The organism is Propionivibrio soli, from assembly GCF_025770765.1.
GTDB classification, from domain to species: Bacteria; Pseudomonadota; Gammaproteobacteria; order Burkholderiales; family Rhodocyclaceae; genus Propionivibrio; species Propionivibrio soli.
In genome coordinates this window covers 1-57,671 of the sequence record NZ_JANZKY010000003.1, presented here as the reverse complement: position 1 = coordinate 57,671, position 57,671 = coordinate 1, and the positions used below count along the sequence as shown (strand labels likewise).

Here is a 57,671-nt window from a genome sequence, read left to right as displayed (position 1 = left end):
CGCGGAAGCGAGATACGACGATCCGGCGGGCATACTGTTCGCCAGTAGGGTTTTCAAGTTAAATGACGGCTTCAGAAGAGTTCCCGAGAATGAGAAGAACAAGTCCTCCCACCGTTCACGAATACGCTGCCTGGGTTCTCGCGGCGCTCGGCATGCTGTTCGTGCTCCTGTTCCATCTGCTGCCGGCCTTGATCGCCGGTTTGCTCATCTATGAACTCGTGCACGCGATCTTTCCGCTGTTTGCTCGGCGCCTGTCGAATCGCTGCGCCAAAGGAGTCGCCGTCGGCCTCGTCGTGTTCGTCGTGGTGGCCGCCATCGGCGCCGGCGTTTTCGGCGTAGTCGCTTTCGTCAAGAGCGAGGGCGGCAGTCTGTCCGCCCTGCTCGGCAAGATGGCTGACGTCGTGGAGACATCCCGCGCGCACCTGCCGACCTGGATCGCTGACTATCTGCCAAGGACGACGGATAGCTTGCGCGAGGCGATGAGCCAGTGGCTGCGCGAGCATGCCGCCGAACTGCAGCGCATCGGCAAGGAGACCGGGCAGATGCTCGCTCGCCTCGTGATCGGCATGGTCATTGGCGCCATGGTGTCGATGCGCGAATGGGCGTTCGACGACGATACGGGCGGCCCGCTGGCGCACGCGCTTGTCGAGCGTTTCCGCCGGCTCGCCGAGGCGTTCCGCCGCATCGTATTCGCCCAAGTGCGCATCTCGGCGATCAACACCACATTTACCGCCATCTACCTCGCGGTTGTCCTACCGTCATTCGGCGTTTCGCTGCCGCTCGTAAAGACGATGATCGCGGTGACCTTCGTCGTCGGCCTGCTCCCTGTGGTCGGCAACCTGATTTCCAACACCGTCGTCGTGACGGTCAGCCTCGCGCAGTCGCCGGCAGCCGCGCTTTCGTCGCTCGCCTTTCTCGTCATCATTCACAAGCTCGAGTACTTTCTCAACGCGCGTATCGTCGGCGGACAAATCCGTGCCAAGGCGTGGGAACTGCTCACCGCCATGCTGGTCATGGAAAGCGCGCTCGGCATCCCGGGCCTGGTGGCGGCACCGTTCTGCTATGCCTGGCTGAAGGATGAGCTCATGCAGCGCCGGCTGATCTGATGACCATCTGGGTTGACGCCGACGCCTGTCCCAAGGTCATCCGGGAAATCCTCTTCCGTGCGGCCGTACGCGCCCGCGAAGCCGTCGTTCTGGTCGCCAACCAGCCGCTACGCGTGCCGCCTTCGCCTTTCATCCGTACGATTCACGTGGCCGCCGGTTTCGACGTCGCGGACAACGAGATCGCCAAACGCGTCGCCGCGGGCGACCTTGTGATCACCTGCGACCTGCCGCTGGCTGCCGAAGTCATCGAAAAGGGAGCGCGCGTTCTCAGCCACCGCGGCGAATGGTATTCCGCGGAGAACATCCGCCCGCTGCTCAACATGCGTGACTTCATGGACAACCTGCGCGCCAGCGGCGTGCAGACCGGCGGACCGCCGGCGATGACACAGGCAGAACGCCAGGTGTTCGCGGGGCATCTGGACCGCTTTCTCGCCGATCTTGCCGACCGCGCCTAGGCTGTGCTCTTATTCGGTGGCGGCTCGAACAAGGCGCGCTACCGAACGCCGCATCAATGAGAGGCCCGCGAGACGATTCCGCCCATGAACGAAAACCGTCGCCGAGAAGTCATGAATGGCAATTCGTCCTGGACACGGCCCGCGCTACCTCCGTCTGACCATCTGCTCGGTCGCCTGAGGCGGCTGAAACTGGGCGCTTTCCTGGCGTTGGCGGTCATTGTCACCGGGGTCGCCATCAGCGTCCTCGATCCGGTCCCGGCACAGATGGTGCGCAACGCGACCTTCGACCAGTTTCAGCGCTGGCAGCCACGCGCCTATCAGGACACGTCGGTGCGCATCGTCGATATCGACGACGAAAGCCTGCGCCGCCTCGGACAATGGCCGTGGCCGCGTACGCGCGTCGCCGAACTCGTTGCACGCCTTCAGGAGGCGGGAGCGGCCGCCATCGCCTTCGATGTTCTCTTTGCCGAACCCGATCGTACGTCGCCGCGCGCCATGCTCAGGCTGTGGAACGCGCCGCCGGCGATCGAGGGGGAAATCGCCGCCCTGCCCGATCACGACGAAGTCCTGAGTCGTGCCATCCGCCGCGGCAAGGTCGTTCTCGGCTTTGCCACCGGCCGTTCGCGCCCCAGCTCGGGAATGCCGCATACGCCGGCACGCTACGTCACGGTCGGCGAAGCGCCGCAGCGGTATGTACACGCCTTGCCGGATGCCTTGCGCTCGTTGCCCGCGCTGGAAAAGGCCGCGGCTGGCAACGGCTCGATCGCGTTCTTCCCCGATGCCGACGGTGTCGTGAGGAGAGCGCCACTCGTCGTCCGACTCGGCGATGAACTGCTTCCCTCGCTCTCTGCCGAAGCGCTGCGAGTGGCGGAAGGCGAACTCAATTACACGACGCGCACGGTACCCGATGCAGGCGTCGGTCTCGAATCGATTCGCATTGGCAGTCGCCTGGCACACACCACACCGGCCGGGGAAGTATGGATCCATTACACGAAACCCGAGGCCAGCCGCTACATACCCGCCTGGAAGCTCTTTACGGGAGCGGTGCCCGCTCAGAATCTGGCCGGACGCATCCTGCTCATCGGTACGTCGGCGCAAGGTCTGATGGACCTGCGCTTCAGCCCGATGGGCGGCGTCGTGCCCGGCGTGGAAATGCACGCTCAGATCCTGGAGCAGATTCTCACCGGAACCGGCATCAGCCGACCATCCTGGGCAGCGACCCTGGAGTTACTGATCATTGTCATCGGCGGCCTTTGCGTCACTGTCGTCACGCTAGGGTACGGCGCCGTCGTCTCGCTCGCGGCGATTGCCGCTACGCTCGCCTTGCTCTGGGCAAGTGCGTGGCAGGCCTTTTCCGGCAGCGGCTTGCTCCTCGATGCCGGCAACCCAACGATCGCCTTGATCGGCACGTACGCCATCGCCGGCTTCGCGCGGCACCGCTTCAGCGAAAAGCGGCAACGCTGGGTACGCGAGGCGTTCTCCCGCTACGTGTCGCCTAACCTCGTCGACCACCTCATCGCACACCCCGAAATGCTCGAACTCGGCGGGCGCCGGCAGGTATGCAGCTTCGTATTCACCGATCTCGCCGACTTCACGCCGTTGCTTGAGATGATGGACCCGGGCGAGGCCGTCGACATGCTCAACGGCTATCTCGACCGCATGATCTCGATCGCCTTCGCGCACCAGGGAACGCTGAGCCGCATCGCAGGCGACGCCGTCGTCATCATGTTCTCGGCGCCGGTGCCTCAGCCCGACCATCAGCCGCGGGCGCTCGCCTGCGCACTCGAAATGCAGCGTTTCGCACGGCAATACGCCGAGGATTGTCAGAACGGCGGGATCGCCTTCGGACAAACGCGAATCGGCGTGCACACGGGTGAAGTGATCGTCGGCAACTTCGGTGGCAACACGATCTTCGACTACCGGCCGCTCGGCGATCCGGTGAACACAGCGTCCCGGCTGGAAGGCGTCAACAAATATCTGGGCACGCGCATCTGCGTCTCGGCGGCAACGCTCGCCGGCTGCCCGGAATGGCCGGCCCGGCCCGTCGGACGCGTAGTACTCAAAGGCAAGCAGCAGCCGCTCACCGTGTTCGAACCGCTCGACCCGGTCACGGGCAACGGCCCGGATACCGATTACCGCTGCGCATTCGATCTGATGCGCGCAGAGTCCCCCGACGCACTCTCCGCTTTCGAATGGCTGGCCGCTTCGCGCAACGACGATCCCCTCGTGGCTCTTCACCTGGAGCGGCTGCGTTCCGGCAAGACCGGGGATCTGATCGTGATGACGGAGAAGTAAGAAGGGCGGAGAAAGGCGCTTAGCGCACCATGATCTCGACGCGCCGGTTGCGCGGCTCGTCGGTGTTGTCCGGCGTGGGAACGAGGAGGTTTTTCTCGCCGTGCGATTCGATCGAGATGCGATCCGTCCCGATGCGGTTGCTCTCGAACAGCCGGGCGACGAAACGCGCCCGACCCCAGCCGAGGGCGACATTGTCTTCATTCTTGCCGACCGTGTCGGTGTGACCAACGATCGATATGTCGGGCGCCGGTCGTTTGCGGATGGCATCGAGAACCGACGGCACGCTGGCTTCGGATTCCCGGGTCAGCGTCACGCGGCCGGTCTCGAAGTAGAACAGGAAGGTAATCGGCTTCATCGGCGTGGCGGCGAGCGCCGGCCCGAACTCCTTGGTGAGGCTCTCCTTGGCCACCACGAACTTCTCGCCCGCCGGCGCACCGATCACCGTGCCTTCGTTCGGCTTATCGAGCCAGGTCGTTCCCTTGGCGCCAGAGACGGATACGCGACCGGTCGTTCCGTCTTCGTCCGGGACCAGCACAACGTACGACCGTCCGGAAGCGCAGCCCGTGACCCCGATGACGACAGCGATCAGCGCCAGCCAGCGCCGGCAGCGGTTCTCTCCTACGAGGCCCTCCACGGGCTTCATTCTTCCACTTTGGCCAGGAAATGCGTGCCGCGAACGCCGATGATGCCCTTGGGCGTTTTCAGCGAAACGGCCTCCGGCTTGAGTTTGGCGATCAAACCGGAAATGTAGTTGAGCGTCCCGCGGAGCATGTTCGCACCCAGCTTGAGTTCGCCGCTTCCCGGCAAGAATAGGTACTCGTCAACGGTGATTTCGGTATCGGGACCGAGCGACATGATGGTGTTGTCCTTGAAGGTGACGCCCAGGCTACCGTCCTTGTCCGTCCGCAGGACGGCACCCACGTACAGCGGCGTCCCAGGCTGAGCGGGTTGTGCGCGGCCTCCGACAGACACGCTCGCGCCGCCTTGGACGGTCTTCACGTAACCAATGGCGTCGGCCTGCGCCCACACAGCGCCCGCCCAGATGCATAACGCCGCGAACGCGGCTCCCAGCTTCAACATGTCAATCTCCCTCATGGGGCGGCGGAAGGTGCCGAACCCCAAAAACCGATGCGCACTCGCTATGGCGGGCGCGTCGAAAACGGCGCCGCTCCGGCCCGGACGCTCGTCCCCTGAACCGATCAGTCCGGAGCGCCGTCGAGCGCGTGGCGTACCTTGCTTGCCAACTCCTCGATCCGGTACGGCTTGCTGATCAGCCGCACTTCGGCGGTCACGGCGTCCAGTTGCTGAATGGCATTACCCGTATACCCGGAAGTATAGAGCACCTTGATGGCTCGGCCATGCGCCTGCGCCTTGCGCGCCACGTCGGGACCATTCACGCCGTCGGGCAGGACAACGTCCGTGAACAGCAAGTCGATCGCCGGTTCCCGATCGAGAATCTCAAGCGCTTGCTGGCCATCAACCGCCGTCAGCACGCGATAACCGAGCCCGGCCAGCAGGCGGCAAACCAAAGCGCGCACGTCTCCTTCGTCCTCGACGACGAGTATCGTCTCGCTGCCTCGCGGTTGCGGCGGTTCGGGAGCCGGAGGAGCGCCCTGATCGTGCTTGTCGCTGCTCGTGGGCAGGTATAGCTTGACCGTCGTCCCGTGACCCGGTTCGCTGTAGATCTTGATGTGTCCGCCCGATTGTTTGACGAATCCATAGACCATCGCCAGGCCGAGCCCACTGCCCTTTCCCGTATCCTTGGTGGTAAAGAACGGCTCGAAGGCGCGCAACCTCACATCCGGCGTCATGCCCACTCCGGTATCGGATACCGCGAGCATCGCGTACGGACCCGGGGCGACGTCGATCTCTCGCGCGGCATAGTGCTCGTCGAGGTACGCGGGCGCCGTCTCGATCGTCAGCTTGCCGCCTTGCGGCATCGCGTCGCGGGCGTTAACGGCGAGGTTGAGCAGCACCGTCTCCAGTTGGCCCGCGTCGGCTACGGCTCGCAACGAACCCGGTCCGGGCGCGACGACGATCTGTATTTGCTCGCCGAGCGTCCGCCGCAACATACCCGCCATGCCGGAGATCAGCTCGTTGAAGTCGACCAGCGTCGGCGCCAGCCGTTGCTTGCGCGAAAACGCAAGCAGGGTTCGGTTGAGCTCGGCGCCACGGCGCGCTGCCTTGGTCGCCGCCTCGATCAGCTCACGGGCGAGCGGCGAGTCGCGCACTTCGCTGGCGAGGATCTGCAAATTGCCCATGATCACCGTGAGCAGGTTGTTGAAGTCGTGGGCGACGCCGCCGGTGAGCTGCCCCACAGCCTCCATCTTCTGCGCCTGTTGCAGGGCCTGCTCCGCCTGCCGATGCTCGGTGATGTCGGTGAGCATCGCCATGCAGCCGTCGACGCCGCCGTGTTCCCCGAAATGCGGTGAGTAGCGTACGGTCCAGCGCCGCACCTCGCCGTTGGCGTGTTTTTGCTCACGTTCGAAGCGCACCGGTTTGCCACACAGAACCTGTTGCAGCTTGCCTTTGATCTCGGCGTAGACCGTTTCGCCGACGACCTCTCGAACCTTGTGCCCGTCAATCCGGTGGCCTGGCAGCCCAAGCCAGTCGGCAAAAGTTTGATTGTGGTAGAGGTAGGTTTCGCTGGCGTCGATGTAGGCCATGCCGGCCGGCATGTTGTCGGTGATCAGCCGCAGTTTGGCCTCGCTTGACTGCAGTGCCGCGTTTGCCTGTTCCAGCTCGGCGGTGCGCTCCTGCACGCGCCGTTCGAGCAGATCGCGCGCTTCGCGCAACGCTTGCTGGGCGGCATGCCGTTCGGATATGTCGCGGATCGCGGCCGAAACGAGCAGGCCCGATGCCGTGCGCAGCGGGCTGAGGCTGATTTCCACCGGGACTTCGCTTCCGTCTTTGCGTCGCGCTGTCAGATCGAGACCGCTTCCCATCGGGCGTACGCCGGGCGCATGAACGTACCCACCGCGGTGTTCGAGATGACGCGACTGATGCCGGGCGGGCAGGAGGATCTCGACCGGCCGCCCGACGAGTTCGGACCGGTCATAGCCGAAGAGCGTCTCGCTTTGCCGATTCACGAGCACGATGTTCCCCGCCTGATCGACCACGACCATGGCGTCCGGCGCTGCCTCCACCAAGCCCTGATACCGCTGCTCGGATTCACGGGCGACGGCGAGTTCGGCGTGCAGCGCCGCCAGAACCGCATCTTGCTCGGCCGCCGCCGTCTTCGTCATCGCTGGCCCAGATCCCGCTCGAACGCCTCGACGACGTCGCGAAACATCGCCCGGTTGTTTTCGTTCAGCTCGCTCAATAAGCGATGCGCTTCCAGGATCGTTCTCGCCAACTCGGTCTCCGAAGGGTTGCCGGGGGTAAGTGTCCGGCCCTCCACGGCGATCGGTGTCTGTTCGAGCAAGACGAACACTTCGTCAAGGCAGATGCTTTTGAGCACCGTGTTGACGTCCTGATGTACCGAGAACATCAGGGGCTTGCTGCCGTCCCGCTGTCGCTGATACTTGGCGATGCGCGCCAGCAAGCCAAGTCCCGTGCTGTCGATCGAGTCGACATGCGTCAAGTCGACAATGATCCCCCGGCATTCGCCGCGCGCGAACAGCTCGTCGAGAAAACGGTCGAGCGCCGGACCGAGCGTGTAGTTGATGACGCCCTCGCAACGGATCACGCAGTTGCCGTCCTGTTCCGCGTAGGACACTTTTCCTTGATTCATCAGGCCGCCAGTCTTCTCACGTTGAGAATGCTGATGTCGTCTGGCGGCGGCGTCTTGTCGTCGAGATTGAGCGAACGGGCAAAGGCCGCGGCATCGTGTCCGTCGCCGCGGGCCAGGCAGTGCAGCGCATTCTGCTTATCAGCGAGGCCCGCCTGCGGCAACGTCTCCAATATGCCGTCCGAGAACAGCGTCAGTGAAAACGCCGATGGGATATCGAGCGTTTGCGTACGGTACGTGGCATCGTCGAACAAGCCGACGGGCGGGCTCTTGCCGCCGAGCAGCCGCGTTTCCTGGCCATCGAAGAGGATGGGGAACGGAAACTGCCCGCCATTGGCGAACTCGAGCCGTCCCTGCGCCGGATTGAGAACACCGTAGAACATGGTAAGAAACTTCCCGTGGCCGTCGAACAGAATGTCGCGGTTCAAGCCGGTGAGCACGGCGGCCGGATCGAGGATCGTCGGATCGCCCTGTTGCCGGTTGCGCTGCACATATCGGGCCATGTAGCTCTTGAGCAACACGGTGATGAATGCCGAGGAAACGCCGTGGCCGGAAACGTCGGCCATGTAGAAGCCGAACCGCTCGCCGTCGATATCGAAGTAGTCGACAAAATCGCCACTCAGAATCGCCGAGGTCAGCAGATGGTGGCTGCATTCAAATGCCGAATCGCTCTTTCCGTCGCGGAAAACGGCCCGCGCTTCAGGAAGCAAGCGGAACTGAATGTTGCGGCCGGCCGTTTCATCCTCACGCAGACGGCGCAGGCTGCGCTCAAGCTCGGCGTTGGCCTTCTCGAGGTGTTCCCGGTACGCGCGGTTCTCCGCACGCAGGCCCGCGCGCTCGAGCGCCTTGCCGATCGCATGATCGAGCACGGCGAAGTCCTCGATCGGCTTGGTGACGTAATCCCAGGCACCGAGTTTCAAGGCTTGGATGGCATCAGCCAGCCCGCCCATGCCGGAGACAAGGATCACCGGCATTTCCGGGAATTCCGCCGCCAGCGAAGCCAGCACTTCGAGGCCGTCCATTCCCGGCATGCGCAGGTCGCAAAGGACAATATCCGGCTGCACGCGACGGCAGGTTTCCAGGCCGGCGTCACCGTCGGGCGCTGTATGCACCACGTAACCGGCCCGCTTGAGGTAGAAGCTGACGACTTCGCGCAGCGCCGCTTCGTCGTCGATGATCAGGATTTCCGTCGCCACGTCTCCCCCGTATTCGGCGTCGCGCAAGGCTTTCGGCTTGCTCAGGCCACGCCGGCCGCTTCAGGTCGTCAAGTTCGACAGGGAGCGAATATAAAAGTTGCGGACCAGCCCATCCTTGCGATTTTCAAGGCAGGTAGCGATTTGCAGGCGGAAGTCTCGTCACCTCAGGCATTCCCTCCGCACCCGCGGCCCTCCGACGCGGTACTTCGTCACTGAACGAAGTACCCGCGCGCTTGTCGATTGCATGCGCCTCTGCGTTCAGAGCGTCACCATCGTTACGCCGCGGCGCCCCGCCTGAACACCCGTTCAACGAAGGAGATATCCATGAGCGACGTTCCCCCGATCCCGCGCGACATGCACACCGTGACTCCGCATCTCGTCTGCCACAGTGCGATCGATGCCATTCTCTTCTACGTAAAGGCGTTCGGAGCCACCGAAATGGCCAGGCTGCCCGGCCCCGACGGGCGGCTGATGCACGCGTCGATCAAGATCGGCGATTCGCACGTGATGCTCGTTGACGAATACCCCGAGCACGGGACCCTCGGTCCGCTCGCGTTGAAGGGAAGCCCTGTCGTCATCCATCTCTATGTTGAGAACGTCGACGAGACGATCAAACGAGCCGTCGATGCCGGCGCCCGCATCACGATGCCGGTCGCCGACATGTTTTGGGGCGACCGTTACGGCCAGATCGAAGACCCGTTCGGGCACCGTTGGTCGATTGCCACGCACGTTCGCGACGTCAGCCTTGAAGAAATCATCGCGGCATCCGGCAAGATCGGCGGCGAGGGCGCCTAATCGCTCTTTATCCGCCGCCCCGAACCGCCGCGGCTTGCTGGCATAGCAAGAGGCCGCTGCCACCGCATCTTTTCCGCTGACACTTTCACCGCCTGGAGATCCTCCCGTGGTTAACCAAGTCTTCGTCAACCTTCCCGTCGCCCATCTACAGCGCTCGATCGCTTTCTTCACGGCGCTGGGTTTCACCTTCAATCCCGAGTGGACGAACGACTCGGGTGCCTGCATGAACGTCACCGGGAACGTCTTCACGATGCTGCTCACGCGTGAGCACTTCCAGACCTTCACGCCGAAAGCCGTCGCCGACGCAACGAGCACGACAGAGGTCCTGCTCTGCCTCTCTCTCGACAGCCGGGCCGCCGTAGACGCGATCGTGGAGAAGGCGGTGAGGGCTGGAGGCAAAGCGCACAAGGAAGCGCAGGATCACGGTTTCATGTACGGCCACGGGTTCGAGGACCTCGACGGCCACATTTGGGAAGTGGTTTATCTCGAACCGCAGGCCGGTTCCGAGCCGAAACAAGGCGCCGCCTAAGCCGCAGGAAACGCAAGCCCGCGCAATCAAGTCGGCGTTGATTGCTGCGGATCAGCCAGCTAGGCGCGCCGGTGCGCCGGCACGTGGGCGTCGCCCACCACGGCAAGGCTGCGGCGACCGCGCATCAGCATGTTGACGTTGGAAATCAGCGTGTCACGCAGGTTGTAGATTTCGTCGACCCTTGCCAAGGCTTCCTTGTCGTGCCCGGCGCGCCGCAAATCGCACAGTTCGAGTGCGAGAACGTGCGCGTGGCGATGCATGCGCTGCACCACCTGGAACGCCGGGGCATCGCCGTAGCGCAAGCGCCCGTCGCCGTCCGCCCAGATGCCGAACCGGCATTGATGATGGTCGAGTGGCGGCGGCGCCCCGTCCCCACGCAGATGGTTGACGAGCGCGACCACCCAGGCGCGGTGCTCGACACTCGCAAACAGCAGCGGAAGATCGTCCTCGTGGATCGGTTCAAGGTTGCGCCACGCCATGTCCGGGCGCCACGTGGCCGACCACGCCGGGAAATCGGCGGCGGCCATCGGCCGCGCGATGCCGTAGCCCTGCGCCAGGTCGCATCCAAGCTGCAGCAGGAGTTCGCCATGCTCGACCGTTTCCACCCCCTCCGCGATGACCTGCCGGCGGAACGCGTCGGCCAGGCTGATCACGCCTTCGAGGATGGTCAGGTCGTCGGGGTCATCCAGCATGTCTCGCACGAAACTCTGATCGATCTTGAGTTGCGTTACCGGCAGGCGTTTGAGATACGTGAGCGACGAATAGCCGGTGCCGAAGTCGTCGAGCGCAAACATGACGCCGATTTCGCGGCAGGCTTCGATCACCCGCGAGGCTCGGTCGACGTCCTCTAGAGCACTCGTCTCCAGGACTTCCAGCGACAGGTCGCTGGCGCGCACGCCGGGGTGCGCAGCGAGCAATCCCTGCAGGCGGTCGACGAAATCGGGCTCCTGGAGGTGGCGCGCGCTGATGTTCACGCCGACCGGGATGTTCAGCCCTTGCGCTCGCCACACTTCCATCTGCGTCAAGGCAGTATCGATCACCCACTCGCCGATATCGACGGCCAACGCGTGGTTCTCAATCGCGGGCAGGAAGACGCCAGGAGCAAGCAGGCCCTTCTGTGGATGCTGCCAGCGGATCAGCGCTTCGGCGCCGACGACGGTTCCCCGGCGCAAATTGACTTTCGGCTGGTAATACAGGACGAACTCGCGGGCGGCCAGCGCGTGCCGGATGCGTTCGACGCTCTCGTGATGCCCGCGTAGATGCCGATCCTGGTCGGCATCGAAGACGTGGTAACGATTTTTGCCGGCGAGCTTGGCCTGGTACATCGCATGGTCGGCCTGACGCAGCAACTGGTCGGCATCGACGTCGTCGGTCTGCGGATAGAAGGTCACGCCGAGGCTCGCCGACACCTGTAGCAACGAGTTGCCGAGGAGCACCGGCTGAGCCGCCGCGTCCAGCAGGCGGGTCAGCGTCGGCGCGCTGACCAGGGCGTCGTCAAGGTCGAGCAGCACGGCCACGAACTCGTCGCCGCCGAGCCGGGCCAACGTGTCGCCTTCGCGCAGCGTGCGCTTCATGCGTGCCGCCAGGGCGATCAGCAGTTGATCGCCGGTTTCGTGTCCGTGACGGTCGTTGATCGCCTTGAAGCCATCGAGATCGAGATAGACGACGGCCAGTCGGGACCCGCGCCGCTGCTCCTGCGTCATCGCCTGGTGCAAGCGATCGGCGAGCAGCACACGGTTGGGCAGCGTGGTCAACACGTCGTAGTGCGCGATGTGTTCAAGCTGTTTCTGGTGTTCCTTGCGCTCGGTGATGTCAGTCACCAAGCCATGCCAGAGGATGTCGCCGTTATCCTGCGTCTCGGGGAACGAGGTGATGTGGAGCCACTTCAATTCGCCGTCAACCACCACACGGCCATTCCAGTCCAGTGCCCGGCGCGAACGCGCGGCATCGCGTTCAGCCTCGATGAAGCTGCCAAAATCGTCGGGATGGATCAAACGCAGGATCGCCTTGCTGTCGCCAAGCAGGGTCTCTTCCGAAAGCCCGAGGATCTCCGCCATGCGCGGGCTGGCATAGACGATCTGGAACGGTGCCTCGGCCGTGCTGCGCAGGATGTAGATGCCCACCGGAATCTTTGCCGCGAGGTTGTCGTACTGCTGTTTGCTCTTGAGCAGTGCCTGCGTCGCTTCGCGGCGTACCGTGATGTCGGCGATGACCCCGACAAGGCCGAGTTCATGACCGGACGGGTCGTGAAAACGTTTGGCTGTGAGCCGCCCCCAGAAATCCGTCTTGTCGCCACGCCAGTAGTGCCGGTCGAGGTCCACGGACGTGACGTCGCTGTTCAGCAAGGCCGCCATCTTGCGACGACCCATTTCGCGTTCCGAGGGGTGAACCAGGGAGGCGTATTCGGAGCCGACCAGCCGATCGAGCGGCAGGCCGAACATCTCGGCCATGCGCTGGTTGGCCTGCGCAATACGACCGTTCATGTCGATGACGAAGATGGCCACGCTCGACGTGTCGAATACTTGTTTGAGCAGCGCTTCGCGTTGGTCGAGCGTATCGAGGAGCTGATTGAAGCCGCCGATGACCTGACCGATCTCGTCGTTGCGTACGATGGACAGGTGTTGCGGCCGCTTGTCGGTCTTCGCCATCGTCACCAGCGTCTTGGCGGCCACCAACAAGGGCGCCAGCTGCCGGCGCGTCAACCACCACGTGAGCGCCGTGGACGCGAGCGTGGCGAGAATCGTCGCGATCAGCATGCGCCGTCCGACATCGCGGATCGGCGCGAACGCTTCCTCGGTCGGCAAGGCGGCGAGCGCGTACCAACCTGAGGCGGCGATACGTTTGGCCGAGACGAGCACTTCGATCCCGCGCGGACTCACGCCGACCCCCGATCCCTCGTTACCGTCGAGGAACCGGTCGAGCAACGGCAGTTTGCCCCGCTCGGGCAAATGTTCCGCGACCTTGTATTTGTCGGTCGCCGCGACGACCGAACGATCTTCGGGCGCAAGAATCAGATAGCCGCCTGTCTTTCCGTAGCGGCTGTTCGTCACGCGTTCGAGGAAGTTCGGCAGGCCAAGATCCGTTTCGCCGACCAGGGCGCCGACGATGCGACCGGCTACGTCGCGTACAGGCACGGCCATAACGAAAATGGAACCGCGGTCTCTGTCTTCGCCGGCGGGTCGTCCGATGGTCGCCTTCCCTTGTTGCAATAGCCGGGCCATCAGATCATCGTCAAGCGGTTGGGTACCCAACCTTCCATCTTCGAGATCGGTGTCGGCAATTACGTTGCCGCTGGCGCCAATCGCATAGACGCCGTTGTTGAACATGGAGCGGAAGGCAACGCGTTGCGTCATGAACCACTGCACGGACTCGTGGCCCTTTTCCATCAAGCGGGCGACCGGCTCCGTCGCCTTTTCCAGGGCTTCAAGACGCTGTTCGAGATCGCTGTTGATCTGTGCGGCGACCATCGATACGGTCGCCAGTTGCTGCTCGCCGAGCAATCGCTGCATGTCGTCGAGCAGAACGCGGCTGGCGTAAAACCACAACGACCACAGGCTGAGCAGAAAAATACCGAGCGTCGCGAGCGAAATTTTCGTTTTTAACGAATCCCACCGAAAAACGTTCCGGTCCATTCAGGTTCTTTCCGCCGCTGAACGTGAACAATCCATTCGACACGAAAAGGTGTGCCGCTTCTGTCCCGCATCCAGGAAACCGAACACAGGAGAGGACATTAACGGCCGCATCGTTGGCGCCTTGAGCGCGCACCACTGCAACCCCCCGCTACATTTCCGGCTATTGCCCGCGTCGGCTTCTCGATGACCGATTCGGGACTCAAACCACCTGCCGCACCGAAAAAACGCTGCGGCGCCAAGCAGGTACCGGAACAAGGCGCCATCGTGCGTTGATTCGGGCGACCGGTCAAGCGTTAATGCCTTGTGGGCTCTACGTTTCAGGGGAATCCGGTGTTTTTGCGTTGAAGACGGCGCCCTGCGAGCTGAGTGTCGAAGCGCAAAGACGGTGCGGAACATCGTCCCGCCAGCGTCCGTAAAGCCACCTCAAGTGGCGTCCGTCAGCCGAAGAGCCGGCGGATATTACGGCCTGCGCCGTACCGTCAAGCGAGACGTTCGGCAGTGGCCAGTCATTCCGGCCGCTCCCGCCGCTGCTCGATCTCCAGCGTATGGAGAATCTGTTCCAGCTCGGTGGCGTAGGGCGCCACGTTGCCATACAGGGTAGCTTCGGCGAGTTCACGTTTCCCTGCTTGCTTGAATCGCCGCGCCTGCTGCTCGGCGTCAACGAAGAACGCCAGGCTTTCACCGGCCTGGTCAAGAATGCGCCGCTGCTTCTCACCCGACGTTGCCGCCCGGAGAGCATCCAGCTGTTCTCGCATCGAAACCTCCAGGAGGTCCAGCCGGCTGGCTGCTTTCCTGGCCGCGTCGTCGTTCTCAGCGAAGATGAACGATAAGGCGACGAGCCGCGACTCCTTCAAATCGGCAACGAAGTCTTTCGGCGAGAGGGACGGCAACGCGGCCGTCGGTACGGCTGTAGCGGGAACGACTTGTTGCGGTGTGGCTCCGCCAGGCGGCCAAGCGGTCGCCCAACCGGCGACCGCGACCGCGGCCAGGCACACGACAGCAAGGGCAAAAATCATCCGACGATTGACCATAGCGGCACTGGATCGAGAGAAAAAAGATGGGGGCTTCAACCTGAACGCCCCGCTCGCGCATCATGGCGGCCGTCTGTTACGAATTGATAACCGTTCGGCCGCCCTACCATCTCGCTCTTGTCCATCCCTCTCGCCGGCCGGGAGTCTGGGTCGCCAGCACTGAGTCTGCTATAGTTCCGATTTGCCGCCCGTGGGTCTTTTCCCGATCAGGCGGCTTTCGTTTTTGTGCAGTGGAACACTGACCGATGAGTTCGCTTCCTTTTCCGCCCGACATTCTGCGCGACGTCCAGAAACGGCGCACGTTTGCCATCATTTCCCACCCGGACGCCGGCAAAACGACGCTGACCGAGAAACTGCTGCTCTTCGGCGGCGCGATCCAGCTGGCCGGCACGGTGAAGAGCCGCAAGAGCGCGCGCCACGCGACCTCCGACTGGATGGAGGTGGAAAAGCAGCGCGGTATCTCGGTCACGAGTTCGGTGATGCAGTTCGAGTACCAGGGACATACGGTCAACCTGCTCGACACCCCCGGCCACGAGGACTTCTCCGAAGACACGTACCGCGTGCTGACTGCCGTCGATGCGGCCGTGATGGTGATCGACGCGGCCAAGGGCGTGGAGGCGCAGACGATCAAGTTGCTCGATGTGTGCCGGATGCGCAACACACCGATCATCACCTTCGTGAACAAGCTCGACCGCGAGGTGCGCGAGCCCTTCGACCTGCTCGAAGAAATCGAGGAAGTGCTCAACATCGAGTGCGCGCCGATCACGTGGCCGATCGGCATGGGCAAGACGTTCCGCGGCGTCTATCACCTGGGCAGCGACAGCCTGCTGCGCTTTGCGCCCGGCGAAGAACGCCGTACCGAGGCCGAGAAGGTCGAAGGCATCGACAATCCGCTGCTCGACCGCGACTTCCCCCTCGAAGTCGGCAAGCTGCGCGAGGACGTGGATCTGATCCGCAGCGCCAGCAGCCCGTTTGATATCGTGGATTTCGTCGCCGGCCAGCAAACGCCCGTGTTTTTCGGCTCGGGGATCAACAACTTCGGCGTGCAAGAAATCCTGCAAGCTTTGATCGACTGGGCCCCGCCGCCGCAATCTCGCGATGCCGGGACGCGCATGGTCGAGCCTGCGGAAGCGCCGTTCACCGGCTTCGTGTTCAAGATTCAGGCCAACATGGACCCGAAGCATCGCGACCGCATCGCCTTTTTCCGGGTCTGCTCAGGGCGTTATACCGCGGGGATGAAGGTGAAGCACGTGCGCATGGACCGCGAAATGAAGCTCGCCAACGCGCTGACCTTCATGGCCAACGAACGCGTGCTCATGGAAGACGCCGTCGCCGGCGATATCATTGGCATCCACAATCATGGCCAGTTGCATATCGGCGACACGTTGACCGAAGGCGAAACGCTCGGCTTCAAGGGCATTCCCTATTTCTCGCCGGAACTCTTCCGCAGCGCACGACTGCGCGATCCGCTGAAGAGCAAGCAACTGCAGAAGGGTTTGCAGGAACTCGGTGAGGAAGGCGCGATCCAGGTCTTCGAAAATCTCGCGTCCGGTGCCCTGCTATTGGGCGCCGTCGGCACGCTGCAATTCGAAGTCGTCGCCCAGCGCCTGCAGACTGAATACAAGGTCGACGCCATCTTCGAAGCCGCGGACATCCACACGGCGCGCTGGCTCACGTTCCCCGACGAGACGACACGCAAGAATTTCGAGCGCGAGCAGCAACACCGTATGGCGAAGGACGTGGACGGCAACCTGGTGTACCTGGCCAGCACGCGCTACAACCTTGACGTAACGCGCGAAAAATGGAGCAAAGTCGGCTTCCACGCCTCACGCGAGCACGGTCAGAAGATCGCCTAGCAGGGGGTTCCAGCTGCCGCACGGAACGGAAACCGCCGCCGCGCTGACCAAAGCGGGAAACGTAAGCACAGCAAGAAGCAGCGAGAAACGCAGCATCGTAAGCCGGATGTAATACCCATCGGTTATTTGATCATTTGCGCGGCCGCCACGCCGGCGGTCGAAACGCCAACTTGAAATTGGACATTGCCATGAAAAAAGTCGCCTGGGGCGTACTGAGCACCGCCAATATCGGGATATCCAAGGTTCTTCCCGCCATGCAAAAGGCGGAGTGGTGCGACATTCGCGCCATTGCCTCGCGCTCGCTGCCCGCCGCGCAGGCAGCGGCGGAAAAACTCGGCATCCCGAAAGCCTACGGATCCTACGAGGAACTCCTCGCCGACCCCGAGATCGAGGCCATCTACAACCCCTTGCCGAACGACCTGCACGTACCGATGACCCTGGCGGCGGCGCGCGCCGGCAAACACGTCCTGTGCGAAAAGCCGATCGCCCTGACAGCATCGCAGGCTGAAGAACTGCGGGCGGTCGCCGACAAGGTGCACATCACGGAAGCCTTCATGGTGCGCATCCATCCGCAGTGGCAGCGGGCACGCGAACTGGTGCGCAGCGGCGAACTGGGCGAGTTGCGCACGATCCAGACGTTCTTCTCGTACTACAACGTCCAACCGAACAACATCCGCAACCGCGTTGAAGTGGGCGGCGGCGCGCTCTACGACATCGGCTGTTATCCGATCGTAACCGCGCGTTTTCTCTTCGAAGCGGAGCCGTGCCGTGCTGTTGCGCTGTTTGACCGCGACCCGATGTTCCGCACCGACCGCAACGTGACGGCGATCGTCGATTTCGGCGAAGGGCGCCGCCTGGACTTCACGGTCTCAACGCAAAGCGCCCCCTACCAGCGTGTGAACGTCGTCGGAACAAAGAAACGACTCGAAATCCATATCCCTTTCAACGCCGTTCCCGGCCAGCAAATGCGCATCTTTCTCGACGATGGCTCATTGCCTGGCGCGGCCGCCGCCGTCGCCGAGGAAATGCCGGCGTGCGACCAGTACGGGCTGCAAGGCGATGCCTTCGCGCGTGTCGTGCGCGGCGAGATCAAGGCGCCGTACGGCGTTGAGGACGCCATCGCCAACATGAGGGTCATCGATGCCATCTTCCGCTCCGACATGAACGGCGGCTGGGAAAACATTTAGCGCGGGACTCGTTCCTACGTTCAACAGCCATCGGGTTTTCATGAAGCAGATCTATTTTTTCGACATCGACAACACACTGCTCGACCACAAAACAAACGCCATCCCTGAATCGGCGGTCACGGCGATCGCCGGGCTCAGGCAGGCCGGGCACACGGTGGTCGTCGCCACCGGGCGCAGCTACGGGCACGCAGAACCTTTCGTCAAGCAGATCCACCCAAGCTACGTGATCACTCAGAACGGCGCCCGCATCCTCAAGGGCGAAGACGTCGTCCTGTCGATTCCGCTCAAACGCGACCCGTTGGTCAGCCTGTTCAGCTGGATGCGTGCCCAAGGCCACTACTTCGGCATCAACGCCGGGCGCCTCGGCTATATCAGCGATCGGGTGCCGACGGTCGTCGAGCCGCTGGAGTCCGTCGAAATGGGTATCCAGAGCGACGACCCGATCTATCTCTATCAGGACGTTTACCAGGGGTGGCTGTTCTTCGACGAGTCACTCGACGATGAGCTGGTACCCGAAATCCTCCGCCGTTACCCGGAATTCGACCTTGTGCGCTGGCACAAATCCGCCGTCGACATCATGCCGAAGGCCGTCAACAAATGGACCGGCTGCCAATGGGTGCTCGCCGATGCGGGATTCGAGGCGCAGCAGGCGGTCGCCTTCGGGGACGGGCTCAACGACATGGAAATGATCAAGGGCGTCGGGCTCGGCATCGCGATGGGTAACGGACACCCCGACCTGAAGGCAATCGCCGACCGGGTCGCCCCAGCCCTGCATCTGGACGGCATCGCGCGCATGCTGGAAGAGCTGTTCAACGCTCCCGAGCAACAGTTGGCGGGCCGCTAGGCGTACTTCTGCCTCGCTTCGCCTGCCACTGGCGACATGCGGTGGCGGTGCCCCCAACGTATGGCGTTCGCCGTGTATTTCTGCCTGTCGGCCGCCCATCCCTGCCGCTTGTCCCCGTTTTCTTTCCGGACGGCGCACGTTGTGGCGCGTTTCCCGGCGAACCGCTACGATTCCGCACTCATAAAAAGAAGCGTCCATGAAGGAAACCCAATTCATTCGCCAGCGGCAAAGTGAGTGGGAAGCATGGGACCGCTGGCTGAATCCGGCGGGCAGTAAATCGAGGGCCAAGCGCGTCATGCAACCGGCGGCGCGAGCCTCGGCGGCGGACGAACTCACCGTCGATTGCCTGCCGTCGGCGTTCCGGCGCCTATGCCACGATCTCTCCCTTGCCCGCGACCGGAGCTATTCGAGCGCGCTGGTGCACGCGCTGCACGATCGCGTCCTGGCGGCGCATCAGCGGATCTACGGCGCCCGGCGGCGGCTTGCCGGGCATTGGCTCGAATTCCTCGCCGACGGCCTGCCCCGGCTGGTGCGCGAAGAGAAGCGTTTCATCCTCGCCGCCGCAGCGCTGTTCTTTGTACCCCTGCTGATCACGCTCGCGCTGCTGCAGTGGTACCCCGACGGCGTGTACTACCTGCTCTCTCCGGGCGAGGCCGCTAGCTATGAGGAAATGTACGCACCGACGGCGGAACGACTCGGGCGGCCGCGCGGGGCTTCGGATCAGCTGACGATGCTTGCGTTCTACATCGCCCATAACGTCCGCATCGATTTCCAGTGTTTTGCCGGCGGCATCGTATTCGGACTCGGCAGCCTCTTCTACATCGTATTCAACGGCCTGATGATCGGCGCCACCGCCGGCCACCTGACCCAAATCGGCTATATCGAGACGTTCTGGGGTTTCGTCGCCGGACATAGCGCGCCTGAACTGATCGGCATCGTCCTCTCCGGAGCGGCCGGACTGCGCATCGGCTATGCGCTCGTCGCGCCGGGGCGCAAGCGCCGCCTCGACGCCCTCAAGGACGCCGCCCAGGTCGCCGTTCGCCTGCTCTACGGCGCTGCAGCGCTGACGTTCAGCGCCGCCTTCATCGAAGCCCTGTGGTCGCCGAACCGGGCGCTGCCGTTCAACGTCAAGATCGGCGCCGGAATCGCCTTGTGGGTGGTTCTCGTCGCCTACTTCGTTTTCGCCGGCCGGCGGACCCATGCAGCTTGAACAGCTCCGGCTCGCGTTGCGCCGCCGCAACCCGTGGGAGGCACTAGACCTCGGTCTGGTGATGCTGCGCGAATGGTGCGGCCCGGTGTACCGCGTGTGGTTCGCGACGGTTGTCGCTTTCGCCCTGATCGTCTTCGGTCTGCTCTGGCAATGGCCGGGCGTGGCCATGTTCATCGTCTGGTGGTTGAAACCCCTTTACGACCGCATCCTGCTCAAAGTCTTCGCTGAAGCGTCATTCGGCCGAGCCCCTTCGGTACGCGAGGTATGGCGCGCGCTCCCAGGGCTGGTCCGCCGCTCGGGACTGATTTCGGGGCTGACGCTGAGGCGATTCAATCCGACGCGTTCTTTTGATCTGCCCGTCTGGCAGCTGGAGGGGCAACGAGGCAAGGCGGCACGTACGCGGCGACGGGTTCTGGGGCGCCGTACAGGCGGTTACGCCCTTTGGCTGACCTTCGTGTGCACGCATCTCGTGGTCATCTTCGAACTCGGTATCGTCGAGTTGCTCGACATCTTCTCGCCCGGGGATTCCGCGCCGATTTTCTCGTGGGCAGGCATTTTCTCGGCGGACGCCGAAGACTGGCGCGTCCACCTGTTCAATCTCGCCTGGATCGTCGCCGAGTCCATCGTCGAACCGTTCTACGTGGCCGCCGGGTTTTCGCTCTACATCAATCGGCGCAGCGACTTGGAAGGCTGGGATATCGAAGTGGCTTTCCGGCGCATGAGCGAACGACTGAAGGAGGTCGGCTCGACGGTCCGGCGCGCCGTGGGACTCCTGTTGGTAACCGCCGGCCTGGCGCTGCCCCTCGCGTTCCCACGCGAAGCGGCGGCCCAGGTACCGGCCGTCGCCCCGGCCGATGGGCCAGTCACTGAATTGGAGGCAGCACCGACGACGCCTCCGCCGATACCCCGCCCCAAGGCGCCAGTCGAGCGTCCCGACGGAAAGGTCAAGAAGGTCGCCGAGCGCATTCTGGCCGACCCGGTTTTCGGTCGCGAGGTCAAGGAAACGAGTTGGCAGCCCAAACAAAAGGAACAAAAAGCGCAGGAAATGGAGATGCCGTGGTGGATGCGGAAACTCCTGCGCATCGCGGAGATCGTCGCCAAGGGCGTGCGCGGGCTCGTCTATGTGGCCATCGTTATCGCGGTGGCCGCGATACTCGTCATCCTTTACCGTTACCGTCACCTCGTCGCCGGGCGATGGGCGAAGCCGTCCCCTCCGCCTCAGCGCCTGTTCGGCCTGGATGTGCGCCCGGAGTCGCTGCCCGACGACATCCCGGGGGCGGCACGCGGAGAGTTCGATGCCGGGCGGTTCGCGAGCGGGCTGTCCCTCCTTTACCGCGGCACACTGGTGACGCTGATCCATCGTGAACATGTCGAGTTCCGCGACGGCGATACCGAAGACGGCTGCCTGCTCCGGGTTAGAGGCCACGTTGGAGCCCCGGCCCTTCAGTATTTCGCGCGCCTGCTCGACACCTGGAAGCTCGCTGCCTACGCCGCGATAGCGCCTGACGCAACGACCGCCGACGAGCTCTGCGGCAATTGGGCACGCCATTTCGATCCGCGGCTAGCCGACGGTAGGGGGCAGGTCGCATGAAGCGAACGGTCATCTGGTCCGTGGTCGCCATCATTGCCGCCGTTACGTTGTCCACGGTGTGGTTCCTCGACAACTTCGAGGAAGTGGAGACGACGCGCTGGGAACGCGAACAGAAGGAAGCCCGCCGCAACCCCTTCCTGGCTCTCGAACGCTTGCTTCAGGAATTGGGCCGACCGGTGGTCCATGTCCGCTCGCCGGCCGCCCTTGACGCCATCCCGGGCGGCGGGGTGGTGATCCTTGACGCCAACCGGCGGCGCAACGTAAGTCAAGCGCGCGCCGAGCGGGTTCTGGACTGGGTCGCCAATGGCGGCTATCTGGTCGTCGCCGCCGAACAGGCCGGGGACGATCCTGTGTTGGCGCGGCTCGGCATTACGCGCTATCGCCCCTCTGCGTTGCAGTGCCGCCCGAACGAGGCCGACAAGGACAAAACCACCCAGGCCACCGCAGCTGCGCCCGAGAACGCCGAATTCGTCGAATTCGCCATCCCCGGCCGGGCTACCGTCTTCCGCCTGCGGCAAACGGGCGCGGGGCTAACGCGCGGCGCCATCGACCCCGCCTGGCACGTCGGGCCCAGCGAAGAAAACAGCCGCCTGCTGCATTACGGCTGGGGGAAGGGCCAGATCACCGTGGTTGCTGGCTTGACGCCTTTCCGCAACTACGATTTGGGAAATCACGACCACGCCGAACTCCTATGGGCGCTCCTCGACCGCTACCAGCCTCGCGGCGAAATTCGCCTCGCCTCGCGCATGGAAGTGCCGACGCTCTGGCAATGGCTCGTGGAATCGGCATGGACGGCGACGGCCAGCACGGCGGTCCTGATCGCCTTGTGGCTCTGGTACGTGGTACCCCGCTTCGGCGGCACCTTGCCGGAGCACGCCGCGGAGCGTCGGGGCTTGATCGAGCACCTCTCGGCGATCGGGCGCAGCGTCTGGCGCGAGGGAGGTATCGAGTACTGGCTGGCGACGGTTCGGCAATCCGTGCGCAAGCGCATCACGTTGCGTCATCCCTACCTCAACCGTCTGCTCGTCGCGCCGCAATGCGAAGCGCTGGCCTCGCTCACATCCCAGCCGGCCAAGGCCATTCGTGCCGCAATGACGGCTGGCCAAGCCGGCACGCCGGACGAATTCACGCAGGCGATGCAAACGCTGCAACGCCTCGATCAACGCCTCTAGTTCATCTCCGCCTATCAAGAAGACAGGAAGACACGCATGAGCACGCTCACCGAAGAACAAACCCAGAAAGCCGCCGCCCTGCTGCAAGCGATGCGTACCGAACTCGCCAAGGCCGTCGTCGGTCAGACCGCCGTCATCGACGAGGTCCTGATCGGCTTGCTCGCCGGTGCCCACCTCCTGCTCGAAGGCGTCCCTGGGCTCGGCAAGACGCTGCTCGTGAAGGCTCTCGCCAAAACCTTTGCCGGTGATTTCGCGCGCATTCAGTTCACGCCTGATCTGATGCCCTCCGACGTGATCGGTCACACGATCTTCGACATGGCGAACAACACTTTCGTCACTCGACGGGGACCCGTATTCACGCATCTGCTGCTCGCCGACGAAATCAACCGCGCGCCGGCCAAAACGCAGTCCGCCCTGCTCGAAGCGATGCAGGAATACCAGGTAACGCTCGAAGGCAAGGCGAACCGTCTGCCGCAGCCGTTCATGGTACTTGCCACACAGAACCCGATCGAACAGGAAGGCACCTACCCATTGCCCGAAGCACAGCTCGACCGCTTCCTGCTCAAGATTCGTATCGACTACCCGGATGCTCGTGACGAAGCGGCGCTGACGCGCGCCGTCACAGAACGGAGCACCGGCGCCGAACTCGCGGTCGACCGGGTCAGCACGTTGATCGGGCCCAAGCACATCGAGTCGCTGCAGACGGCCGCTTCGCTCGTCGACGTTGACGACCGCGTGCTCGACTACGCCGTCAACCTCGTGCGCACCACGCGCGACCATAACGGCTTTTCGACCGGCGCCGGCCCGCGCGGAAGCATCGCGCTGGTCCGCGCCGCGCGCGGCGCCGCTTTGCTCCAGGGACGTGCCTTCGTGACGCCGGACGACATCAAACGCATTGCCCTGCCGGCCTTGCGCCACCGCGTCGCCACCTCGCCGGAAGCGGAAATCGAGGGCCAGACGGCCGACACCTCACTCACGGCGCTGCTCGACAGCGTGCCCGCGCCTCGTGCGTGAGCGCCGGATGCTATTTACTTTCGTCCGCGGAAAGCGATGCTGATTCCCCACCGTCCCCTCCTCCTCGCCGTCATCGGTTGGCTGGGTGTCGGCATCCTGGCCATTTGGGTTCCGGCGGCACTGCCCGTCTGGCAATCGGCCGGCGGGCTGCTCCTGGCGGTCGCCCTCGCCGACGCGTGGCTCGTCCGGCGAGCCGGTAATCCGGTGCATGTGGAACGCCGCTCGGCACAAATCTGGCCAGTCGGTGTCGAGCAGACGATCCGCCTGCGCCTCACGCTCGAGCCCGGCGCGCGGGGCACCCGCGGCTGGCTCTTCGACCGTCATCCCGAGGCCTTCGCCGCACCCGCCTTGCCGCTCGCATTCGCGGTCGAACGCGGTCAATGGAGCGAAGTCGCCTACCGTCTGACGCCCACCGAGCGCGGTGAGCATCGTTTCGACACGGTGGAACTCCGCCTCAGCTCGCCCTTCCGCCTCTGGCTTCGGCCGTGCCGGGCCGGCGCACCGGAAACCGTGCGCGTTTTCCCGAACTTCGCTCGCATCACCCAGTACGCGTTGCTCGCCACCGACAATCGCCTCTCGCAACTCGGCGTACTGCGTCGACGCCGCCGTGGCGAGGGTTCCGATTTCGAGCAATTGCGCGAGTACCGTCGCGACGACTCGCCGCGCCACATCGACTGGAAGGCAACGGCCCGTCTGCACCGGCCGATCGTGCGCGAGTACCAGGATGAGCGCGACCAGCAGATTGTCTTTCTGCTCGACTGTGGCCAGCGCATGCGCAGCCGCGACGACGCGCTCTCGCACTTCGACCACACCCTGAACGCCATGCTGCTGCTCGCTTACGTCGCCCTGCGCCAGGGCGACGCCGTCGGCTTCGGCACTTTCGCCCATCCGTCGCCGCGCTACTTCTCGCCGCGCAAATCGGCGGCCACGGTGCAACTGTTGTTGAATGCGACCTACGATCTGCAGCCGACGCTCAATACGCCGGACTATTTCGCCGCCAGCGAAATTCTCGGCCGCAACCTGCGCAAACGCTCACTCGTTGTCGTGCTCACCAATCTGCGCGACGAGGACGATTCGACTCTTCTGCCGGGCATCGCGCAATTGCGTCGCAAACACCTGGTCCTGGTCGCCAGCCTGCGCGAAACCGGGCTCGAACACCTCCTGCAAAAGCCCGTCGATGACTTCGACGGCGCGCTCGGTTATGCTGCCGCCGTCGAATACCGGCAGGCGCGTCAAACGCAACTGGCGCACCTGCGCGCGCAGGGCGTTCAGGTGCTCGACACGGTTCCGGCGAAACTGCCGGTCGCACTCGTCAATCGCTATTGGGAAATGAAACGCAGCGGTCTCATTTGAAGAATTCACCACACCGAACCAGGGAGAAAAGCATGTCCGATCAGAACCCGTCAGGCAGAAAAGAACGCCCGCTTCCCGCCGCCTGGACCGACAATCCGTACCAGGCACCGACGGCGCACGTCGAAGACACGCGCAGTGCCGGCGACGGTACCTTGCTCGACGAAGCCGACCGCGTCGGCACCGGTCGCGGCACCGCGTGGTGGAGCGAAGGTTGGAGTCTCTTCCGCGAAGCGACGGGGCTATGGATCGGTATCGGCGTCGTGCTCATCATCATCAACGTCGTGCTCGGCATGATCCCGCTCGTCGGCCAAATCGCGACCTACCTGTTGATCCCCGTGTTTGGCGGCGGCCTGATGCTCGGCTGCTACGCGCTGGATAACGGCGAGGGCTTGAGTTTCGGCCACCTTTTCGCCGGCTTCCAGAACAACTTCTGGCAGTTGGCTCTCGTCGGTCTGCTCTACATGCTCGGTTTCGTGGCGATCGGAATCATCATCTTCGCCATCTCGGGCGCCGGTGTTGCGATGGCGATGTTCAAGGGCGGCCACGGCGGCGGTGTCGCCCTTTCCACGATCATGGGCGGCGTGCTGCTGGGCGTCGCCCTCGGCATTCCGCTCGCCATGGCGATGTGGTTTGCGCCCGCGCTCGTCGCCCTGCATGACGTGCCGGCGGCGCGCGCCATGAAGCTGAGTTTCCAGGGATGTTGGCGCAACATGATGCCTTTCCTGATCTACGGCATCGTCTTCATCGTCCTTGCCATCATCGCGACGATTCCGGTCGGGCTCGGCTGGCTCGTCCTCGTGCCGACGATGGTCTGCTCGACCTACGTTTCGTACAAAGAAATCTTCACTGCCGGCGGTCAATGACCGAGACTGGATCATCGCTGTTCGCCGCACCGCTCGATACGGTGCGGCGGGTTGCCATGCCGGAGGGATGCGAACTCAACTTGCGCGTCGCCGGCCCTACCGTCCGCGTCCGCGCGTGGCTATTCGATTTCGCCTTCCGCCTGCTGCTGTTCGCGGCCGCCGCCATGGTGCTCGGCTATTTCGGGCGCCTCGGTTCGGCTGTCGCGATGCTCATCGCCTTTCTTCTCGAGTGGTTCTACCCGGTGTTCTTCGAGGTGTATTGGCACGGTGCGACACCAGGGAAGAAGCTATCCAATCTCGTCGTTCTGCACGACGACGGCACCCCGATCGGCTGGGGCGCCTCGTTCGCGCGCAACACGCTGCGCGTTGTCGACTTTCTCCCCTTCGGTTATGCCTGCGGCCTGCTGACGCTCTGGCTCAATGCCAACGGCAAGCGGCTCGGCGACCTGATCGCCGGCACCGTCGTCGTCTATCGTAGCGAAGACCGGCCACCAACGATCAAGGACGATTTCGAAGACGCCGAACCGGCGCCATTTCCGCTCACGCTCGCCGAACAACGCGCCATCCTCGAATATCGCCAGCGTGCGGCGACATTGACCGAAGCCCGCGCCCACGAACTTGCCGAGCTTGCGTTGCCGCTGACCGAAGGTTTGCGTCCTGAGGCGGCCCAACGGCGGCTGTTCCGGATCGGCAACGCGCTGCTCGGCAGACACCGGGAAGATCGCTCGCCAAAACCCGGGCGGTAATCCCAGGTGGCAGGCCGCCCCTTGCGGCCGGCTCTCATCGAACGCACGGCACACTATTTTCGCGCGACGCGAACGCGCGTTACTCCTGAATCACCCCTTGACGCACACCACCTGCCGCAGCGTGTGTACGACTTCGACCAGATCGCGTTGAGCGTTCATCACCGCGTCGATGTTTTTGTACGCCATCGGTATCTCATCGATCACGTCGGCATCCTTACGGCATTCGACATGCGCCGTAGCTCGTTCCTGATCAGCGACGGAGAAACGCTTCTTCGCTTGCGTGCGGCTCATCGTCCGCCCCGCGCCGTGGCTGCATGAGCAGAATGACTCCTCGTTGCCGAGACCGCGCACGATGAAGCTCTTGGCTCCCATCGACCCCGGGATGATGCCCAACTCGCCTTTGCGCGCAGAGACCGCGCCTTTGCGTGTCACGAACACTTCGGTTCCGAAGTGCATTTCCTTCTGCACGTAGTTGTGATGGCAGTTAACGGCCTCGACGTTCGCCTCGAACGGTTTCGAAATCACGCGACGTACAGCCTCAATGATGTTCTGCATCATCACGGCGCGATTGCGCCGCGCGAAATCCTGCGCCCAACCCACGGCCTCGACGTAGTCGGCAAAGTGCCGGCTGCCTTCCTCGAGGTATGCCAGGTCTCGATGCGGCAAATCGGCGATGTGTTGCCGCATGTCCCTCTGTGCAAGCTCGATAAAGTGGCTACCGATCGCGTTGCCGACGCCGCGCGATCCTGAATGCAGCATGATCCAGACGCGCTGCGCCTCGTCCAGGCAAATCTCGATGAAATGGTTGCCGGTTCCAAGCGTGCCCAAATGGTTGCGGTTATTCGTATTGAGTAGGCGAGGATACTTCTCCGTGATGCGGCGGAAACCTGCGGCGAGTCCGTCCCAAGCGGCATCGACGTTCTCCGGCGGCGTAGTCCAGGCACCCCGGTCATGCTTCCCGGGCGTACGCCCATGTGGAACGGCATTCTCGATGGCGGAGCGTAACGCGTGCAATGAATCCGGGAGATCGACCGCCGTCAGCGTCGTGCACGCAGCCATCATCCCGCAGCCGATGTCGACGCCAACCGCGGCGGGGATGATCGCACCCTGTGTCGGGACCACGCTGCCAATGGTCGACCCTTTGCCAACGTGCACGTCGGGCATCACCGCGAGATGGTGAAAAATGAACGGCATCCGTGCCGTGTGCAACAGTTGTTCGCGCGCTTCTTCTTCGACCGGGACGCCGCGTGTCCACATCTTGATCGGCTTACCGTCCCGCAGATCGATCTGCTGGTAACTCGTTTGCCGGTCGCTCATGTGATGCCCTCTTTGCCTTGGTACGCCATCAAAACCATCCTGCTACCTCTGCTATTTCCTTCCGGCAACCAGCGTGCGTTCCGATCGCCGTATCCCATGGCCCCGGTGCGTAAGGACTCATTGTTGGAACAGTTTCCGCGCTGTCATGCGCCCGTAATCTGCCCGCCATATTTTCCACCCTGTTCACAAAAACAAACGGGAACCCAAATGACTGCGAAAAAAATCTGCCTTCTTCTCGCCACACTCGCCGCCTTTTCGGCCAAGGCCGAAACCTTCACCTTCGGCTTATGGGGCGACATGCCTTACGCCAAGGCTGGCGACGAGAAGTACATGCCGGCGCTCGTCAAGAGCGTCAATGCCTCGGACATCGCTTTCTCGATCTTCGACGGCGACATCAAGGATGGCAGTTCGCAGTGCTCCGACGCCTCGTTCGACGAAGCCATTGCGCTGTTCGGACTGTTCAAGAAGCCGGTGGTCTACGTCCCCGGCGACAACGAATGGACGGATTGCCACCGCCTCAATAACGGTGGATACGATAACCTTGAACGTCTCGGCTATCTGCGCCAAACGATGTTCGCGACAAAGCACAGCTTCGGACGGACGACGCTGCCGCTCGACATGCAGGGCGCCCCGGGACAAAAGTATGCGGAGAACACACGCTTCGCACATAAGGGCGTCGTCTTCGTTGGCCTCAACATTCCCGGTAGCAACAATAATCTCGTTGTCGACGAGAAGGATTGCAGCAACAAGAGCGCTCGTACGCCGGTGCAGTGCGCCGCGGACAACACCGAGTTTGGAGAACGCGATGCCGCCAACATCGAGTGGATCGAACAGTCGTTCCGCATCGCACGCGAACGAGGAGCGAAGGGCCTCGTCGTGGTCTTCCAGGCCGACCCGGGCTTCGACCTTCCCGAGACCGAAAACGTCGATGAGAGTCAGGCACCGCGATACGCCGGATATCAGAGCTTCATGAAGCGCTTGGTGGCCGAAACCGAGCGCTTCGCCGGACAGGTGCTATTGGTCCACGGCGATACGCACTACTTCAAGCTCGACAAGCCGTTGTACTCACCGACACGCGTGTTGCCGAACCTCACGCGCTTGCAGACCTTCGGCAGCCCCATCATCCATTGGGTTCACGTGACGGTCGACACCCGCCGGCCCGAAGTCTTCACCGTGCGTCCGGTGATGGTGAAACAGTAATCCCTCCGACACTATTCCAAAAGCATTTATCCTTAAGTTCACCGAATTCCCGGATATGCGCTGACACTTGGATTTGCTTCAAAGTTTCATACTGTTACACGCTGGCACGGATCGGCGAATGAACGCAACAGACGACAAAAGCATGTCTCTCTACAATTCAGCTTGCCAAGTGAATCAACGCTTGGCAAGACAAAGGAGATCGAAAATGGAACTGAAACAATTGGGTTATGCTGTCGTATTGGTGGCCATGGCGTTGATCCCGCAACTCATATCAGCCTACGTCGACAGCCGCTCGAGGTCGTCACGCGGCTCGGAAGCACAGTCGTAAAGAATCCCTGTTGTCATCGCTCTTTGCAGGCAACAGGGATTTTTTTCGCCCATCTCCTGCGTTTTCCTACCGAATTCTATCGGCATTCCAAATCACCCGTTTCCGTACTATTAACGCTGGTCAAGGCGAACCGGCAGGCTGAGCCAGGCAACAACACCGAGAATCATCAAGCCTACGGCCAGCCATTGCACCGAATACCAAGGTCCGCCGCCACGGCGCAACACCTCGAATCCCTCCACGAACACCGTCTCGCAGGCCCCGTTTCCTGAGTCGGTGCGCACGATGCTCGTGCCGCGCTTGAATGGCATGCCATGGTTGTGCGAATACTCCGCGAGATAGCCGGTGAAATGCACCTGATCCCCAATGCGCACACCGCGTAGCGCCTTAGCCACCCGTTGATCCGCCGTCAGCAAATGGTTATTCGAGATCGCCGTCATGTCGAAGGCTTCCCACGTCTCGCGGGATGAGCTCTTCGCATTGCAAGTGAATTGCTCGCTCCAGAACTCGATGTCGCGGTAGGCGCCACTGCTGGCATTGCTTCCCCAGATGACGCACAGGTCGGTGATGTTCAGCTTGTCGTTCCACTCCTTATGCAGGTAGTCCCACCAGGTATCGGCGTTGTGCTTGCTGACCACCATGCCATACAGGTCGTAACTGTATAGCGGGCGGATGGTGTATTCGATTCCGCCGGCTGCAACTAGAAACGGCGATTTCGCCACTTCTACTTGCGCAGGCTCGGCCAGCAGATCGGGCACGAGTTCCTGCGGGGACGGCAGATCCGTCTTTTTCCATAACGCGAGCGCCAACAGAGCGGCGCCGGCAAGAAACAGCCATTTTCCGAGTCGATGGTCCATTACGTTTCTCTGTTCTTCTGATTGTTCGTCTCAGTACCCGCCGTGCGACTTAGCGCAGAAAGCTCGGCATCCCCTCGCCAGTCTGACGAGTCCCGAGACCCCGGCCGGCCGCCATTCTATCTGTTGGAACTCGCCCGCCCACCATGTTTTGGGCAACCTCGCGTCAGAACCGCGGACCTTCCCGAGTCTCATGGATTCCCGTGTTAATGACAGGGGCAAAAGTCCGTCGACCGGCCGGCTCAACCTCGGCATAATACGTGCGGATAGGCAATCGATAGTTCGACCAACCGAGGAGGACCGCCATGCGCCGTACCCTTGCCGTACTATTTTTCTGCCTCACTTCACTGCCAGCCTTCGCCGCGCCGTATAGCGGCATCTATTTCTTCGGCGATAGCCTGACCGACGTCGGCAACGTGCAAAACGTGTATGCCCACGTTCCGCACTCGCCCGGCTGGCCAGCAACGATTCCCGGCGCACCCTATGACTCTGGCGGGCGCGCGACCAACGGGCCTAACTACTCCGACGTTGTCGCTCAAGGCCTCGGCTTTGTGTCCGCTCCCTCCACCGCCGGCGGCAACAACTATGCGTTTGGCGGCGCGCGCACGCGCTACCAGATCTTCGGCCAGCCCTTCATGGGCATACTGAGCCAAATCGCCGCGTACACCGCGCTACCCGGCGCCGCCAATTCGACGGCGCTGTACGTCGTCTGGGGAGGCTCCAATAATTTGCAAGACATCATCATGGGCAAGAGCAGTGACGTGTTCGGCAATCCGATACCGAACGTGGCTGCCACCGTGAACGACATCGTCTCCGGCATCCTCGCCCTGTACGCCGAGGGCGCACGCGAGTTTTTGGTTCCGAATGCCCCGGACCTCGGGCTCACGCCACGGGTCAGCGAGCTTGGCACCGCAGCCAAAGTGGCAGCGCACCAGCTTTCGCTCCTCTATAACGGCCTCCTGGGCGCGGCACTCAGCCAGCTCGAGGCCAGCTACGCCGGGCTCGACATCATCGGCTTCGATACCTACAGCCTGCTCAACGAGGTTGTGGCCGATCCGGCCGCTTTTGGCCTCAGCAATACGTCGGACCGCTGCTACACGGGCGACGACTCCACCTTTACCGGCGGGGGCAGCGTCTGTGCCAACCCCGACAGCTACGTTTTCTGGGACGGCATCCACCCGACCAAGGCGGTGCATGCAGTGCTCGGCAATGCCATGCTGGCGGCGCTGCAGTTGCAGGTGCCGGAGCCAGCGATTCCGGCCTTGCTCGGTTTGGCCTTGCTTGCGGCAGTCATCGTCCTGCGCTTGAATCGCCGCCTCCCCATATTAACGGCCAGCTGAAAGATGAATATCAGCGAACGGAGGTGACACTCCTTTCCCGTCTCGGCCTAACTAACACTTTGCGTCGGGTTGAGGCGGGACCCCCAGCGGTCACCGGAGGACTATGAGGCAGCCATCGGAAACGCGGATCGATTGCCTGCCCCATCAATTGCGTTGTATTGTATCAGTATGCGTAATACAACCATTGAACTTGAAAAGTATCTCAACGACTTGTCCACGACTGCACGTGCCGGGGACAAGTTGCCGACAGTCCGCGAACTGATGCGTCGCTTCGGCCTCTCCCAAATGTCAGTTCAACGCGTCTTTCATGACATGAGGGCGCGCGGCCTTGTTGACTCACAAGTGGGGCGCGGCACGTTCTTCCTCTTGCATGGTTCCGACGCCGGGGAACCGCGCGACGGAGGCGAATCAAAAATCGTCTCTTCCGCACGGGCCGAATCGCGATCAGTACTCCTGCTGCGGCGTTCGATCAGTATTGCTCGAGGACGCGTGCTTATCGAAAAACTGCACGAGCGTTTTGTCGCCAATGGCCAGAAAGTGCTCGAGGTTTCGTATTCGGACCCAAACCACGCGCGGGCGGTTCTGAAGGGGTTGCCGCGATTCGATGCCTGCGTTGTCCAATCGACTTACCGGCCGATCCCTATCGAAGTGCTTGCCGCGATTCGCGACAAGACAGACGTGATCGCTGTTGACGGTACTGCGTTGGTAGGTGCTGACGTCGAGGCGGTCGGCACCGAGTGGGGCGAGCCGCTTGCCGAAGCCACACAACGACTTCTCGAACGAGGACACCGGAAGATAGCTTTCGCCGCCACATCGCGGCCACTTCTGGCAACGCAGCTTGGTTTTCGCCGTTGGGAGTACCTTGAGAAAGCACACCCCGACATCAGTTTCCACACCATCAAGGTTCCTCTCCTGCCAGACGAGGACTACGTGCAAAGCCTTGTTGCCGAGTTGATGGTGCAGGTCGACGACGGGCGACTGCCTTTTTCCGCGTTGATTGTCTGGGGCGTCGAAGATGGCGCCCGGTTCCGGCGCATGCTAATGGACCTGGGTGTTTCAGTCCCCGAGCATCTCAGTGTGGTATTGCTCGGACGTACGGATCTTCCCAACGAACGTGGCGGTTTCTTCGAAATCATTGGGAGCAGTATCGACGATCAAGTAGAGGCACTTTACCAGGCGATCAATGATCGCTGGCTCAACCCCAGCTTGCCTTACGGTGTCCGGCTGACGCGCGTCACGCGGAAGGAAGGTGCGTCAGTAGCAAGCCCGATCGAGGTTAATTAATCGGGCGATTTCGCGACAATCGGTTTACGACGTCCTCAACGATGGACGAGGATTCGCCGACATTAGCGGCGGGGTCCAGCCAATGGTCCAGTTCTGATGGCAGAGGTTGGCTTTGAAAGACCGGATGTTCCCGAAGAGCGGTGAGCAAGGGAATGTGTTCCGACTGGGCACGTTGGGCGGCTTCGTAGAGCAGGTGGTGAGCTTCATGCCGTCCCATCACGTGAGCTAACCCCATCATCGCCGTTTCGGAGGCAACGAGACCGTGGGTCAACTCAAGATTGCGGCGCATGGCATCCGCATCGACCGATAACCCGTTGGCGAGATGCGAAAGCGTCTCGCCAATGGAAGCAGCGATGATGCTGATTTCCGGCAACAAGACATCGCTAACGTTGGTCGCCGACGAATCGCCTTCGTCCATGCGTACCATGGATTCCAATACCAAGGGTACCCGCCCCCTAAGCAACCGCGACAGGCTGACGAGAAGCAAGGCTACTGTGGGATTACGCTTCTGGGCCATTGTCGAACTGCCTACCTTGCCCAGGTGGAATGCCTCGGCCACCTCGCCAACCTCAGTACGCTGCATGAATGCGATATCCTGCCCTATCCGTTGCGTTGTCCCCGCCAGCAAACCGAGAGCCACGCAATAGTCTGCAACCCGGTCGAAGGACGCGCGTAATTGCACAATGCTGGGCTGCAACCCTAGCTTCTTCGCCACAAGAACCTCGACTTCACGCCCTATCTTTCCGGTGGCGCCGAACGTTCCGATCGCGCCGCTCATCGATACGGTGAATGAGGAGGAAAAACGCTCGCGAAGACGCGCCCGATCCCGGTCCAGTTCGTCTAGCCAGCCGGCAACCTTGAACCCGAAAGTCATCGGTAATGCATGCTGGCCGTGCGTGCGCCCGGCCATGGCGACGTCCTTGTTCCTCATAGCCAACGTGGTGAGCGCATTGAGGGCGACATCGAGCTCGTTAAGCATGAGACCATGCGTCCGAGCCATCTGCATAGAACACGCCGTATCGAGGATGTTTTGCGTGGTGGCTCCCCAGTGGAGATAGCCCGCAGCGGAGTCGCCGCACAGCATCTCAAACTGGCGCAGGACCGGTACCAAAGGATGTTGCATGAAGGCGATGTCGCGTGCCAGTTGCGCCCGGTCGAAAAGACGTGCATCGGCCTTGGTCCTTATCATGGCAGCAGCCGACGCGGGAATCACCCCAAGTTCCGCCTGGCTCTCCGCCAATGCTGCTTCAACATCCAGCCAAGTCTGCAACGTCGTCTCGTCGGTCCAGACTTCTTTCGCCCCGGCGCTAAACCAATGCGCCGTCATGAAGGATTCAAACATTCCGATGGACATTGCATACCTCGCTCAAGAGAGAACGGTTGATACGATCCCGCACCCGCTGTCTGCTTGCCGTCTCCCCTAGACAAGAAACGGACTCGACGAATGAAATCAAACCTTATATGCAGAGACAATACGCTGCATGTCGGCGGCCAAACGATCGAGGTCTCCGGCGCCGGTAGCACTGTTGCCAGCAGACGCGCTGCTCTCCTCTGACATCTGGGCAATCCGCTCAACCTGTACGGCGATATTGTTGGTGGCCGCACCCTGCTCGCGAATTGCCGATGCAATTTCCTCAACCATACCGACAGCGGCCTGACTACCGGAGCTGATCTGCTGAATCGATACGCTGGCCTCCTTGGCACGCTCCACACCCACGGTCACTTTGCCCACCACTCCTTGCATGCTGACGACCGCGCTGCCGGCGCTGGTGCGCATCGCGTCAATCGTCAAGGCAATCTCCTGAGTAGCAACAGCGGTGCGCTCTGCCAGCTTGCGTACTTCGTCCGCTACAACAGCAAAGCCGCGTCCCTGCTCGCCGGCGCGTGCCGCCTCAATCGCGGCGTTGAGCGCCAAGAGGTTGGTCTGATCCGCGACTTCCTTGATCACCGCTACCACACCGGATATCTTCTGGCTGCTCTGCTCAAGACCCTGGATAACGTCCGCAGCCTCATGAACGGTGCCGGCAATTTCCTGGATGTCGCTCACAGTCTGGCCAATCACCTTCGCGCCGATGATCGCCAGCCGGCCAGAATCACCGGATAGACGATTGGCCTCCTGTGCCCGATCGGCGACGTGATTGATGCTGACGGTCATTTGCTCAACAGTAGCTGCCATGTTCGACGCGGCCTCGCTTTGCAGTTGTGAGGCCCTAGACACCTCGCTGGACGTGACGACCATCTGATTAGCAGCGTCCGCGACAGAACGAGCGCCCGAAGCAATGGACCTAAAGCTGGTCTGCAGCTTATCGAGCAAACGGTTCAGGGCTTGCGTCGCCTCGCCGATCTCGTCCATGCGGCGGACTTCCACTCGGGTGGTGAAATCGAGGTCGCTCTCGATGCGGCCGACCATGGACCGGATCTGACCCAGCGACGACCTGATACTGCGCAGAAGCAGGCAGCCCACCAGAGTAACCGCCACCAGCCCGGCTGCGATGGTAACCAGCGAGACCGTTCTGCCGAGCGCTGCGTTGGCCGCCGCTTCGGCGGCAACCGCCTCGGCGTGCTTCTTGTTGTAGGCAATATGTTCGTCGAAGCCTGCCAGCGCGGCGGCGCCGGCTTGCGTCCCGCGCAGTGCCATGAGGCTGCGTGCCGCTTCCTTCTCGTCATCCAGCGACTTCGGAAGCACCAATTTCTTGACGATGGCATCGTAGTTCTTGAGATTGACGAGCGTCGCTTCAAGCAGTTTTCGGTCCTCGTCATCGGCCACATGCCGCTCGTATCCTTTTAGCACGTTGGTCAGCCGCCCCATATCTTCGTCTAGCTTGGCCTCGATTTTCTTCATGCCGGATTCCGTCGATGTGATGATGTGCAGGTAGCCGTTTACCCGGATCTCCATGAAAATCTGACGCGCCTCGGCTAGCGTCTGGATGCTGCCCAAGCTTTCCTCGTTGATCCTGCGGATACTGTCCGCCACCTTGCCGGCGACCGATATCCCGACAAGACCGACGATCAGCAGAGCCAATACTGATGCTCCTATCATCAGTGCAAGACGAGTTGCAATCGTGATGCGTTTCATCGCCTGTTCTCCTTGGCATTGCAGAACTGGAATCGAAGCCGAACACGTGTCCGAGCCGTCAATACACATTGTATTGAAACAATAGCACACAAATAGAATTGAACGGTACAAGACCAGACAGCAACCGCCTAATGGCCTAGCCATTTTACGGATGGAACACAAAGATCAGATTAAATACAATACAATATGTTGACACACAAAAAATGTATGTCTATATTAATCGTATCGGCCTTTGCTAAAGGCCCGGTTGGCGGACGTAGCGGTTCGCCACCGCAATGGGGAGGGGATCTGCCATGCGGAAATTTGCTATCTCAAGAGCTGTATTCACAAAGGATGAACTGATATGAATTGCAGAAATATTCTTAAGTTCGCCGCCGCCAGCTGCGCGCTCGTGACATGCGTGGCTTCCGCGCAGTCCGACAAGCCCATTTCCGTGATCGTGGGATACTCGGCCGGTGGAAGCGCTGACTTCGTTTCCCGTACTGTTGCCTCCGAAATGTCCAAGCAACTTGGGCGGCAGGTCATCGTCGAGAACGTTACCGGTGCAAGCGGCATGCTCGCGGCGCAGAAGGTCATCAACGGCCCAGCGGACGGCAGCATGATCTACATGGGTGGCACGGACACCGTCGTCATCCCGATGGTGAACAGCAAGGTCAAGGTCAACTGGGAAAAGGACTACCAGCCGCTCGGCCGCATGACGTCTTTCCCGATGATCGTCGCCGTCAACTCGAACTCGCCGTACAACACACTTCCCGACCTGATTGCCGATCTGCGTAAGGGCAAGAAGGACTTCACTTACGCGACGCCAGGCATAGGAACGATGCAGCACCTCTACGGTGCGCTGATCAACAAGAATGCCAAGGTGTCGATGGTTCACGTGCCTTACAAGGGCGGCGCCCAGATCGCTACCGACCTAATGGGCGGGCACGTCGAAAGCGCCATCCTGGTCCTCTCCACTGCCATGCCTTTCCTCAAGGATGGAAAAATCAAGGCGCTCTCCATGTCGGACACAGCGCGTTCTCCTGCGATTCCCAACGTCAAACGGATCGGCGAAGAAGAAGGGTTCGGCGGCCTGTCCTTACCTCTCTGGCAAGGATGGTTCGTCAAAGCCGGAACTCCTTCGGACGTCGTCGCCGCCTACGAGAAAGCTCTTCTGGGTGCAGTCAATAACGTGGACGTCCAGGCAAAACTCAAAGCCTCCGGCATCACGCCCGCGCCGCTGAACGGCAAGGAACTGGGCACGTTCGTCAAGCAGCAAGCCGGAATCTACAAGGACGTCGTCGAATCTGCACGCATCTCGCTCGAAGAGTAATCAGCGATAAATCTCCGCACGAATGTGGGCTGATGTAATGCCACACCCACATTCGATGCACCACACAATAGGAACACGCCCTTAATCCGCCTCAAGACGGTCTGGGCCCGCAACGGAGCGAGAAGATCAGTTCCCGCTCCATTGGAGAAACAAGATGGTCAAACACCGGCAGAACTTCGTATTCGGCCTTCTCTGCATGTTGATGGGAATTGCTTTCGCTATCGGAGCAAAAGGATATTCCGTCGGCACCTCCGCTCGCATGGGGGCGGGCTTTTTCCCGTTCTACGTATCGTGCCTACTCATCCTGCTCGGCGCGTGGATCAGCGTGACATCGCTAGGCCAGGATCATAAACCGGAAGGCAATATCGGTAAGCTTTATGTCCGCCCGGTGATCTTCATCCTCGGCGCGAACCTGCTGTTCGGCGTCTTGCTCGTCGGATTGCCAAGTGTAGGACTGCCACCGATGGGGCTGCTCGTCTCCGTTTTTGCCACCGTAATCGTGGCGGCGATGGCCGGACGAGAGTTCGTCTGGCGCGAGGCGCTGCTACTCGCTTCGGTTCTCGCGGCATCCTGTTTCGTCCTTTTTGTGGTCATGCTCAAGCTCAACCTGCCTGTGCTGCCTTCGTTCCTTACCGCCTGACCGACCACCAGAGAGAACCATGCCATGAATTTTCTGCTCGACAATCTCTCCATTGGGTTCAGCGTAGCTCTGACGCTCCAGAATCTCAGCTACGCCCTGATCGGTTGCCTGATGGGAACCCTTATCGGCGTTCTGCCCGGGCTTGGCCCCGTCGCCACTATCGCCATGCTGTTGCCGGCCACCTATTCCCTCTCGCCGGTTACTGCACTGATTATGCTTGCCGGGATCTACTATGGAGCCCAGTACGGTGGTTCGACCACGGCAATCCTTGTCAATTTGCCCGGCGAGCCGTCCAGCATCGTCACAACGCTGGACGGATATGAAATGGCAAAGAACGGTCGAGCCGGGCCCGCGCTGTCGGCCGCCGCCATCGGCTCGTTTATCGCCGGGACCATCGGCACCGTCGGGCTGGCGGCATTCGCCGTCCCTCTCGCCAGCGTCGCGATCAAGTTCGGTCCCGCCGACTACTTCTCGTTGATGGTCTTTGGCCTGATCGGTGCGGTGGTGCTGGCCAGCGGGTCGTTACCGAAGGCCATCGCCATGATCCTCATCGGCATGCTGGTCGGCATGATCGGCACCGACGTAAATTCGGGAGTAGAGCGATATTCGTTCGACATGCCCGAACTGGCCGATGGAATCGGCTTCGTCGTGGTGGCAATGGGCGTTTTCGGCTACGGTGAAATCATGCAGAACCTTTCGCGAGGTGAAATCCATCGTGATCTGCTAACGCGGAAGCTGACCGGCCTGATGCCGACGAAGGAAGATATGAAGGCCATGCTTCCGCCCATTCTCCGTGGCTCGGCGATCGGGTCGATCATCGGTGTGCTTCCCGGAGGAGGAGCGATGCTTGCAGCTTTCGTGTCATACACCATCGAAAAGAAGAAGAAACTGAAGCCGGACGAAGTCCCACTGGGAAAAGGGAACATTCGCGGCGTTGCAGGCCCCGAATCGGCAAACAACGCCGGAGCACAAGCCTCCTTTGTGCCGATGCTCACGCTGGGCATCCCGCCCAATCCCGTCATGGCACTGATGATCGGCGCGATGATGATCCACGATATCCAGCCGGGCCCGCAGGTCATTTCCAGCAATCCTGAGTTGTTCTGGGGCCTGATCGCTTCGATGTGGATCGGCAACCTGATGCTCGTGGTACTGAACCTACCGATGATCGGCATGTGGGTGAAGCTACTCACCGTGCCGTACCGGTGGCTCTTCCCGTCAATCGTTCTGTTCTGCGCCATCGGCGTGTTCACGACCAACAACACGGTGTGGGACATCTGGATGGTCGCGATATTCGGCCTCTGTGGATACATCCTGATGCGTCTCGGCGCGGAAGTGGCTCCCCTGATGCTGGGCCTGGTCCTCGGGCCGATGATGGAGGAAAACTTGCGCCGTGCGCTGGTCATTTCCGGAGGTGACTGGAGCGTCTTTGTCACTCGTCCCATCTCGGCCTTCCTGCTGCTCATGGCCGCGCTGCTCGTGGTGTTGATTCTGTCGCCCGCGCTGAAGAAGCGCCGCGAGGAGGCCTTTAAGGAAGACGACTAGAGCAGATCCCTGCTCCGCCGCCGGGAGTTTGCCCCTCCCCGGCTGAGCCTCACCGAACCACCTCTTCTAGCTAGACGTCCCCGGCCCGCGATTGCTGGCAAGGAGGACCTTTTTTCGCCCAAAAAGCGGCCGCAGCCGAAGAAAACGCCCGGCCGGACGGCCTGAAGTACGCCGCAACTCCAGGAGATCCTTCATGAAGCCCCTCGACATCAACAGCCTCAACGTAGAACAGAAGATCGGTCAGATGCTGCTCATGCGCAACCCGATCGATCAGGACGACTTCGATTTCGTCATCGAACTCATCAAGAACCGCGCGCTGGGCGGCATCCACATCTCGCACAAGTACGTCAAGGACAACTACTACGTGAAGAGCGAGCGGGACATCCTGGACAAGGTGCTGGCCACCGCCGACTACCCGATCCTGATCTGCGAGGACATGGAGTACGGCTACCCGAAGGGCATCGTGTCAATGCCGTACCAGATGGCCATCGGCTCTACCGGTTCGGAGGAACTGGCCTACGAATACGGCCGCATCACCGCCATCGAGGCCAAGAAGGTCGGCTACAACGTCGTGTTCGGGCCGATCGTTGACCTTGCCGAGAACCCCAAGGCGTGCTGCGTTGGTTCCCGCTCCTACGGCGCCACCAAGGAATTCGTCGCCCGCATGGCCGCCGCCACGATCCGCGGCTACCAGGACAACGGAATGATCGTCACCGCCAAGCACTTCCCTGGCTTCGGCGAGTCCGAGGTCGACAACCACATCGGCATGGTCTACCTGAGCGGCGACGAGCAGAAGATCCTCGAGCACGAGATGTATCCCTACACCTATGCGATGGGGCATGCCGACCTGTCCGGCGTGATGATGGGGCACATCATGATCCCCAAGCTCGACCCAGTCTATCCGGCGAGCATCTCGCCGAAGGCCGTCCAGTTGCTGCGCAGCACCGGCTACAACGGCCTGATCATGACCGACTCCTTCGCGATGATCGGCATGACCAATTACTTCCCGCTGCCCGACTGCCACAAGCTCGCGATGGCCGCCGGCAACGACATGGTGATGACCAGTTACCGCATGGGCGCCCGCGAAGCCTACGGCTACATGCTGGACGCCTGGCGTGAAGGCATGGTGAGCGAGGAACAGATCACCAGCGCCGCGCAGCACGTCATCGAAGCGCAGAACAAGACGTTGAAGCCCGCGCAGAAGAGCGAACTCGACGACAACGACCGCAACATCACCCGCGTGATGGCCGAAAAGGCGGTCGCTGCCCAGCTCGACGGCGTCGACACGCTGGCGCTCGACACCGCCGAGAAGCACCTGTTCATCATCCAGGAAGGCGTGCTCTACAAGGATCCGGTCAGCGGCGCGATCAAGGCCGACAAGTGCGACCTGGAAGTCGCCACCGACGTGCTGAAGAGCCGCTTCAAGAACGGCGACTTCATGGCCCTGCCCGAATTTCCGGTCAAGCCGCAGATCGAGCACGTCCTGGCCACGACGCTGAAATACAAGAGCGTGGTCATGGTTCTGGCCAACCAGTCGGTGTCCTACACCGGCTCGTCCGACGCCTGCCAACGCATGGTGTCGATCATCGACGGGCTGCGCGAGAAGCTCTCCGCCATCGTCCTGTACGGCTGCCCGTACGCCGCTCGTGAGTTCGGCCGCATCAAGCGGATCGTTTACGGATTCGACGGCAAGGAATGCCAACGTATTGCGGCTCTCGCTTTGGCCGGCGAGCACCTCCCTGTCGGAAACCTCCCCATTTCGTTCTGACGAAAGATCCATTCAGGTTCGCCTCGCCCTCACGGAGGGCAAGGCGAACCAATCACCCCTCTTGCTGGAGTCATCGTGCACTCGGAAATCGCCTGCTTCATTTTTGATCTCGACGGCGTGTTGGTCGACACCGCCAAATACCACTACCAAGCCTGGCGCAAGCTGGCCAACGAAATGGGTTTCGAGTTATCGCCTGAAACCAATGAACTGCTCAAAGGCGTATCTCGGACGAGAAGCCTTGAGATCATTCTCGGCCTGGTGAGCATTCGAGCGAGCGGCGACGAACTCGATGCACTGGCGGAGAAGAAGAACGCCTGGTACCTCGACTACGTTACCCGGATGCAACCATCCGAGGTACTGCCCAACGTCAGAACGTTCGTCAAGCAAGCGCGGGCGAAGAACATCAAGACGGCGATCGGCAGTGCCAGCAAGAACACGCCAACCATCCTTGAGCGGACCGGACTCGCATCACTCTTCGATGCGGTCGTCGACGGCAATGTCACCACCGTGGCAAAGCCCGATCCCGAAGTTTTTCTCAAGGCTGCGGACCGCCTCTCCATGCCTCCGCCATTGTGCGTCGTGTTCGAGGATTCAGCCTCCGGTGTGACGGCTGCGCGTAACGCGGGGATGCATGTCGTTGGAATTGGAGACCCGCAATCACTCAAGGATGCCGATCTCGTGATTAGCGGTTTCTCCGGAATCACGCCCACCGCCATTTTGAAGCAGATCGAGCAGCGGTATCGAGATCGCCAGATAACGAAAAGCAAAAGCAACCCATGAGCAATGTTCAAACAGGAAAGGAGGCGGAAGAAACGAATCGTTCGGGACCGATGAGGAAAAAGAAGACATAACCAGTCGAGTGGCTTCTAGCCACCGTTAACTACAAATTGGAGGAGATTCAACATGCAGAAGAAAGCAATCGTACTGGCAGTCGCCGGCCTGCTTCCCGTCGCTGCAATGGCGCAAACGAACGTGACGGTCTACGGCGTAGCCGACGGAAATTACACGTTTGCCAACGACAGCCCAGTTCGCGGTTCAAAGAGTCTGAGCGCCGTCCAGTCCGGAGGTCAATCGGGTTCGCGGGTTGGTTTCAAAGGTTCCGAGACGCTGGGTGACGGCCTTGAAGCGAAGTTCCGGCTTGAAGCCGGATTGAGTCTGGATACCGGATTGTCGACGCAAACCGGTACCTTCGGCCGTTGGTCCACGGTGGGCCTCGCCAGCAAGAACTGGGGGGAAATCGAGATCGGCCGTCGCGATACCTTCCACGATCAGTTGGTGGGCGGCGCGTCCGCCAATGGCAGAACCACCGTCGCGCAAGTGAGCCCCGTATATATCGACCAGGCGCGCATCGGCAACTTTGTTGCCTATCTCTCCCCGACTTGGAACGGCCTACAACTGAAGGCTGGATTCTCAACAGCCGGAAACGACACGGCGGCTCAGGAAGTCGAACCGACCCGAATCACGGCCGCCGCTCAGAATACCGCCGCCAACACCAACAACCGCTTGTGGACCGTCGCCGCTCACTACGTCAACGGCCCGGCACTTCTAGGCGCTAGTTATGAGCGGAACAAGCTGCAGAACCGTAGCGCGGTCGCCGGTATCGACGGCACTTACGACGCTGGCAACGTCTGGAACATCGCCGGTGCCTACGACTTTGGAGTTGTTCGTTTGGACGCTGCGTACGGCGAGTACAACTATGCAAAGAACACCATGCTGAGTAGCGGGGCGGAAACCAAGGACTCGCGCAAGCAGTGGACCGTCGGGCTGGCCGCTCCCGTCGGTACGAATGGGAAAGCGACGTTGGTCTATGCCAAGGCAAAACTCGATTACATCAACTCCGCGACCCACGACGATTCACTCAGCATGTGGGGAGCCGCTTACTTCCACAACCTGAGCAAGCGGACAAACCTCTACGTCGCCTATGGAAAGATCAATCAGGACGACGACACCCTGACGAAAGCGAGCATCTCCACGCTTCCGTCTGGCACGACCTATCAGCAGGCTTACCAGCTCGGTATTCGCCATATGTTCTAGCTACCCACCCATGGCACTCTTCTAGGTCTTCGGGCGCTTCGGCGCCCGCTTTTTTAACGCCGCAACCGGCTAAACGCCGCGATCTCCCATTCGCGCGTTGCCAGCAACATGCCGACGCCATGCCGGCGCGCAAGCGGGGCCGAGAGGCTTTCCTCGTGCAACTCGGCAAAGCGCTGCCTGAGTCGGCGCAGTTCAGTCAGCAGCTTCGCGGCGGCGACGTCGGTCAGCATCGCGTGCGAGAAGGCCATCATTTCGTCGTCATTCGAAAAGTCGGTCCCCAGGAAATCGTGCAGCCCGTTCTCGCGGAAGTATTGGCGGATCGGTCCCTTCGGCCGCCAGTCGAAATCGCGGGCCACGTTGAGCCGTATCCGGTTCCCGGGCAGCAGCACGATCAGGCGCAGGCGATCGAGCTGTACCAGCCGCTGGATACACTCTGCTGCGCTCAGGCGATACCTGCGCACGATGTCCTCGACGCTCCAGTGATTGAGTGAGCAGATGGCGACGAGCAGGAGTTTTTCGTCGGAGACGAGCTCCCTCTCCTGCGCCTCGCTGAGCAGGTGCACCAGGTTTTCTGAGACCGAGGCTTCCTGAGCCAGTTCGGCGAGCGTAAAGCCCAGGAAATGGCTGATCTCCACCAGCCGGTCGAGCGAGAAGCGGCCGGTGGCAAACATGCGCTTCACGCTCGGCTCGGATAACGAGAGCGCCGCCGCCAGGTCACGATACGTCGCACCCTGCAGTTTTAAACGCTTTTTCAGCGTTCTGACCAACTGCCCCGTCTCTCCCCTGCCTCCAAACTCGCTCATGGCATAAAGTATCAATATTCAATACTTTTAATTATAATCCTAGCCACTTTTTTGGTAATAGTTTCTTCCATTCAGGTCCGGCGGCATCCTGAGCGCTCCTTCAATCAGGAACGGAGAAAAACAATGAATGCCGCCACAAGAATCGCCCCAACGGCGCTTGTCACCCTGCTCACCGGGGTCGCGCTCTGGCATGGCCCGATCGCGCAGTTGCCCGACTACCACGCCTTCGCCGACGTCAGTGTCGTCTACGGAATTCCTCACTTCGCCGATGTGGTGTCGAATGCCGGCTTCGCGTTGGTCGCTCTGTGGGCGGCGTTTCGTCTACCACGCGTCTGCACTCACCGCTCGCTCGTCAATGGCTGGGCCGGCTATCGGCTCTTTCTGATCGGTCTCGTCCTCACCGCGTTCGGTTCCGCGTGGTACCACTTGGCCCCCGACAACGCACGCCTGGTCTGGGACCGCTTGCCGATTACCCTCGCCTGCGGCGGCTTGCTGGCAGGAGTATGGGGCGACGTCAGGGGTGAATCGAGCGCCGTCCTCGCCGCCTGGATGGCTGCACTCGGCGTCTACAGCGTCGCCTGGTGGTACCTCTCGGAAATCGCGGGACAAGGCGACCTGCGCTTTTATCTTCTGCTGCAAATCCTGCCCATGCTATTGATCCCGCTGTGGCAGTGGCTTTATCGTGCCCCGCTGGCTGACCGTTTGTCGTTCAGTGCAGCTCTGCTACTCTATGCCGCCGCCAAGTTAACGGAGATTAACGATCACCAGATCGCCGAGGCGCTAGGCGTCGTAACTGGTCATACGTTGAAACACCTGCTGGCGACTGGAGCTGCCGCTGTCATTGTGGGGCGTCTGGTCTGCCGGGTCTGCCTTGGAAAAAAAACGGTACAGATCTGCGTCATTGACCAGAGCCAACAACACAAATAAGCCAACATCATGTTCAAGACGATTCTTCACCTACTGCTAAAGTTCCTGTTCCGGGTCGAGTTGCATGGCGACACTTCGGCTTTCGTCAATCGGCGAACTCTGGTTGTCGCCAACCACGAATCGTTCATCGACGGGTTGCTGCTCGGACTCAACATGCCGGTCGATGCGGTATATGTGGTGCATAAGCAGATCGCCGACCGGCCGTTGTTCGGCTTCCTTCTGCGCTTCGTGCGCCATCTGCCCGTCGAATCCACGAGTCCGCTGGCGATGAAGCAGATCGTGAAGCTGGTCGAGACCGGGCAGCCCGTCGTCATCTTTCCCGAAGGCCGCATTACGCGGACGGGCTCGTTGATGAAGGTCTACGACGGCGCAGCATTCGTCGCGGCCAGGACGGGCGCCACCGTCGTTCCGGTACGCATCGACGGCGCGGCACGTAGCTATTTTGGTCGGCTCGGCGGTGTCTATCCGCGCAAGTTCTTCCCCAAAGTGACGATTTCGGTGCAGCCCCGGCGCATGATCGAGATGCCCGACCTACCGTCGGCGAAGGAAAGGCGCCGCCGGTGCGGTGAACTGATGCGCCGCATCCTCCTCGATATGCTGGTCGCGACGCGCCCCGAACGCACGATCTACGACGCATTCCTCGACGGCATGGCGACGTTCGGGCGCGACCACGAGCTCATCGAGGACGTCCGTCTGCGTGAGGAATCCTACGGTTCGGTGCTGCGCATGGCACTCGGGATGCGGCAAGTCATCAGAAAGATCACGGCGTGCGACGAGATCGTCGGCGTATTGACCCCGAGCGCGGCCGCCACCCCGGCTCTGATCCTGGCACTTTCGGCCAGCCGGCGCATCCCGGCCATGCTCAACTACACGGCCGGCGTCGACGGCCTGCGCGCCGCGTGTACGGCGGCGAAGATCCGGACGATCATCACCTCGCGCGAGTTCGTCGCAAAGGCAAAGCTCGAAGCCACACTGGCGAGGATCGAGGGCGTCGAATTCAGCTACCTCGAAGACTTCAAGTCGCAGATAGGCCTCAGCGATAAAGCCACGGTCCTCTGGCGCAGTATCTTTCCGCGCGGAGCAGCGGAACGGCAGGCTCCCGGCGACCCCGCAATCGTGTTGTTCACCTCGGGGTCGGAAGGCAAGCCGAAAGGTGTCGTGCATACGCACTCGTCGGTGCTCTCGAACGTCGCGCAAATCAGGGCCGTCGCCGATTTCACGCCGCTCGACAAGTTCATGATGGCGCTGCCGCTCTTCCACTCGTTCGGCCTCACCTGCGGCGTACTGCTGCCCCTCGTCTCGGGATGCAAGGTCTTCCTGTACCCGAACCCGTTGCATTACCGCGTCATTCCCGAGGTCGTGTATGACCGCGACTGCACCGTACTTTTCGGTACCTCGACTTTTCTCGGCAACTACGCGAAGTACGCGCACCCGTACGATTTCGGACGGCTGCGCTATGTCGTCGCCGGCGCCGAGAAACTGAACGATGCCGTGCGACAGACCTGGATGGACAAGTTCGGCATTCGCATCCTCGAAGGCTACGGGATCACGGAGTGCGCGCCGGTGGTCGCCGTCAACGTGCCCATGGCGTGCCGCATCGGTAGTGTCGGGCAAATGTTGCCGGGAATCGAACACCGACTCGAACCCGTCCCCGGCATCGCCAACGGCGGAGCGTTGCACGTGAAAGGACCCAACGTCATGCGCGGCTACCTGCTGTTCGACAAGCCCGGCGTGATCCAGACGCCAGAGAGCCATGAACCGGGCTGGTACGCGACCGGTGACGTCGTCGAGTTCGATGCCGACGGTTTCCTGCACATTCGCGGTCGGATCAAGCGTTTTGCCAAGATCGCCGGCGAAATGGTCTCGCTCGAAGTCGTCGAAGGACTGGCAAAGGCCGCCGGACAGGGCTTCGCACACGCCGCCTCAACGCGCCCGGATGCGAGCAAGGGCGAAGCGCTCGTCCTGTTCACGACCTCGCCGCACCTGCGCCGCGAACACCTGCTTGCCGCCGCGAAAGCGGCGGGCGCGAGCGAGCTCGCTGTACCGCGTACGATCCGGGTAGTGAAGGAGATTCCACTCCTCGGTACCGGGAAAACGGACTACGTAACGCTCAAGCGGATGGCCGAGGAAACGCCGCCGGAACCGGGCGAATAGGCGCTTCGGACCCAACAAAAGGGCAGCGACCGCACAGTGAAGAGAGCGCGCGAGTGACGACTCGGCAAACGCGGCGGCTAAGCCCTTAAAACCGTAGCTCGGCCTGCACGGCGGTCGGTGGCAAAGACTCGTCGCCCGCCGGTGTGAGATTGCCGGCGCGCACGCCGAGCAAGCGCAGACGCTGCGTCAGCGGCGCGCGTTTCAGGCATTCGCCGGCCGCCTTGCGGATGGCCGGGCCGTCGCGTACCGGGAACGGCAGCGTGATGTCGCGCGTCACCGCGTGAAAATCGGCGTAGCGCAACTTGATGCCGATCGTCTGGCTTGCGTACCCTTTGCGCTCCAGGTCCTCGCCCAGTTTCATGCACAGCCAGGTAAAGATTCGGGAGAGTTCGGCGCGGTCGCGCCGGGCATCGAGATCGCGTTCGAAGGTCGTTTCGCGGCTGATCGACTTCGGCTCGGACTCAGTCACCACCGGCCGGTCGTCATGACCGTGCGCGGCGCGATGCATCCACGCGCCGGTAGACCGGCCGAAATGACGAACGAGAAAATCCTCCGGCGTCGCCGCAAGATCGCCGATCGTGTGGATACCCAGACGACCCAGCTTCTCCGCCGACTTGGGGCCGATGCCGTTGATCTTCTTCGCCGCCAGCGGCCACAGGCGCGTCGGCACATCCTCGGCGTTCAAGATCGTGAGACCATTCGGCTTCTGCAAATCCGAACCAATCTTCGATAAAAGCTTGTTCGGGCTGACAGCAATCGAACAGGTCAAACCCGTCGCGTCGAACACCGCCTCCTTGATGCGCCGCGCCAGCGGCTCAGTCTCTTCCGGGATGTCGGTCAGGTCGATATAGATTTCGTCGACACCGCGGTCTTCGAACTGTGGAGCGATCGTGGTCACCGCTGACTTGAACCGGCGGGAGTAGTCGCGGTAGGCATCGAAGTTCGCCGGAAGCAACACGGCGTCCGGCGCGAGCTTCGCCGACTTCATCAACCCCATGCCGGAAAACACGCCCAACGCACGTGCTTCATAGGTGGAAGTCGTCACCACGCCACGCCCGACGTAGTCGCGCAGGCGAGCGAACGCAAGTGACCCATCTTCCCGTTGCGTCGGCTGGTGGATGCTGCGTCCGCCGACGACGACCGCCCTTCCCTTCAGCTCGGGGTAGCGCAGCAACTCGACCGACGCGAAAAACGCGTCCATGTCGAGGTGGGCGATGCGGCGGATACTGTTCATCCGTACAGTTTATCGCATTCATTAAGCCTTCCTGCGCTTTCATGCAACGCGTCCACGGGATGTACGCGGCCCCGGGCCCGCGTGTAAGCCAGGCATCTGAGCCATAGTGCGTTCTACGTCCTGTTGCACGGCGCGGTTGAAGTCTCACTCGCGCACTATAGACCTTTAGCGGTGGTCTAATAGCCATACTCGAGTTGGCCGGATGACTGACTGGCATACAGACCAATGACTTTTTTGGAACAAGAGAGGACGCTGTAAAAAGTGAAGCGGGAGCAAGCCATCCTTGAAGGGCTGATTCGGTGCGCCAGAGAGATGACGGCGGAGCGAGACCGGGTTCGCCTCATCCAGCAAATCCTGAGCGCCGGCAAGGAAATAGCCCATTGCCAAGCGGCAACCCTCTTTCTTCGCACAGCAAACGACACCCTGCGCTTCGCGGTTCGTACCAGCGTAGACGATATTGGCGGATTCGAAGTACCGCTTTACGACCCGGTAACAAAAGAGCCCGAGAGCGGTTACGTATCGGCTTACGCGGTACTGAACAACACAACCGTGGTGATCGACGACGTCTATCGGGAAACGCGCTTCGACCTTTCCGGTACCAAGCGCTTCAGCGAATCAACCGGCCTGCGCGCCGTCTCGATGCTGACGGTACCGCTTACCCCGCGCGACCACGCGCCCATTGGCGTACTCCAATTCCTCAATGCAACGGATCCCGATACCGCCGAGATCGTCGGATTTTCTCCTGATGTCGTCGGTTTTGTTGAGGCCCTGGCCTCTCAAGCGGCGATCGCACTGGACAACCTCCGCCTCGTCGACGAACAACGGGCGATGGTGGATGGCCTCGTCGCCGTCATGGCGGAAGCGGTCGACGCCAAGAGCCGGTACACCGGAGGGCACTGCGCCCGGATGTCCGAATTGGCCGTCATGCTCGCAGAGGAGGCAAGCGGCGCGACGTCGGGGGCCCTCGCCGGCTTCGGCTTCCGGTCTGATGAGGAATGGCGCGAGTTCCGAATCGCGGCGCGCCTTCATGACTTTGGAAAGCTGGCCACCCCCGAATACATCGTGGACAAGGCGACGAAACTCGAGACGGTCCACAACCGTATCCACGAAGTGAGAGCCCGGTTCGAGGTTCTGTTCCGCGATGCAGAGATTGCCCGCCTGCGCGCGATCCACGAGCAAGGGGTGGCCCCGGAACAAGCAGATGCCGAATTCGATGAGCGCAAGCGAACGTTGATCGACGAATTTTCGTTCATTGCCGAGTGCAATCTCGGTCTCATCCCGATGGATGCGGACCGCCTGGCACGGCTTCACGCCATTGCCTCGCGCTGCTGGCACAGGAATTTCGATGACCGATTGGGACTCTCCCGTAACGAGTTGCGACGCATGGAGCAGGCAGGCGAAGGGAGCGCCACGGGCGATGAGCCGTTGCTCGCGGACAAGATGCAGCACGTGATCGGGCGAGACGCAACGCCAAACCCGGCAGCACAATCTGGCTTCTCGATGCCGATTCCCGAGCATCAGCTCAACTCGGGGGAACTCTACAACCTCGGCATACGAATCGGCACCCTGACAGAAGAAGAGCGCTTCACGGTCAAGGAACACGTGATCCACACGATCCGGGCGCTCGATAACCTGCCCTTCCCCGAGGGACTCAAGCGAATCCCCGAATACGCGGGATGCCATCACGAAACCCCGACGGGGACCGGGTATCCGCGACAGCTCTCCGGTGACGAAGTGTCGACGCCCGCGCGAATCCTGGCCATTGCCGACATTTTCGAGGCCTTGACCGCGTGGGATCGCCCCTATACTCGCCCCAATACCTTGAGCGAGGCGGTCGACGCGCTCTTTTCGCTAAAGGAGAACGGAGAGGTCGACGCGGAACTCTTCGATATTTTCCTGAGAAACGGCATTTACCGAATCTACGGGCAGCGCTACCTCCAACCCTCACAACTGGACGAAGTCGACGTCAGCAAGCACCTCTGACGGGAGGCAGCGTTTCCTCCTGGTTCAGCGCCATCAAGGAGAGTCGTCCACAGTCCGGAATAAACCTAGGCGTGACGGTCAAATTGCTAAGAAAAGAGCGAGGGTACTTGCCGCCATAACGTCTGCATGCAACCTGCAAGTTTGAAAGCAGTCGATGTCAATAGCGCTTGCTTAACCCGGACGTATTCCGATCCCGCGCGTAACTGTGTGGCATTACCGGGCTCGGATTAACATTGACGTATCGAGGTCTCAGCCCAACTCTAAGATAAGTTCAGAACATGGACACTGCCACACTGCTGGGTACGAACGCTTTGCTTTCTTCGGCGGCGACACTCATCATGTTCGTCGTCTTCCGCACTCGCAAAACCTATCCCGGTTTCGGTTTCTGGACCGCCGGTATCGCGTGTCTTGCCTTGGGAGCGGCGATGCTCGTACCCGCGGCTCTGCCCCAGACGTGGATCGTACGCGTGGCGCGCAACGCTTTTCTGTTGGGCGGACTTCTCCTGGTGTTCCGCGGCATGCTCATTTTCCGAGGGCTCAAGGTCAGCTATTGCTGGGATGGCCTCTTCGCCGCGGCTTTCTTGGCGGTATTCGGCTACTTCAGCCTGGATCCCGCTCAGCTTGATGCTCGCATTATTGTCTATAGTGTCCTGGCCTGCGTGCTCAGCTTGGCGACAGCCACCCTGACCTGGCGCTACCGTCCGCCTTACTTCGGTTCGAACGACGTGATGCTGGCGCTTTGGATGCTTATTGTTGGCCTCCTTTCTTTAGCGCGGATCGCGCTTCAACTTCATGGTGAGAATGCAAGTACGGCTTTCGAAGTATTGAAGGGTTTTGGCAGCCTTTACGCCCTCGCACAAATACTGACCGTGCAGCTGATGACCTTGACGCTGGTGAGCATGAATTCTCAGCGCATTGAATACGAGTATTCGGTCAGTGAAACTCGTCTTCGAGAAAGCGAGGCGCAGTTACGCTCCGTGGGCGACAACCTGCCGGACGGCTTCGTCTATCAATACGAAATGCATGACGGCAAAGTCGCGTTACGCTACATCAGCGCGGGTGTCGAGAAGATGCTTGGTTTGAAGCCCTCTGACCTCCTGGAGGACACGCAACCGCTGTTTTCTTTGATGGCACCCGAGTCTTACGCACGATACCTGGAGGAACAGGCGCGTTGTCGACGCGAGGGAATTCAGTATTCCGGCGTATTGCAATTCAACTTGGCCAATGAGCGGCACGTCTGGCTACAGGCTCGTTCAGCGCCGATGCAACGCATCACCGGGGAGGCGGTCTGGGTGGGTGTGGCGGTGGACATCACAAAACTCAAGGAGACCGAGGCAGAATTGGAGCGCCATCGGAACCATCTGGAAACGATGGTTGAGGAACGCACGGCGGCCTTGATCGAGGCCAAGGTAGCCGCAGAAGTGGCCAACCAGGCGAAGGGGAGTTTCTTGGCCAATATGAGCCATGAAATCCGGACTCCCATGAATGCCATCATCGGTTTTTCGGGACTTTTGCGAAGGAAACATCTTGACCCCGACACGGCAGGCAAGCTGGAGAAAATCGATGCCGCCGGAAAACATCTGCTAGGCATCGTCAACGACATCCTCGATTTCTCCAAAATCGAAGCGGGTAAGCTTCATTTGTCTGAAGACGAGCTCAACATCCGCGCGCTGCCCGACGAGGTATGCGCAATGGTGGCCGAAATGGCGCGAGCCAAGGGGATCGAACTCAAGACCGAGATGGATTTCCTCCCGCCGCAATTGCTTGGAGACGCCACACGCCTTACCCAGGCGCTACTGAACCTCGTCGGTAATGCGGTCAAGTTCACCAAGACGGGTTCGGTGACTGTACGAACAGCCAAGGAGCACGAGGACGAGCGCTCGGTTTTGCTCCGTTTTGAAGTCACTGATACCGGCATCGGTATTCCTCCGGAGACGAGGTCTCGATTGTTTTCTCCTTTCGAACAGGGCGATGCATCGACAACTCGCAGTCATGGAGGAACAGGCCTTGGATTGGCGATTACCCGACGGCTGGCGCAACTGATGGGTGGCGATGCCGGGGTGAGCAGTATTCAGGGAATAGGCAGCACTTTCTGGTTTACGGTGCGCCTGAGTAAAGCAGACGACGGACATACCGATTTAGTCGAGACATCGGACAAAGACGTCGCCGAGCAACTCCGAAAGAAGGTCGCAGGAACCCGAGTACTTCTGGTCGAAGACAACGACATCAACCAGCTTGTCGCCCAGGCAATCTTGGAAGACGCCGGCCTGATTTGCGAATTGGCCTCAGACGGAGAAGAAGCCGTCGCGAAAATCCGCAGTGCCCAGCCGGGTTGGTATGCCTTGGTCCTCATGGACCTGCAAATGCCCAAAATGGACGGAGTGACCGCGACAAAGGCTGTTCGACGACTTGATGGCGTGAAAGACATTCCCGTTATCGCCATGACGGCGAATGCCTTCGGAGAAGATGAGGAACGCTGTCTGGCCGCTGGCATGAATGACTTTATAGCCAAGCCCATTGATCCCGAAAAGCTCTACAGGAAATTACTGAGGTGGCTCAGTTAGCAACCCGACGGTGACACTTAGGCGCGCATCCTCAGAAAGGCAAGTACAGTGAATGCCCGTGTCGTACCGATGCAGCACGTTTTAGGTCGTCGAACGAGCGAGCCGCTTTAGCCGCCAGAGCGGCAGCCCCTATGAAGACGGCTAATGTCCAGGCTGGGACGATGAGCCTAGAGCTTGAGCCGACCATCCTTATCGGACTGTGCGACGTACAAAGAACCTAGGCTTTGGGTCGGCGAACCGTGCGTACTTTTCCACTCGGGCCTCCTCCTGCATAGAACAGATCCCCGCCATCCGATTCGAGCCCAGATACTCCAACACCTTCCGGCATCGTCAGTTGGAGCAGAACGCTGCCGTTATCAACGTCGATCCGACGAATATCGCTTTGCTCACCTTCCCACGTACCGTGCCAAAGCTCGTCGTCCACCCAGGTCACCCCTGTGACAAATCGGTTTGACTCAATCGTGCGTAAGATGGCCCCTGAATCGGGGTCGATCTGGTGGATTTTTCGGTCGCGGTACTGGCCAACCCATAGTGTTCCTTCGGCCCACGCGAGCCCCGAGTCGCCGCCACTCGTTCCCGGCGAAGGGATCGTAGCGACGACAGCCCCGGTTTCGGGATCGATTTTGTGAATACTTCCGCCAGCTATCTGATAAAGAAAACGACCGTCATAAGCTGTGCCAGCGTCCGACGCGACGTCGATTATGCGCACTTCCCGGCCGCTTGCAGGATCGATCGCCCGAAGGTTCTTGCCAGCAGCAAACCATACATGGCTTCCGTCAAATGTCACGCCGCCGACACTAGGTGCGCCTGAGAATGGGCCAAGTTCAGACACAATTTCCGCCGGCCTTACACGACCCGAACTACCGGTATCAGATTCGTCGCCTATCTCGTATGTCATGGTGTATCCATTTCAAACCATTGGGAAAAGCCAGCTTATCTGCTCTCGACGAACGTAGGGAGTAACAACATCGTCGCGAATTCGCTGACTGAAGCGGCAAGCCAGCGGCGCGTTCGCCCGTTGCCAAGTGCGCGTGCCTTACCTGCCGCCATCAAATCGGCGAGCACGCGTTGCACGGTCCGCTGGCTCAGGTCAAGCGCCAATGCCAAGGCAGATGTAGACCAGGCTTCTCCATCGGCCATCAGCGCGATCACCGCCGCGTCATCGCTCTCAACTGGCGGGGCAAGAACCAGTACGGAGCCGGAATGGGGCACCAGAGCGAAGCCCGAAGGAGTCGCTTGCACGCCAGCAAGCGTACTTAGTTCTTTGCGCAAACGCCCAAGTTCGACCCGAAGCCGTGCTCGATGTGATTCATCGATACGTCGTGCGCGGAATGCGCGTTCGCAGAGAAGTTCGCGGGTCGCATCTCCTGGCCAGCTCTCAGCCAACGTTCGCAGCAATGCAAATAGAACGGGACGCCGTGCGAACTCAACTTCTACCCCGTGGACGCGCGCCGTTCTCCGGCAGGCGTCTACGACGAGGTGTTCAGATGTCGATAACGCCTCAATTTCAGCGATTACTAACGGTCGTTCCCTTCCCGCCGACACGAGCCTTGCCGCCGGCAATTGAAACGCGCGCTCGGCGTATTGAACCTCCGCGCAAAGCGCCGCAATGCCCGACTGGGTAGCGGCAATCCGAGCCGCCTCAAGCGCCGCTTTTGCCGGTATAACCTTAACCTTCCGCAGAGCAATCTCGAATGCGATAAGCTCACTCCGCGCCTTCAACATGGCTGACGCTGTTGTCATTTTGAGCGTGCTGAGCGTTTCACTTGCCTCGTGTACGCGACCGAGCAGGAGTTGTTGGCGAATTGCTATCAGTGCCGTATGCAGCGCATTTTCGTGATCGCCCATCGCTTCGAAGGTCCGCCTTGCTCGATTCAAAGCTGGGTTTAGCCCGCGTAGATCGCGCACAGCCAAGGCAATTTCCGCTTCGGCCGCGATGCATCGAGCACGTTCCGTCCGCTCTGCCGGAGCGAAAGCACGCACGGCACGCCGCAATAGCGCCCTCGCCGTTTTTAGCTCACCTAGCTGAGCCATCGCGATCCCGCGCAAGGCCAGCGCCCGCGGATCTTGGCGCAACGCAACTCGCTTTAAGGCGGCCAGCGGATCGCCCGCATTGAGGGCCCGCGCGGCAGACGCGATCAATGTGTCCATAGTGCATCTTTTATGTCGATGGCTCGCACCCGAAACGCGTCAAAGTTGTTACTCACCATTCTCCTCCGCCATCGATAAGCTCCGACTCGTCGCCCCTTGGTGATCAAACTAAACGGCATTGGGGATAAAGCCCTTTGGACAATTTGCGCTGAGTTGGATTCCGGCTCTCGTTGGCGCCGTCTTTAATGCAAGGGCCGGGAACCGATCGTTCATCAGGTGAACCGTCGGCCGGACAAACGGCGGAGTTTTCTATGGAGCCGAGCCGGTTGGCGAAAACCAGGAACCGCGCGTCCGGCCGTATCGCACCTTTGCTTTCGGCGAAGGTTCGCGTAACGCCAAAGCCGCAAAAAGCGCAGGCTAACTTCAGCGCGTCGTGATCAATTGAAGACCACTTAAGGAAGGAAGCATCATGATGAAACTCTACGGATTTGGCCCTTCACGTTGGCTACGGGTGTTGTGGGCAATTGGGGAATTGGGCATCGACTGCGAACTCGTACCGGTCAAAATACCCGCGGGCGAACATTTGGCGCCGGAGTTCCTGCGCCTTAATCCCGCGCATAAAGTGCCTGTGTTGGTAGATGGCGACCAGGTGATTACCGAGTCAGCCGCCATTGTTCTCTACCTTGCTGAGAAATATCCTGCAAAAGGCCTGCTGCCCTCAGACCTGGCACAGCGCGCTCAGGTTTACCGCTGGATCTTTTTTACCATGACGGAGCTCGATCAACCGTTGTGGCGTATTGCTCGCCACAGCTTCCTCTACCCCGAGGACAAACGGTCCCCGGCCGACATTGCGCTCGCCCGGGAAGACTTTGCGGACATGGCACGGGTGCTGGAGAAACACATGATCGGGCGAGAGTTCGTTGTAGGTAATTCAATCACCGCCGCCGACTGCGTGGTGGCCTACACGGTTGATTGGGCCAAAGAATTCAACCTGCTCGGATCACTGCCTCAACTGCGCGCGTATCTGGACCGTATGTATGCCCGGCCTAACGCACCGCGTCGTTTTGCTGCCGCAAGCGCTGGAATAGAGGCACCGGCGTGATACGAAATGCGCCGCCGACCGCCAAATACAGACGCATCAAGACGAGACAGCGCAAGGAACGGGCTCATAGGCCAACAATCCAAGGACTTAACGCGGTCGTGATCAGATCGCATTTCGGGAATCGACTGCTATAGGAGCTGACTCATGCTAGATGACAAACCTACAGGTGTTTTTCGCCACACTCGATTGGCGAACGAGTCCGACGAGTATCTCGCGAAGCGCGAAGAGCTGAGGCTAGCCGAAATCGATTCAATGCAGTTGCGCGAGCGCGTCGCCGAGTTGCGCCGCCAGCTACCTCAGGGCGCGGCTGTCGACGACTACGCCTTCACCGAAGGCCCCGCCGATCTTGAGGACGGCGACACGCCCATTCGAAGGGTGCGACTGAGCGAGCTCTTCTCCGGGCCAAATCGGACACTCGTGATCTATCACTTCATGTACGGCAAGAGGCAGTCGAAGGCATGTCCGATGTGCACGCTCTGGATCGACGGGTTCAATGGTGTTGCGCAGCATATAGTGCAGAACGTTGATTTCGCCATCGTGGCCGCCGCCGATTCTCCCACCCTGCGCGCATTCGCCCGAACGAGAGCCTGGAACAAATTGCGGCTGCTGAGCGCCGCCGAAGGTAGCACGTTCAAGTACGACCTGGGTAGCGAAGACGAGGAAGGTAATCAGGACTCGACCATCTCGGTATTCACCCGCGAATCCGACGGCACGCTTCGACACTTCTACAGCGCACATCCGCGAATGGCGGGCGACATCGGTGAACGCGGCATCGACCTTTTGACTCCCGTCTACAACATTCTCGACCTCACACCTGGCGGACGAGGGAACTGGTATGCGTCCTTAGGCTACGGAACGAGGATGACGTGAAACGGCTCGCTATCCGTGCAAGTTCCCGTACCGCCAATCTCCTTTAGCCCAGCCTGAACCGCGATCTCCCCGATGGCGGCGTCGGTTGTGAAGAGCCGAAAGTGCTTCCCGCCTACCTTATAAGCGGTTGCGATTTCGTCTTCAACCTGTTGAATCGCCCTCTCCAACGCAAGCGGCGTGGGTAGCCGGTCATTGAAGTATTCCTGCGCAATTCCCGAGGTGCCAAGCGAAAGCACAAGAACCTCATCCTGATCGATGGTGTCGCCGAAAGCGATGGCCGTTTGTTCTGCGCCCAAGTGTAAGACGGCGATGGCCCCCTCCGAGACATGATTCCGGATGAAAGAAGTGCTGTGCAGAATGTGGCTCGTGATGGCTGAGTGGTTCATCTTGTCTCAAGGACACCGCGGCATCTCCACCGGTTAGTTGAAACCGGGGAGAGCCGTCGGCGAATGGCTGTTTCAGGACTTCCGCATCCAAGTGGGGGCGATGGCTGTGCCGAGGCCGGCGCCGTAGCCGAAGTAGATGTTCAGCCCAGCCAGCGGCTCAAGATAGCGGGCGTTCTTCAAGCCTCCGGCATCAACCGGCGAAAACCCCAGGCTTGAGGCCAATTCCGTCGCGATGCGTTTGGCGCGGGCACTGTCGCTGG

General features: G+C 61.2%; 47 protein-coding genes and 1 pseudogene. 31 read left to right on the top strand and 17 right to left on the bottom strand.

Annotated features, from left to right (window positions below):
• Positions 1-89 precede the first annotated feature (89 nt).
• The 3 genes from NZ453_RS03975 to NZ453_RS03965 all read left to right on the top strand — a co-directional run bounded on the left by NZ453_RS03975 (position 90) and on the right by NZ453_RS03965 (position 3,856).
• Positions 90-1,106, top strand: a complete 1,017-nt coding sequence (locus NZ453_RS03975) for an AI-2E family transporter (protein WP_263769083.1) — start codon at positions 90-92, stop codon at positions 1,104-1,106.
• Complete coding sequence (locus NZ453_RS03970) at positions 1,106-1,561, top strand: YaiI/YqxD family protein (protein ID WP_263769082.1); 456 nt, start codon at positions 1,106-1,108, stop codon at positions 1,559-1,561. The genes NZ453_RS03975 and NZ453_RS03970 overlap by 1 nt, the downstream gene beginning before the upstream one ends.
• An 84-nt stretch (positions 1,562-1,645) precedes the next feature.
• The gene (locus tag NZ453_RS03965) at positions 1,646-3,856 is read left to right on the top strand and encodes a CHASE2 domain-containing protein (protein WP_263769081.1); all 2,211 of its coding nucleotides are present in this window, start codon (positions 1,646-1,648) and stop codon (positions 3,854-3,856) included.
• Between the two features lie 19 nt (positions 3,857-3,875).
• On the opposite strand, the gene NZ453_RS03960 is transcribed toward NZ453_RS03965, so the two are convergent.
• From NZ453_RS03960 to NZ453_RS03940, 5 genes are all read right to left on the bottom strand, one after another.
• Positions 3,876-4,499, bottom strand: coding sequence for an OmpA family protein (locus NZ453_RS03960; RefSeq protein WP_263769079.1), 624 nt, complete (start codon positions 4,497-4,499; stop codon positions 3,876-3,878).
• Entirely contained in the window at positions 4,496-4,936 is a 441-nt protein-coding gene (locus tag NZ453_RS03955) for a FecR family protein (RefSeq protein ID WP_263769078.1), read from the bottom strand. Before NZ453_RS03955 ends, NZ453_RS03960 begins: the two co-directional genes overlap by 4 nt.
• 119 nt (positions 4,937-5,055) lie before the next feature.
• Complete coding sequence (locus NZ453_RS03950; protein ID WP_263769077.1) at positions 5,056-7,101, bottom strand: hybrid sensor histidine kinase/response regulator; 2,046 nt, start codon at positions 7,099-7,101, stop codon at positions 5,056-5,058.
• Positions 7,098-7,589, bottom strand: a complete 492-nt coding sequence (locus tag NZ453_RS03945; protein WP_263769076.1) for an STAS domain-containing protein — start codon at positions 7,587-7,589, stop codon at positions 7,098-7,100. The genes NZ453_RS03950 and NZ453_RS03945 overlap by 4 nt, the downstream gene beginning before the upstream one ends.
• Complete coding sequence (locus NZ453_RS03940; RefSeq protein ID WP_263769075.1) at positions 7,589-8,782, bottom strand: SpoIIE family protein phosphatase; 1,194 nt, start codon at positions 8,780-8,782, stop codon at positions 7,589-7,591. Before NZ453_RS03940 ends, NZ453_RS03945 begins: the two co-directional genes overlap by 1 nt.
• Positions 8,783-9,106: 324 nt before the next feature.
• Here NZ453_RS03940 and NZ453_RS03935 point away from each other — a divergent pair, with 324 nt between their 5' ends.
• Both NZ453_RS03935 and NZ453_RS03930 read left to right on the top strand, forming a co-directional pair.
• Complete coding sequence (locus NZ453_RS03935) at positions 9,107-9,577, top strand: VOC family protein (protein WP_263769074.1); 471 nt, start codon at positions 9,107-9,109, stop codon at positions 9,575-9,577.
• Between the two features lie 106 nt (positions 9,578-9,683).
• Positions 9,684-10,106: a VOC family protein gene (locus NZ453_RS03930; RefSeq protein WP_263769073.1), complete on the top strand. Its 423-nt coding sequence runs from the start codon at positions 9,684-9,686 to the stop codon at positions 10,104-10,106.
• A gap of 59 nt (positions 10,107-10,165) precedes the next feature.
• Here NZ453_RS03930 and NZ453_RS03925 read toward each other — a convergent pair whose 3' ends face one another.
• On the bottom strand, positions 10,166-13,738 hold the full coding sequence (locus NZ453_RS03925) for an EAL domain-containing protein (RefSeq protein WP_263769072.1): 3,573 nt from the start codon (positions 13,736-13,738) through the stop codon (positions 10,166-10,168).
• Positions 13,739-14,244: 506 nt separating this feature from the next.
• Complete coding sequence (locus NZ453_RS03920) at positions 14,245-14,754, bottom strand: hypothetical protein (RefSeq protein WP_263769071.1); 510 nt, start codon at positions 14,752-14,754, stop codon at positions 14,245-14,247.
• 260 nt (positions 14,755-15,014) lie between these two features.
• Between NZ453_RS03920 and NZ453_RS03915 the strand changes: the two genes are divergently transcribed.
• The 10 genes from NZ453_RS03915 (at position 15,015) to NZ453_RS03870 (ending at position 26,605) form a co-directional block, all read left to right on the top strand.
• The gene (locus NZ453_RS03915; protein WP_263769069.1) at positions 15,015-16,625 is read left to right on the top strand and encodes a peptide chain release factor 3; all 1,611 of its coding nucleotides are present in this window, start codon (positions 15,015-15,017) and stop codon (positions 16,623-16,625) included.
• 188 nt (positions 16,626-16,813) lie between these two features.
• The gene (locus tag NZ453_RS03910) at positions 16,814-17,812 is read left to right on the top strand and encodes a Gfo/Idh/MocA family protein (RefSeq protein WP_263769067.1); all 999 of its coding nucleotides are present in this window, start codon (positions 16,814-16,816) and stop codon (positions 17,810-17,812) included.
• Between the two features lie 40 nt (positions 17,813-17,852).
• Entirely contained in the window at positions 17,853-18,656 is an 804-nt protein-coding gene (locus tag NZ453_RS03905; protein WP_263769064.1) for a Cof-type HAD-IIB family hydrolase, read from the top strand.
• Between the two features lie 196 nt (positions 18,657-18,852).
• On the top strand, positions 18,853-19,866 hold the full coding sequence (locus NZ453_RS03900) for a stage II sporulation protein M (protein WP_263769063.1): 1,014 nt from the start codon (positions 18,853-18,855) through the stop codon (positions 19,864-19,866).
• Positions 19,856-21,457, top strand: coding sequence for a hypothetical protein (locus NZ453_RS03895; protein ID WP_263769062.1), 1,602 nt, complete (start codon positions 19,856-19,858; stop codon positions 21,455-21,457). The genes NZ453_RS03900 and NZ453_RS03895 overlap by 11 nt, the downstream gene beginning before the upstream one ends.
• Positions 21,454-22,629, top strand: coding sequence for a DUF4350 domain-containing protein (locus NZ453_RS03890; RefSeq protein WP_263769061.1), 1,176 nt, complete (start codon positions 21,454-21,456; stop codon positions 22,627-22,629). The genes NZ453_RS03895 and NZ453_RS03890 overlap by 4 nt, the downstream gene beginning before the upstream one ends.
• Before the next feature lie 36 nt (positions 22,630-22,665).
• The gene (locus NZ453_RS03885; protein WP_263769060.1) at positions 22,666-23,643 is read left to right on the top strand and encodes an AAA family ATPase; all 978 of its coding nucleotides are present in this window, start codon (positions 22,666-22,668) and stop codon (positions 23,641-23,643) included.
• Between the two features lie 36 nt (positions 23,644-23,679).
• Complete coding sequence (locus NZ453_RS03880) at positions 23,680-24,996, top strand: DUF58 domain-containing protein (protein ID WP_263769059.1); 1,317 nt, start codon at positions 23,680-23,682, stop codon at positions 24,994-24,996.
• A 32-nt stretch (positions 24,997-25,028) separates the two neighbouring features.
• The gene (locus NZ453_RS03875; RefSeq protein WP_263769058.1) at positions 25,029-25,859 is read left to right on the top strand and encodes a BPSS1780 family membrane protein; all 831 of its coding nucleotides are present in this window, start codon (positions 25,029-25,031) and stop codon (positions 25,857-25,859) included.
• Positions 25,856-26,605 (top strand): RDD family protein, encoded by a 750-nt coding sequence (locus tag NZ453_RS03870; RefSeq protein ID WP_263769057.1) that lies wholly within the window; start codon positions 25,856-25,858, stop codon positions 26,603-26,605. The genes NZ453_RS03875 and NZ453_RS03870 overlap by 4 nt, the downstream gene beginning before the upstream one ends.
• Before the next feature lie 90 nt (positions 26,606-26,695).
• Here NZ453_RS03870 and NZ453_RS03865 read toward each other — a convergent pair whose 3' ends face one another.
• Complete coding sequence (locus tag NZ453_RS03865; RefSeq protein WP_263769056.1) at positions 26,696-27,922, bottom strand: RtcB family protein; 1,227 nt, start codon at positions 27,920-27,922, stop codon at positions 26,696-26,698.
• 207 nt (positions 27,923-28,129) lie between these two features.
• Here NZ453_RS03865 and NZ453_RS03860 point away from each other — a divergent pair, with 207 nt between their 5' ends.
• Together NZ453_RS03860 and NZ453_RS03855 are read left to right on the top strand one after the other, a co-directional pair.
• On the top strand, positions 28,130-29,122 hold the full coding sequence (locus NZ453_RS03860; protein WP_263769054.1) for a hypothetical protein: 993 nt from the start codon (positions 28,130-28,132) through the stop codon (positions 29,120-29,122).
• Between the two features lie 205 nt (positions 29,123-29,327).
• Positions 29,328-29,450 carry a hypothetical protein gene (locus NZ453_RS03855; protein WP_263769053.1) on the top strand — a complete coding sequence of 41 codons (123 nt, stop codon included), beginning with the start codon at positions 29,328-29,330 and terminating at the stop codon, positions 29,448-29,450.
• Between the two features lie 110 nt (positions 29,451-29,560).
• Here the strand turns inward: NZ453_RS03855 and NZ453_RS03850 are convergent, their stop codons facing one another.
• Complete coding sequence (locus NZ453_RS03850) at positions 29,561-30,304, bottom strand: hypothetical protein (protein ID WP_263769052.1); 744 nt, start codon at positions 30,302-30,304, stop codon at positions 29,561-29,563.
• 302 nt (positions 30,305-30,606) lie between these two features.
• Between NZ453_RS03850 and NZ453_RS03845 the strand changes: the two genes are divergently transcribed.
• Both NZ453_RS03845 and NZ453_RS03840 read left to right on the top strand, forming a co-directional pair.
• The gene (locus NZ453_RS03845; RefSeq protein ID WP_263769051.1) at positions 30,607-31,641 is read left to right on the top strand and encodes an SGNH/GDSL hydrolase family protein; all 1,035 of its coding nucleotides are present in this window, start codon (positions 30,607-30,609) and stop codon (positions 31,639-31,641) included.
• A gap of 168 nt (positions 31,642-31,809) precedes the next feature.
• On the top strand, positions 31,810-32,925 hold the full coding sequence (locus NZ453_RS03840; RefSeq protein WP_263769050.1) for a GntR family transcriptional regulator: 1,116 nt from the start codon (positions 31,810-31,812) through the stop codon (positions 32,923-32,925).
• Here NZ453_RS03840 and NZ453_RS03835 read toward each other — a convergent pair.
• Both NZ453_RS03835 and NZ453_RS03830 read right to left on the bottom strand, forming a co-directional pair.
• A complete protein-coding gene (locus NZ453_RS03835; protein WP_263769049.1) occupies positions 32,918-34,279 on the bottom strand; it encodes a class-II fumarase/aspartase family protein in 1,362 nt (453 codons plus the stop codon). The two genes, NZ453_RS03840 and NZ453_RS03835, sit on opposite strands and share 8 nt — an antisense overlap.
• 96 nt (positions 34,280-34,375) lie before the next feature.
• On the bottom strand, positions 34,376-36,001 hold the full coding sequence (locus tag NZ453_RS03830) for a methyl-accepting chemotaxis protein (RefSeq protein WP_263769047.1): 1,626 nt from the start codon (positions 35,999-36,001) through the stop codon (positions 34,376-34,378).
• A gap of 343 nt (positions 36,002-36,344) precedes the next feature.
• Here NZ453_RS03830 and NZ453_RS03825 point away from each other — a divergent pair, with 343 nt between their 5' ends.
• The 6 genes from NZ453_RS03825 (at position 36,345) to NZ453_RS03800 (ending at position 43,297) form a co-directional block, all read left to right on the top strand.
• Entirely contained in the window at positions 36,345-37,313 is a 969-nt protein-coding gene (locus tag NZ453_RS03825; RefSeq protein WP_263769045.1) for a Bug family tripartite tricarboxylate transporter substrate binding protein, read from the top strand.
• A gap of 154 nt (positions 37,314-37,467) precedes the next feature.
• Positions 37,468-37,953, top strand: coding sequence for a tripartite tricarboxylate transporter TctB family protein (locus NZ453_RS03820; protein WP_263769044.1), 486 nt, complete (start codon positions 37,468-37,470; stop codon positions 37,951-37,953).
• A gap of 24 nt (positions 37,954-37,977) precedes the next feature.
• Positions 37,978-39,495: a tripartite tricarboxylate transporter permease gene (locus tag NZ453_RS03815; protein ID WP_263769043.1), complete on the top strand. Its 1,518-nt coding sequence runs from the start codon at positions 37,978-37,980 to the stop codon at positions 39,493-39,495.
• Between the two features lie 193 nt (positions 39,496-39,688).
• Positions 39,689-41,263 (top strand): glycoside hydrolase family 3 N-terminal domain-containing protein, encoded by a 1,575-nt coding sequence (locus NZ453_RS03810; RefSeq protein WP_263769042.1) that lies wholly within the window; start codon positions 39,689-39,691, stop codon positions 41,261-41,263.
• Between the two features lie 75 nt (positions 41,264-41,338).
• Entirely contained in the window at positions 41,339-42,043 is a 705-nt protein-coding gene (gene pgmB, locus NZ453_RS03805; protein WP_263769041.1) for a beta-phosphoglucomutase, read from the top strand.
• Positions 42,044-42,166: 123 nt separating this feature from the next.
• Positions 42,167-43,297 (top strand): porin, encoded by a 1,131-nt coding sequence (locus NZ453_RS03800; protein WP_263769040.1) that lies wholly within the window; start codon positions 42,167-42,169, stop codon positions 43,295-43,297.
• A 53-nt stretch (positions 43,298-43,350) separates the two neighbouring features.
• Here the strand turns inward: NZ453_RS03800 and NZ453_RS03795 are convergent, their stop codons facing one another.
• Positions 43,351-44,100, bottom strand: a complete 750-nt coding sequence (locus NZ453_RS03795) for a helix-turn-helix domain-containing protein (protein WP_263769039.1) — start codon at positions 44,098-44,100, stop codon at positions 43,351-43,353.
• 123 nt (positions 44,101-44,223) lie between these two features.
• Here NZ453_RS03795 and NZ453_RS03790 point away from each other — a divergent pair, with 123 nt between their 5' ends.
• Positions 44,224-45,027 carry a hypothetical protein gene (locus NZ453_RS03790; protein ID WP_263769038.1) on the top strand — a complete coding sequence of 268 codons (804 nt, stop codon included), beginning with the start codon at positions 44,224-44,226 and terminating at the stop codon, positions 45,025-45,027.
• Between the two features lie 9 nt (positions 45,028-45,036).
• Positions 45,037-47,181 carry a bifunctional acyl-ACP--phospholipid O-acyltransferase/long-chain-fatty-acid--ACP ligase gene (aas, locus tag NZ453_RS03785; RefSeq protein WP_263769037.1) on the top strand — a complete coding sequence of 715 codons (2,145 nt, stop codon included), beginning with the start codon at positions 45,037-45,039 and terminating at the stop codon, positions 47,179-47,181.
• Positions 47,182-47,266: 85 nt separating this feature from the next.
• On the opposite strand, the gene dinB is transcribed toward aas, so the two are convergent.
• Complete coding sequence (gene dinB / locus NZ453_RS03780; protein ID WP_263769034.1) at positions 47,267-48,415, bottom strand: DNA polymerase IV; 1,149 nt, start codon at positions 48,413-48,415, stop codon at positions 47,267-47,269.
• A 261-nt stretch (positions 48,416-48,676) separates the two neighbouring features.
• Here dinB and NZ453_RS03775 point away from each other — a divergent pair, with 261 nt between their 5' ends.
• Both NZ453_RS03775 and NZ453_RS03770 read left to right on the top strand, forming a co-directional pair.
• Positions 48,677-50,398: an HD domain-containing phosphohydrolase gene (locus NZ453_RS03775; protein ID WP_263769033.1), complete on the top strand. Its 1,722-nt coding sequence runs from the start codon at positions 48,677-48,679 to the stop codon at positions 50,396-50,398.
• 467 nt (positions 50,399-50,865) lie between these two features.
• A complete protein-coding gene (locus tag NZ453_RS03770; RefSeq protein ID WP_263769031.1) occupies positions 50,866-52,962 on the top strand; it encodes a PAS domain-containing hybrid sensor histidine kinase/response regulator in 2,097 nt (698 codons plus the stop codon).
• Positions 52,963-53,179: 217 nt separating this feature from the next.
• Here NZ453_RS03770 and NZ453_RS03765 read toward each other — a convergent pair whose 3' ends face one another.
• Together NZ453_RS03765 and NZ453_RS03760 are read right to left on the bottom strand one after the other, a co-directional pair.
• A complete protein-coding gene (locus NZ453_RS03765; protein WP_263769030.1) occupies positions 53,180-53,860 on the bottom strand; it encodes an NHL repeat-containing protein in 681 nt (226 codons plus the stop codon).
• A gap of 35 nt (positions 53,861-53,895) precedes the next feature.
• Positions 53,896-55,113, bottom strand: a complete 1,218-nt coding sequence (locus tag NZ453_RS03760) for a hypothetical protein (RefSeq protein WP_263769029.1) — start codon at positions 55,111-55,113, stop codon at positions 53,896-53,898.
• 409 nt (positions 55,114-55,522) lie between these two features.
• Here NZ453_RS03760 and NZ453_RS03755 point away from each other — a divergent pair, with 409 nt between their 5' ends.
• Positions 55,523-56,155 (top strand): glutathione S-transferase family protein, encoded by a 633-nt coding sequence (locus tag NZ453_RS03755; protein WP_263769028.1) that lies wholly within the window; start codon positions 55,523-55,525, stop codon positions 56,153-56,155.
• A gap of 144 nt (positions 56,156-56,299) precedes the next feature.
• The gene (locus NZ453_RS03750; protein ID WP_263769027.1) at positions 56,300-57,025 is read left to right on the top strand and encodes a DUF899 family protein; all 726 of its coding nucleotides are present in this window, start codon (positions 56,300-56,302) and stop codon (positions 57,023-57,025) included.
• On the opposite strand, the gene NZ453_RS03745 is transcribed toward NZ453_RS03750, so the two are convergent.
• Positions 57,004-57,411, bottom strand: a complete 408-nt coding sequence (locus NZ453_RS03745; RefSeq protein ID WP_263769026.1) for a hypothetical protein — start codon at positions 57,409-57,411, stop codon at positions 57,004-57,006. The genes NZ453_RS03750 and NZ453_RS03745 overlap by 22 nt on opposite strands.
• A 72-nt stretch (positions 57,412-57,483) precedes the next feature.
• Positions 57,484-57,671: pseudogene (locus NZ453_RS03740) on the bottom strand (NADPH-dependent F420 reductase); the annotation flags it as partial.

Excerpts from the sequence above, each read along its gene's own strand:
- NZ453_RS03975 (WP_263769083.1), top strand. The coding sequence starts at position 90 with ATGAGAAGAACAAGTCCTCCCACCGTTCACGAATACGCTGCCTGGGTT.
- NZ453_RS03970 (WP_263769082.1), top strand. The coding sequence starts at position 1,106 with ATGACCATCTGGGTTGACGCCGACGCCTGTCCCAAGGTCATCCGGGAA.
- NZ453_RS03965 (WP_263769081.1), top strand. The coding sequence starts at position 1,646 with ATGAACGAAAACCGTCGCCGAGAAGTCATGAATGGCAATTCGTCCTGG.
- NZ453_RS03960 (WP_263769079.1), bottom strand. The coding sequence starts at position 4,499 with ATGAAGCCCGTGGAGGGCCTCGTAGGAGAGAACCGCTGCCGGCGCTGG.
- NZ453_RS03955 (WP_263769078.1), bottom strand. The coding sequence starts at position 4,936 with ATGTTGAAGCTGGGAGCCGCGTTCGCGGCGTTATGCATCTGGGCGGGC.
- NZ453_RS03950 (WP_263769077.1), bottom strand. The coding sequence starts at position 7,101 with ATGACGAAGACGGCGGCGGCCGAGCAAGATGCGGTTCTGGCGGCGCTG.
- NZ453_RS03945 (WP_263769076.1), bottom strand. The coding sequence starts at position 7,589 with ATGAATCAAGGAAAAGTGTCCTACGCGGAACAGGACGGCAACTGCGTG.
- NZ453_RS03935 (WP_263769074.1), top strand. The coding sequence starts at position 9,107 with ATGAGCGACGTTCCCCCGATCCCGCGCGACATGCACACCGTGACTCCG.
- NZ453_RS03925 (WP_263769072.1), bottom strand. The coding sequence starts at position 13,738 with ATGGACCGGAACGTTTTTCGGTGGGATTCGTTAAAAACGAAAATTTCG.
- NZ453_RS03920 (WP_263769071.1), bottom strand. The coding sequence starts at position 14,754 with ATGATTTTTGCCCTTGCTGTCGTGTGCCTGGCCGCGGTCGCGGTCGCC.
- NZ453_RS03915 (WP_263769069.1), top strand. The coding sequence starts at position 15,015 with ATGAGTTCGCTTCCTTTTCCGCCCGACATTCTGCGCGACGTCCAGAAA.
- NZ453_RS03910 (WP_263769067.1), top strand. The coding sequence starts at position 16,814 with ATGAAAAAAGTCGCCTGGGGCGTACTGAGCACCGCCAATATCGGGATA.
- NZ453_RS03905 (WP_263769064.1), top strand. The coding sequence starts at position 17,853 with ATGAAGCAGATCTATTTTTTCGACATCGACAACACACTGCTCGACCAC.
- NZ453_RS03900 (WP_263769063.1), top strand. The coding sequence starts at position 18,853 with ATGAAGGAAACCCAATTCATTCGCCAGCGGCAAAGTGAGTGGGAAGCA.
- NZ453_RS03895 (WP_263769062.1), top strand. The coding sequence starts at position 19,856 with ATGCAGCTTGAACAGCTCCGGCTCGCGTTGCGCCGCCGCAACCCGTGG.
- NZ453_RS03890 (WP_263769061.1), top strand. The coding sequence starts at position 21,454 with ATGAAGCGAACGGTCATCTGGTCCGTGGTCGCCATCATTGCCGCCGTT.
- NZ453_RS03885 (WP_263769060.1), top strand. The coding sequence starts at position 22,666 with ATGAGCACGCTCACCGAAGAACAAACCCAGAAAGCCGCCGCCCTGCTG.
- NZ453_RS03880 (WP_263769059.1), top strand. The coding sequence starts at position 23,680 with ATGCTGATTCCCCACCGTCCCCTCCTCCTCGCCGTCATCGGTTGGCTG.
- NZ453_RS03875 (WP_263769058.1), top strand. The coding sequence starts at position 25,029 with ATGTCCGATCAGAACCCGTCAGGCAGAAAAGAACGCCCGCTTCCCGCC.
- NZ453_RS03870 (WP_263769057.1), top strand. The coding sequence starts at position 25,856 with ATGACCGAGACTGGATCATCGCTGTTCGCCGCACCGCTCGATACGGTG.
- NZ453_RS03865 (WP_263769056.1), bottom strand. The coding sequence starts at position 27,922 with ATGAGCGACCGGCAAACGAGTTACCAGCAGATCGATCTGCGGGACGGT.
- NZ453_RS03860 (WP_263769054.1), top strand. The coding sequence starts at position 28,130 with ATGACTGCGAAAAAAATCTGCCTTCTTCTCGCCACACTCGCCGCCTTT.
- NZ453_RS03855 (WP_263769053.1), top strand. The coding sequence starts at position 29,328 with ATGGAACTGAAACAATTGGGTTATGCTGTCGTATTGGTGGCCATGGCG.
- NZ453_RS03850 (WP_263769052.1), bottom strand. The coding sequence starts at position 30,304 with ATGGACCATCGACTCGGAAAATGGCTGTTTCTTGCCGGCGCCGCTCTG.
- NZ453_RS03845 (WP_263769051.1), top strand. The coding sequence starts at position 30,607 with ATGCGCCGTACCCTTGCCGTACTATTTTTCTGCCTCACTTCACTGCCA.
- NZ453_RS03840 (WP_263769050.1), top strand. The coding sequence starts at position 31,810 with ATGCGTAATACAACCATTGAACTTGAAAAGTATCTCAACGACTTGTCC.
- NZ453_RS03835 (WP_263769049.1), bottom strand. The coding sequence starts at position 34,279 with ATGTCCATCGGAATGTTTGAATCCTTCATGACGGCGCATTGGTTTAGC.
- NZ453_RS03830 (WP_263769047.1), bottom strand. The coding sequence starts at position 36,001 with ATGAAACGCATCACGATTGCAACTCGTCTTGCACTGATGATAGGAGCA.
- NZ453_RS03825 (WP_263769045.1), top strand. The coding sequence starts at position 36,345 with ATGAATTGCAGAAATATTCTTAAGTTCGCCGCCGCCAGCTGCGCGCTC.
- NZ453_RS03820 (WP_263769044.1), top strand. The coding sequence starts at position 37,468 with ATGGTCAAACACCGGCAGAACTTCGTATTCGGCCTTCTCTGCATGTTG.
- NZ453_RS03815 (WP_263769043.1), top strand. The coding sequence starts at position 37,978 with ATGAATTTTCTGCTCGACAATCTCTCCATTGGGTTCAGCGTAGCTCTG.
- NZ453_RS03810 (WP_263769042.1), top strand. The coding sequence starts at position 39,689 with ATGAAGCCCCTCGACATCAACAGCCTCAACGTAGAACAGAAGATCGGT.
- NZ453_RS03800 (WP_263769040.1), top strand. The coding sequence starts at position 42,167 with ATGCAGAAGAAAGCAATCGTACTGGCAGTCGCCGGCCTGCTTCCCGTC.
- NZ453_RS03795 (WP_263769039.1), bottom strand. The coding sequence starts at position 44,100 with ATGAGCGAGTTTGGAGGCAGGGGAGAGACGGGGCAGTTGGTCAGAACG.
- NZ453_RS03790 (WP_263769038.1), top strand. The coding sequence starts at position 44,224 with ATGAATGCCGCCACAAGAATCGCCCCAACGGCGCTTGTCACCCTGCTC.
- aas (WP_263769037.1), top strand. The coding sequence starts at position 45,037 with ATGTTCAAGACGATTCTTCACCTACTGCTAAAGTTCCTGTTCCGGGTC.
- dinB (WP_263769034.1), bottom strand. The coding sequence starts at position 48,415 with ATGAACAGTATCCGCCGCATCGCCCACCTCGACATGGACGCGTTTTTC.
- NZ453_RS03765 (WP_263769030.1), bottom strand. The coding sequence starts at position 53,860 with ATGACATACGAGATAGGCGACGAATCTGATACCGGTAGTTCGGGTCGT.
- NZ453_RS03760 (WP_263769029.1), bottom strand. The coding sequence starts at position 55,113 with ATGGACACATTGATCGCGTCTGCCGCGCGGGCCCTCAATGCGGGCGAT.
- NZ453_RS03755 (WP_263769028.1), top strand. The coding sequence starts at position 55,523 with ATGATGAAACTCTACGGATTTGGCCCTTCACGTTGGCTACGGGTGTTG.
- NZ453_RS03750 (WP_263769027.1), top strand. The coding sequence starts at position 56,300 with ATGCTAGATGACAAACCTACAGGTGTTTTTCGCCACACTCGATTGGCG.
- NZ453_RS03745 (WP_263769026.1), bottom strand. The coding sequence starts at position 57,411 with ATGAACCACTCAGCCATCACGAGCCACATTCTGCACAGCACTTCTTTC.